This is a genomic window from Pseudomonas sp. S2_C03 (assembly GCF_054668405.1).
The window spans coordinates 5,378,030-5,435,700 of record NZ_CP162766.1 but is presented as its reverse complement, the minus strand read 5'-3'; the positions used below and the strand labels follow the sequence as shown (position 1 = coordinate 5,435,700).

50 protein-coding genes (1 of these 50 cut by a window edge) are annotated in these 57,671 nt (G+C 55.6%); 30 read left to right on the top strand and 20 right to left on the bottom strand.

The window, feature by feature from the left end:
• Together gyrB and AB4N64_RS24995 are read left to right on the top strand one after the other, a co-directional pair.
• Positions 1-508, top strand: the 3' end of a protein-coding gene (gene gyrB, locus AB4N64_RS25000; RefSeq protein WP_460119494.1) for a DNA topoisomerase (ATP-hydrolyzing) subunit B. Its footprint begins 1,910 nt before the window's first position; only the last 508 of its 2,418 coding nucleotides appear in the window; its start codon lies beyond the left edge, outside the window; the stop codon is at positions 506-508.
• Positions 509-767: 259 nt separating this feature from the next.
• Positions 768-2,096 (top strand): anti-phage deoxyguanosine triphosphatase, encoded by a 1,329-nt coding sequence (locus AB4N64_RS24995; protein ID WP_460119492.1) that lies wholly within the window; start codon positions 768-770, stop codon positions 2,094-2,096.
• Positions 2,097-2,302: 206 nt separating this feature from the next.
• Here AB4N64_RS24995 and AB4N64_RS24990 read toward each other — a convergent pair whose 3' ends face one another.
• The 5 genes from AB4N64_RS24990 to AB4N64_RS24970 are packed head-to-tail and all read right to left on the bottom strand — an operon-like array spanning position 2,303 to position 11,043.
• A complete protein-coding gene (locus tag AB4N64_RS24990) occupies positions 2,303-5,533 on the bottom strand; it encodes a DEAD/DEAH box helicase family protein (RefSeq protein WP_460119490.1) in 3,231 nt (1,076 codons plus the stop codon).
• Positions 5,530-6,876, bottom strand: coding sequence for a restriction endonuclease subunit S (locus AB4N64_RS24985; protein WP_460119488.1), 1,347 nt, complete (start codon positions 6,874-6,876; stop codon positions 5,530-5,532). Before AB4N64_RS24985 ends, AB4N64_RS24990 begins: the two co-directional genes overlap by 4 nt.
• Entirely contained in the window at positions 6,873-8,942 is a 2,070-nt protein-coding gene (locus AB4N64_RS24980) for an HsdM family class I SAM-dependent methyltransferase (RefSeq protein WP_460119486.1), read from the bottom strand. Before AB4N64_RS24980 ends, AB4N64_RS24985 begins: the two co-directional genes overlap by 4 nt.
• Before the next feature lie 52 nt (positions 8,943-8,994).
• Complete coding sequence (locus AB4N64_RS24975) at positions 8,995-10,764, bottom strand: N-6 DNA methylase (RefSeq protein WP_460119484.1); 1,770 nt, start codon at positions 10,762-10,764, stop codon at positions 8,995-8,997.
• Between the two features lie 21 nt (positions 10,765-10,785).
• Positions 10,786-11,043: a DUF4258 domain-containing protein gene (locus AB4N64_RS24970; RefSeq protein WP_460119482.1), complete on the bottom strand. Its 258-nt coding sequence runs from the start codon at positions 11,041-11,043 to the stop codon at positions 10,786-10,788.
• Between the two features lie 206 nt (positions 11,044-11,249).
• On the opposite strand from AB4N64_RS24970, the gene AB4N64_RS24965 reads away from it, so the two are divergent.
• On the top strand, positions 11,250-12,296 hold the full coding sequence (locus AB4N64_RS24965; RefSeq protein WP_460119480.1) for a hypothetical protein: 1,047 nt from the start codon (positions 11,250-11,252) through the stop codon (positions 12,294-12,296).
• A gap of 11 nt (positions 12,297-12,307) precedes the next feature.
• Here AB4N64_RS24965 and AB4N64_RS24960 read toward each other — a convergent pair whose 3' ends face one another.
• Positions 12,308-12,538 (bottom strand): hypothetical protein, encoded by a 231-nt coding sequence (locus tag AB4N64_RS24960; protein ID WP_460119478.1) that lies wholly within the window; start codon positions 12,536-12,538, stop codon positions 12,308-12,310.
• 246 nt (positions 12,539-12,784) lie between these two features.
• Here AB4N64_RS24960 and AB4N64_RS24955 point away from each other — a divergent pair, with 246 nt between their 5' ends.
• The 4 genes from AB4N64_RS24955 to AB4N64_RS24940 all read left to right on the top strand — a co-directional run bounded on the left by AB4N64_RS24955 (position 12,785) and on the right by AB4N64_RS24940 (position 18,186).
• Positions 12,785-14,233, top strand: coding sequence for an SEL1-like repeat protein (locus AB4N64_RS24955; protein ID WP_460119476.1), 1,449 nt, complete (start codon positions 12,785-12,787; stop codon positions 14,231-14,233).
• A 232-nt stretch (positions 14,234-14,465) separates the two neighbouring features.
• Entirely contained in the window at positions 14,466-16,376 is a 1,911-nt protein-coding gene (locus AB4N64_RS24950) for an AAA family ATPase (RefSeq protein WP_460119474.1), read from the top strand.
• Between the two features lie 325 nt (positions 16,377-16,701).
• Positions 16,702-17,823 carry an XRE family transcriptional regulator gene (locus AB4N64_RS24945; RefSeq protein WP_460119472.1) on the top strand — a complete coding sequence of 374 codons (1,122 nt, stop codon included), beginning with the start codon at positions 16,702-16,704 and terminating at the stop codon, positions 17,821-17,823.
• Between the two features lie 165 nt (positions 17,824-17,988).
• Positions 17,989-18,186: a hypothetical protein gene (locus AB4N64_RS24940; protein ID WP_460119469.1), complete on the top strand. Its 198-nt coding sequence runs from the start codon at positions 17,989-17,991 to the stop codon at positions 18,184-18,186.
• Between the two features lie 270 nt (positions 18,187-18,456).
• On the opposite strand, the gene AB4N64_RS24935 is transcribed toward AB4N64_RS24940, so the two are convergent.
• Complete coding sequence (locus AB4N64_RS24935) at positions 18,457-19,344, bottom strand: hypothetical protein (protein ID WP_460119467.1); 888 nt, start codon at positions 19,342-19,344, stop codon at positions 18,457-18,459.
• Positions 19,345-19,495: 151 nt separating this feature from the next.
• On the opposite strand from AB4N64_RS24935, the gene AB4N64_RS24930 reads away from it, so the two are divergent.
• The 10 genes from AB4N64_RS24930 to AB4N64_RS24885 all read left to right on the top strand — a co-directional run bounded on the left by AB4N64_RS24930 (position 19,496) and on the right by AB4N64_RS24885 (position 31,039).
• Positions 19,496-20,212, top strand: a complete 717-nt coding sequence (locus AB4N64_RS24930; protein WP_460119465.1) for a Tn7 transposase TnsA N-terminal domain-containing protein — start codon at positions 19,496-19,498, stop codon at positions 20,210-20,212.
• Positions 20,202-22,127, top strand: a complete 1,926-nt coding sequence (locus AB4N64_RS24925; RefSeq protein WP_460119463.1) for a Mu transposase C-terminal domain-containing protein — start codon at positions 20,202-20,204, stop codon at positions 22,125-22,127. The genes AB4N64_RS24930 and AB4N64_RS24925 overlap by 11 nt, the downstream gene beginning before the upstream one ends.
• Positions 22,124-23,032, top strand: coding sequence for a TniB family NTP-binding protein (locus AB4N64_RS24920; protein WP_153403956.1), 909 nt, complete (start codon positions 22,124-22,126; stop codon positions 23,030-23,032). Before AB4N64_RS24925 ends, AB4N64_RS24920 begins: the two co-directional genes overlap by 4 nt.
• A 10-nt stretch (positions 23,033-23,042) precedes the next feature.
• On the top strand, positions 23,043-24,917 hold the full coding sequence (locus AB4N64_RS24915) for a TniQ family protein (protein WP_460119461.1): 1,875 nt from the start codon (positions 23,043-23,045) through the stop codon (positions 24,915-24,917).
• 39 nt (positions 24,918-24,956) lie between these two features.
• Positions 24,957-25,313, top strand: coding sequence for a hypothetical protein (locus AB4N64_RS24910; protein WP_460119459.1), 357 nt, complete (start codon positions 24,957-24,959; stop codon positions 25,311-25,313).
• Between the two features lie 15 nt (positions 25,314-25,328).
• On the top strand, positions 25,329-25,661 hold the full coding sequence (locus tag AB4N64_RS24905; RefSeq protein ID WP_460119457.1) for a hypothetical protein: 333 nt from the start codon (positions 25,329-25,331) through the stop codon (positions 25,659-25,661).
• A 96-nt stretch (positions 25,662-25,757) separates the two neighbouring features.
• Positions 25,758-26,165 (top strand): DUF6957 family protein, encoded by a 408-nt coding sequence (locus AB4N64_RS24900; protein WP_460119455.1) that lies wholly within the window; start codon positions 25,758-25,760, stop codon positions 26,163-26,165.
• Positions 26,166-26,290: 125 nt separating this feature from the next.
• A complete protein-coding gene (locus AB4N64_RS24895; protein ID WP_460119453.1) occupies positions 26,291-27,025 on the top strand; it encodes a metallophosphoesterase in 735 nt (244 codons plus the stop codon).
• Positions 27,026-27,292: 267 nt separating this feature from the next.
• Positions 27,293-28,450, top strand: a complete 1,158-nt coding sequence (locus AB4N64_RS24890; protein WP_460119451.1) for a hypothetical protein — start codon at positions 27,293-27,295, stop codon at positions 28,448-28,450.
• Positions 28,451-28,663: 213 nt separating this feature from the next.
• Positions 28,664-31,039: a TOTE conflict system archaeo-eukaryotic primase domain-containing protein gene (locus AB4N64_RS24885; RefSeq protein WP_460119449.1), complete on the top strand. Its 2,376-nt coding sequence runs from the start codon at positions 28,664-28,666 to the stop codon at positions 31,037-31,039.
• A 61-nt stretch (positions 31,040-31,100) separates the two neighbouring features.
• On the opposite strand, the gene AB4N64_RS24880 is transcribed toward AB4N64_RS24885, so the two are convergent.
• From AB4N64_RS24880 to AB4N64_RS24870, 3 genes are read right to left on the bottom strand one after another with little or no spacing between them, the layout of a single operon-like run.
• Positions 31,101-32,075 (bottom strand): plasmid partitioning protein RepB C-terminal domain-containing protein, encoded by a 975-nt coding sequence (locus AB4N64_RS24880; protein WP_460119447.1) that lies wholly within the window; start codon positions 32,073-32,075, stop codon positions 31,101-31,103.
• A complete protein-coding gene (locus AB4N64_RS24875; protein WP_459730183.1) occupies positions 32,075-32,983 on the bottom strand; it encodes a plasmid partitioning protein RepB C-terminal domain-containing protein in 909 nt (302 codons plus the stop codon). Before AB4N64_RS24875 ends, AB4N64_RS24880 begins: the two co-directional genes overlap by 1 nt.
• Positions 32,980-34,587 carry a recombinase family protein gene (locus AB4N64_RS24870; RefSeq protein WP_460119445.1) on the bottom strand — a complete coding sequence of 536 codons (1,608 nt, stop codon included), beginning with the start codon at positions 34,585-34,587 and terminating at the stop codon, positions 32,980-32,982. Before AB4N64_RS24870 ends, AB4N64_RS24875 begins: the two co-directional genes overlap by 4 nt.
• Before the next feature lie 610 nt (positions 34,588-35,197).
• On the opposite strand from AB4N64_RS24870, the gene AB4N64_RS24865 reads away from it, so the two are divergent.
• The 7 genes from AB4N64_RS24865 to AB4N64_RS24835 all read left to right on the top strand — a co-directional run bounded on the left by AB4N64_RS24865 (position 35,198) and on the right by AB4N64_RS24835 (position 42,299).
• A complete protein-coding gene (locus AB4N64_RS24865) occupies positions 35,198-36,058 on the top strand; it encodes a MurR/RpiR family transcriptional regulator (RefSeq protein WP_460119443.1) in 861 nt (286 codons plus the stop codon).
• 29 nt (positions 36,059-36,087) lie between these two features.
• Entirely contained in the window at positions 36,088-36,657 is a 570-nt protein-coding gene (ddpX, locus tag AB4N64_RS24860) for a D-alanyl-D-alanine dipeptidase (RefSeq protein WP_460119441.1), read from the top strand.
• A gap of 137 nt (positions 36,658-36,794) precedes the next feature.
• Positions 36,795-38,372 (top strand): ABC transporter substrate-binding protein, encoded by a 1,578-nt coding sequence (locus AB4N64_RS24855; protein WP_460119439.1) that lies wholly within the window; start codon positions 36,795-36,797, stop codon positions 38,370-38,372.
• 73 nt (positions 38,373-38,445) lie between these two features.
• A complete protein-coding gene (locus tag AB4N64_RS24850) occupies positions 38,446-39,462 on the top strand; it encodes an ABC transporter permease (protein ID WP_460119437.1) in 1,017 nt (338 codons plus the stop codon).
• Between the two features lies 1 nt (position 39,463).
• Entirely contained in the window at positions 39,464-40,345 is an 882-nt protein-coding gene (gene ddpC, locus AB4N64_RS24845; protein WP_460119435.1) for a D,D-dipeptide ABC transporter permease, read from the top strand.
• A 2-nt stretch (positions 40,346-40,347) separates the two neighbouring features.
• Entirely contained in the window at positions 40,348-41,334 is a 987-nt protein-coding gene (locus AB4N64_RS24840; RefSeq protein WP_460119433.1) for an ABC transporter ATP-binding protein, read from the top strand.
• On the top strand, positions 41,331-42,299 hold the full coding sequence (locus AB4N64_RS24835; RefSeq protein WP_460119431.1) for an ABC transporter ATP-binding protein: 969 nt from the start codon (positions 41,331-41,333) through the stop codon (positions 42,297-42,299). The genes AB4N64_RS24840 and AB4N64_RS24835 overlap by 4 nt, the downstream gene beginning before the upstream one ends.
• A 192-nt stretch (positions 42,300-42,491) precedes the next feature.
• On the opposite strand, the gene AB4N64_RS24830 is transcribed toward AB4N64_RS24835, so the two are convergent.
• The 4 genes from AB4N64_RS24830 to glyQ form a co-directional block, all read right to left on the bottom strand.
• Positions 42,492-43,271, bottom strand: a complete 780-nt coding sequence (locus tag AB4N64_RS24830; RefSeq protein ID WP_460119429.1) for a lysophospholipid acyltransferase family protein — start codon at positions 43,269-43,271, stop codon at positions 42,492-42,494.
• Between the two features lie 81 nt (positions 43,272-43,352).
• Positions 43,353-43,886 (bottom strand): D-glycero-beta-D-manno-heptose 1,7-bisphosphate 7-phosphatase, encoded by a 534-nt coding sequence (gene gmhB, locus AB4N64_RS24825; protein WP_460119427.1) that lies wholly within the window; start codon positions 43,884-43,886, stop codon positions 43,353-43,355.
• 6 nt (positions 43,887-43,892) lie between these two features.
• Positions 43,893-45,947, bottom strand: a complete 2,055-nt coding sequence (gene glyS / locus AB4N64_RS24820; protein WP_460119425.1) for a glycine--tRNA ligase subunit beta — start codon at positions 45,945-45,947, stop codon at positions 43,893-43,895.
• The gene (gene glyQ / locus AB4N64_RS24815) at positions 45,944-46,897 is read right to left on the bottom strand and encodes a glycine--tRNA ligase subunit alpha (RefSeq protein ID WP_460119423.1); all 954 of its coding nucleotides are present in this window, start codon (positions 46,895-46,897) and stop codon (positions 45,944-45,946) included. The genes glyS and glyQ overlap by 4 nt, the downstream gene beginning before the upstream one ends.
• Before the next feature lie 81 nt (positions 46,898-46,978).
• On the opposite strand from glyQ, the gene AB4N64_RS24810 reads away from it, so the two are divergent.
• From AB4N64_RS24810 to AB4N64_RS24800, 3 genes are all read left to right on the top strand, one after another.
• Positions 46,979-47,536, top strand: coding sequence for a DNA-3-methyladenine glycosylase I (locus AB4N64_RS24810; protein ID WP_460119421.1), 558 nt, complete (start codon positions 46,979-46,981; stop codon positions 47,534-47,536).
• Positions 47,537-47,576: 40 nt separating this feature from the next.
• Complete coding sequence (locus AB4N64_RS24805; RefSeq protein WP_460119419.1) at positions 47,577-48,464, top strand: lysophospholipid acyltransferase; 888 nt, start codon at positions 47,577-47,579, stop codon at positions 48,462-48,464.
• Positions 48,465-48,536: 72 nt separating this feature from the next.
• Entirely contained in the window at positions 48,537-48,773 is a 237-nt protein-coding gene (locus AB4N64_RS24800; RefSeq protein ID WP_460119418.1) for a PilZ domain-containing protein, read from the top strand.
• Here the strand turns inward: AB4N64_RS24800 and AB4N64_RS24795 are convergent, their stop codons facing one another.
• The 5 genes from AB4N64_RS24795 to def form a co-directional block, all read right to left on the bottom strand.
• The gene (locus tag AB4N64_RS24795) at positions 48,774-49,088 is read right to left on the bottom strand and encodes a tetratricopeptide repeat protein (RefSeq protein WP_460119416.1); all 315 of its coding nucleotides are present in this window, start codon (positions 49,086-49,088) and stop codon (positions 48,774-48,776) included.
• A gap of 152 nt (positions 49,089-49,240) precedes the next feature.
• On the bottom strand, positions 49,241-50,614 hold the full coding sequence (gene trkA / locus AB4N64_RS24790; protein ID WP_460119414.1) for a Trk system potassium transporter TrkA: 1,374 nt from the start codon (positions 50,612-50,614) through the stop codon (positions 49,241-49,243).
• A 21-nt stretch (positions 50,615-50,635) separates the two neighbouring features.
• Positions 50,636-51,946: a 16S rRNA (cytosine(967)-C(5))-methyltransferase RsmB gene (gene rsmB / locus AB4N64_RS24785; protein WP_460119412.1), complete on the bottom strand. Its 1,311-nt coding sequence runs from the start codon at positions 51,944-51,946 to the stop codon at positions 50,636-50,638.
• The gene (fmt, locus tag AB4N64_RS24780; RefSeq protein WP_460119411.1) at positions 51,943-52,902 is read right to left on the bottom strand and encodes a methionyl-tRNA formyltransferase; all 960 of its coding nucleotides are present in this window, start codon (positions 52,900-52,902) and stop codon (positions 51,943-51,945) included. Before fmt ends, rsmB begins: the two co-directional genes overlap by 4 nt.
• Before the next feature lie 66 nt (positions 52,903-52,968).
• Positions 52,969-53,475: a peptide deformylase gene (gene def, locus AB4N64_RS24775; protein WP_460119409.1), complete on the bottom strand. Its 507-nt coding sequence runs from the start codon at positions 53,473-53,475 to the stop codon at positions 52,969-52,971.
• Between the two features lie 167 nt (positions 53,476-53,642).
• Here def and AB4N64_RS24770 point away from each other — a divergent pair, with 167 nt between their 5' ends.
• The 3 genes from AB4N64_RS24770 to AB4N64_RS24760 all read left to right on the top strand — a co-directional run bounded on the left by AB4N64_RS24770 (position 53,643) and on the right by AB4N64_RS24760 (position 56,461).
• Positions 53,643-54,668, top strand: a complete 1,026-nt coding sequence (locus AB4N64_RS24770) for a LysM peptidoglycan-binding domain-containing protein (RefSeq protein WP_460119407.1) — start codon at positions 53,643-53,645, stop codon at positions 54,666-54,668.
• A gap of 80 nt (positions 54,669-54,748) precedes the next feature.
• Complete coding sequence (dprA, locus tag AB4N64_RS24765) at positions 54,749-55,849, top strand: DNA-processing protein DprA (RefSeq protein WP_460119405.1); 1,101 nt, start codon at positions 54,749-54,751, stop codon at positions 55,847-55,849.
• Positions 55,850-55,903: 54 nt separating this feature from the next.
• Positions 55,904-56,461 carry an L-threonylcarbamoyladenylate synthase gene (locus AB4N64_RS24760; protein ID WP_460119403.1) on the top strand — a complete coding sequence of 186 codons (558 nt, stop codon included), beginning with the start codon at positions 55,904-55,906 and terminating at the stop codon, positions 56,459-56,461.
• 93 nt (positions 56,462-56,554) lie between these two features.
• Here the strand turns inward: AB4N64_RS24760 and AB4N64_RS24755 are convergent, their stop codons facing one another.
• Positions 56,555-57,532, bottom strand: a complete 978-nt coding sequence (locus tag AB4N64_RS24755) for an NADPH:quinone reductase (protein ID WP_460119402.1) — start codon at positions 57,530-57,532, stop codon at positions 56,555-56,557.
• Positions 57,533-57,671 lie beyond the last annotated feature (139 nt).

Here is a 57,671-nt window from a genome sequence, read left to right as displayed (position 1 = left end):
CCTGCGCACTGTCGAGAAGTCTGGCCTGGTCTACAAAGCCAGCCTGCGTGAAGATCGTGAGCGTGGCGTGTGGCTGCCGGAAGTCGAGCTGACCTCCCACGGCTTGTCGAGCTACGTCACCTTCAACCGCGACTTCTTTGGCAGCAACGACTACAAAACTGTCGTTTCGCTGGGAGCACAGTTGAGCACTCTGTTGGATGAGGGCGCATACATCCAACGCGGAGAGCGTAAGAAAGCCGTCACCGAGTTCAAGGAAGCATTGGAGTGGCTGATGGCCGAAAGCACCAAGCGCCACACTATCCAGCGATACAAAGGTCTGGGCGAAATGAACCCGGATCAGCTGTGGGAAACCACCATGGACCCAAGCGTTCGCCGGATGCTGAAAGTGACTATCGAAGACGCCATTGGCGCTGACCAGATCTTCAACACCCTGATGGGTGATGCGGTCGAACCTCGCCGTGACTTCATCGAAAGCAACGCCTTGGCGGTATCCAACCTGGACTTCTGATCCAGCGGTGTAGGTGGACAAAGTTATCTGCCACTTCGGCCAAAGTTAAGCGGTTCGGCCAGAGTTAACTGTCCACTGCCCTGCTGATAAAACCCCCGCCTGCTCACGATAGCGCCGGGGGTTTTTGATTTATAAGGGGCTGGCCTATGGCGGGCTTGGTTAGGGTGTTTGGTACAATCGAGGCCAACTAACTCCTCAGATCAGCAATATTCGCAGCCGACAGTCGCAGAGTTCAAATTAACTGACAGGGAAGGTTTTGATGACTGAAAATATTTGGGAAAAACGTCGGTTAGAAGATCCGCGCCGTACCGGTGAGGTTCGCTCGGAGTGGGAGCGTGATTACGCCCGCCTAATTCACTCATCGGCATTCCGTCGTTTGCAATCCAAAACACAAGTGTTGGGTTTAGGGGAAAGCGATTTCTACCGTACGCGCCTTACCCATTCGATGGAAGTGGCACAGATTGGTGTTGGAATTGTGCGATGGCTTAAAGAGCGCCATAAGGATAACGAGGAAATCATCGAAGCTCTGCCGCGTTCAGCGCTTATGAGTTCTATTTGCCTGGCACACGATATTGGGCACCCTCCTTTTGGGCATGGTGGCGAAGTTGCCTTGAACTTGTGTATGCGTGATTCCGGTGGTTTTGAGGGCAATGGCCAGACATTACGCATCCTGTCGAGACTGGATAAGTACACTGCTGATCATGGTCTAAACCCAACTCGTCGCCTTCTTTTAGGCGTACTGAAGTATCCCGCACCGTATAGTGAACTGGTAGGTGAGACTGCGTACGGACAAGTCCCTGCTCAGCGCTGGCTGTGTAAAGCTAAAGAGCAGCACCCGCCCAAGTGTTATCTGGATGATGAGCGTGATGTAGTGGACTGGGTTTTGGCACCTCTAGCACAGGCAGAAAAAGCCGAGTTCACGACGTGGCGTAAGCATAAGTCAAGTCACATGAAGCCAATCTACAAGGGACTTGATACGTCGATTATGGAGCTGGCGGATGATATTTCGTACAGCCTGCATGATCTTGAAGATGCTATCTCTTTAGGAATGATTACCCGAAAGTATTGGGATGAACATAATCAAGGGAAGGCGGTGTTGTTCATAAATTGTGAGCGGGATGTTAACCAATTAGCTGATCAGCTGTTCTCGGATGAAAGCTACGAACGAAAAAAAGCTATCGGTGGACTGGTTCACCAATTCATCCTCAATACAGTGGTTAAAGAATCCGGAATGCCATCAGCAACCACACCGCTGATCAAATGGAATGCATGTATGGATGAAAATCATAAAAAATTGCTGAAGCATATCTTCAACCTTGTAATGAGCAAGGTAATCGAGAGCCCCAATGTTCAGCAGTTGGAGTTCAAAGGTCAGAAACTGGTGATCGAACTGTTTGATGCGCTGAACTCTGATCCAGAGAGGCTTTTGCCATCCTCAACGCGGAAAAGATACGTCAGCGTGGATAGTGCCAGCCAAAAGATGCGAGTTGTTTGTGACTACATCTCTGGGATGACAGATGAATATGCAACCCGTCTGTACGAAAAGATCTATTACCCTCATAAAGGGTCGATTTTTGACAGGCTGTAAATTGGTACGCTGTTAAATCAGCCCTGCTGACAACACCTCGCCAGATCCTAAGATCTGCCGGGGTTTTGTCATTTATGAGGGGGTGACTCAGTGTTCTGGTCAATCAAGAATACGCGGAAATGCGGTGCATGGCGTTGGACGCATGAACTGCTCTCACGGCCTAAGTAGCGAAAATGCAGGGATTACCACATAACTGCTTGGCTCACTCACTGCGCATCTCGTACGGTGATTTCAAAGTCATCACACAGCTTTTCAACCAGATCTTCGGTTTCCTTGAAAAAATAGTCGCCAACAGTCTGCCTATGGAGCGCTTTGTACCGACGATAAATTTTGGCAAAATCGTCGTAAATTTCATGCTCGGAAACGTGTGATTTGATCTTGACGATCAACCGTTCGCCCTCGCTGGACTCACGCACGTAGCGGAAGAAATCAACGATTTTGGCTTCGAAATCCTTGATCAATGTTCCCGTCTTTGCTTCCTGTTCGTTACGGGCGGCAATGATGGCCAAAATATCAAACTGCCCACCAGGGCCCGGTGGTGTGCCCACAGCAACTTCTGTTGGCTTTCTTTTCTTCTTTTTTTGATCATCTGGCAGCACTTCAATCATGCCAATCTGGTTGTCAAAATACACTTCAATCGGGTCTTTAATGTCCTCGCTTCTATGCAGCATATTGTAGAGCGTATTGAACTTGCGCCAGAAGAATAAAAAGATCGGTGCGCTGTACTTCGCATCCAACTCAATCACGTATTCAATGCGATTGAGAATGGTGAAATACTGCGATGCCTTGGCTTTGGTATCGGCGGTGCGCTGCGGATTGGCGTCGATGTATTTCTTCAGGCTGCTTTCAAAGTCCAAATAGCTCTCTGGATCGTCGCGCTTAGCGGCGTCATTGTAGATACCCATGAATACGGCAAAAAATTTGTCGTAGGTATCAGACTTCTTCAATTCGCTCAGCAATACGTCCAGTACCTTTTTGTCGCCAAACGGGTCGAAGTCACTCACCACCACATCAGAAAAATGCTCGAAAGCATCCTTGATGTTTTGCACATTCACGTTGTTGTAGGAAAAATCAACAATCTTGCAGTCGTTCTTGTATTTCGTCGTACGGTTCACGCGAGAAATGGTTTGAATGGCGCTGATCCCCTTGATTTCTTTATCCAGGAATAAGGTGTGCAATTTTTTCTCGTCGAAACCGGTTTGCAACTTAGCGACAACAATCATCAAACCATTTTTACTGAGCGCAAAACTCTCCAGCACCTTTTCTTCCGTCAAGCCACCATTGAGTCCGGTAGCGCTTTGTTCATCCTGGTTGCTGGAATACACCACATGGATTGGCGCATCGGCGTACTTTACGTACTTGGGATCCTTCACCAAGACGTTGAAGTGCTTAGTCACCGCACCTTGATACGCTATGGCCGCCTTGATTGAGTACACAGCTAGCATTGCTTTGCCTGTACCGCGTATTTGCCGGTACACGTCTTTGACTAATAAGTCGGCCACATACTTGGCGACGGCATCGATACGATCCCTGTTTTCATAGACCTGTTTTTTCTGCGCGTCCTTGTATTCTTTCTCGGTAAATCCTTCGAGCGGATTTGCGGGTAAATCAAACAGCATCTTGGAGGCGACTGGCACAATGTTTTTCAGTGGGTTCAGAATGAAGCCATCTTCTATCGCTTCCTTCATCGTGTAGCAGTCAAAGGGCCGCCAGAGTTTCTCGCTTTCGGCATAGCCACTGAACTCGCCAAAGCGGGCCAGGGTGTGGTCATCTGGCGTGGCGGTAAAACCGATGATCAGGTTCTTCTTGGTGGCCTGTCCGGTGTAGGCGTCGCCATCAAATGGGCTTTGCAGCTCGTCAAAAATGCTCACCATCTCTTCGTGCTGATCACCACTGTTTGAACGATGGATCTCGTCAATCAGGAACACAATGCGCATGCCCGCCAGCTTTTTCAGCACATCGGCGTCGAGCATTTCCCGTACCGCGCCAAACTTCTGCAAATTAACAATCACCAATCGGGTGTCAGAGGCCAGCGCTTCTTGAAAAGTCTTCTTGTTGGTTGCCTCGATCACCATACGCTTGTCGATGTTCATGTTCAGCATGAGCGAATCAATTTGGCTGCGCAGTTGCAGGCGATCCACCACGATTATGATCTTGTCGTACACGTACTGCGCTTTGCCGTGGCTATCGGGGCGGCGTAAGTCCTTTAACTGCAAGGCTGACCATCCGATGATATTGGATTTTCCGAACCCGGCGGCGTATTGCATGAGCAGTGAATATACATTCTTGTTGTTGGAGTAGGCTTTGCGCTTTTCCAGCAGTTCTTTCTTTTTGGCTTCGCCAACACCCACTAATTGCTTCTCTAGCAGCTTTTCAAAATAGTCAGGCTCTTGCTCGTGCGCTAAAAATTCGTCGATCTTGGCCATGATCTTGTCGGTGCCGAACTTCTGCTTCGGGCGCGGAGAAATCAAATGGCCTTGCTCGCTTTTAACCTCCTTCACCCCTTTATTGACATAGACATCGCGCTCGATGAAGTTGTAATACAGGATTTCCTTCTCGATCATTAGCTTGCCGTACAAAGCGGCAAACAGCTCTTTGAGCTTGTCCTTCTTTTCGGCATCGTCTGCAAGCAGGGGGTAGAGCTTGAATACGCTGTGGGCCTTTTTTTCTATTTCTTCACGGTCAAATTTGCCTTCGCGGCAGGTAGCCAATATCTCGTCAAAGTAGTCGACAATGGTGCGGATGACATAGGTTTCCCCAATGTCAGTGGTAGTGATGTGAATGGCGTTCTCAAAAATTTTGAGAAAGTCTTTGCGCACACTCTGCTTTTCTTTGTCGCTCAGCATGGCATTACTGTCGATGTGCTGGTGATAGACCTTCACAGCTTCAAAATAATCTTTCAGCACCTTGCTGCGCCCGTTCTTGCTGGCGCTCTGGTTGGTGTAGTTGCTTTTTAATTCGCTGTAGCCGAGGTAAATGCCGTTTACAAACATCACTAGGTCGGGGCGGAACGAAAAGATCTGCGCACCTTGATGGTTGAACTTGTAAGGCAGCTCTTGCACCACCGAAAAAATATTTTCATCAAACAAGGCATTGCCGTGAATCACGCTGTCACTGGTGTAGAACAAATGCAGTTTGATGCCTTGAAAGGTAATCGACTTATTGGCGTTGATGAACAAAGCCATATTGCGGCTGCTGGCAATACGCTCGGCAATCACTGCCATTAGGTCTTGCAGCAAGGTCTTTTTATCGCCCTTGTATTTTTTGAGCAAAGTCTCGTAGGGCTTTTGGTTGAGCGAACTCTCGGCAATAAACGCCTGCAAGTCTTCTTCAATAATCAGAGACTGGGTGACCGTATTGGCTTTGACTTCCTTGAAGCCCAAGCCCTCCCGAAAGAACGGGATCAGGAATTTGTCTTGCAGATGGAGTTCGTTCATACGGCAGCCCCTTCGCTCACGATTTTTATTTTTCCGGTCACCACATCGTTGATCAGCACCTTGCGCAGCTCTTTAAGCTGTTCGATTTTCTGGTTAATGGTGGTGACGATGTTGTCTATTTTTGATGTCTTTTCGTCGAGAAAATTACCAATTGCGACTTGTTCAGTGAATGGAGGAATAAGGAAAAACATATCGCCAATCACCGTCGCATTAGTTGCAGGATAGCTGACTCCAGTTGAAAGAGCGCAAACCTCATCAACAATGCAATTTGAGGTTAATAAATAGGAGCAATATCTATCTGCAATTTTTTTGCGTGGTGTAATTACCGCAAAACCAGTAGAGACAATTAAATCGATAACTTCCGTATCAATACTCATTATTGCTTTCAAATATGTCCGTACTGTTGAAATTATCGTATCTCCTTTTTGTACAATACGCTTAGCTCTAGATGGAGCAGAATCGAAGGTCATTCGCTCTTTTGTGTACTCTCGTACCCCGTATGTGACACTACCAATATCAACATAATCAAATTCATATGAGGCAGGTGTTTTTTCAGTGAGAGTTTTTTTATTGATGTCGCAAACTTCCTTAATACGTTTTACCTCCCAATGCTCCGGCACCTCCCCAATCCACTCCACGCCACTGCCTTTCATTGGCGCGGATTTATCCAAACCACGGGTAACGGTTTCGTTGATCAGCGATTGTTTGAGCTTGCCGTACTGGGTCGCCTTTTGGCCGAGCAAGTCTATTTGTCGATCAATCTGCGAGGTTTTGGTGTCAAGATAGCCAGCGATGGCGGTTTGTTCGGGTATTGGCGGAAGAATGACTGAGAGTTTATTTAATAAACCTTGACCCAATGAGGCTCTCGTTACTATTGCCACTTCCTTACAAAAAAATGCACGAAGAATATTGGCCGAGAAATAAAATTTCGAGAACTCTTTCGTCAATTTATTTGAAGTTGGTCTAAATCGTATAACGAATCCCGAGAAGACAGACTTTGGAATTGTTTTTAAACAGGTGGCAGAAAAACCAATTTCCTCTATGGTTTCTGATGTTCGAGTAAAAAATACATCACCTGTTCGGCAGGAATAAATTTTCTGATCTTCAAGTGTTGAATTTGCATAGGTTTTAATTTTTTCTAGTGAGATAGTATTGTTGTAGACATTGCCATAGCTTACGAACGGCAATCCAAAACCGAAATATTCACCACTTTTACTAATACCGTTTTGCAAAAAACCTAAGTCCTTTAAGCGTACTGTTCTCCAATTTTCCGGAACTTCCCCAATCCACTCCACACCACTATCTTTATACGCCACATAGCGTTCAGCTTTCACCGCACTCATAATGCCAGCTCCGCTTCAAGTAGCTTCAGCGCCTTATCCAGCTCAGCAATTTCAGCCGCAATCTTACCTATGGGGCGCAGGGTTTCGGGTTTGTAAAATATCTTGTTGAAGTTCAGCTCCACGCCGACCACGTTTTCCAGATAAACAAACGGCTTGCTGATGTAGCGTGCCATAAAGGCTTCGATGGCAGCCTGGTTGGCATCGGGATCTTTGTGAAAGGGAATGATTTCGTAATCTTTTTGGTAGTCCGCCGTCAGCTCCACGCTGATTTCAATGCGCTCGGCCAGTTTCTTGGTGGCCTTTTTGTGGCTGGCTTTAACGATAATCTTTCCGCAACCAAGCGCTTCTTTGTTGCCGCCTGATTCTTTGATCAGGGTTTCTTGATCGGCGTCGTAATAGTAGTTGGCGTCAGCCGTGGTGATGAGTAAGGGCTGCTCTTTGTAGTCAAGCTGGGCAGTTTTGGTTTTGATGGCCTCATGATGATATTGTTCCAACGAGGCGTATTGGGTCGCATCGTATTTGGTTATGCTGAGTTCGGTCAGCACAATATCACCCTGCGTGATCTTGGTGGGGGTCAACTCGATGGAGCTGGCACGCTTCATTTCGCCGAACTTGTCTTCCTTCAGCGGTAAATGCGCTTCAAAGGTGCGGCCCTGCTCGTCAACATTGGTGAGCATGATGGCCTGTTTGTTGAAGTAGAAAAACTCTTTGTTAAACACGCGAGCGTAATCATTGTCTTGGTAGGCGGTGAGCGTGGCGGCGATTTCCAGGCGGCTGGCTTCGTCTACCTCTTTGCGTTTAGAACCTTTGCTTTTCTTTAGCGGTTTGAATTTGTCGCTGGCGTTAATCAGCATCACTTTGTCTTTGTGATGCGCCTGCTTGTTTTTATTGAGTACCCACAAATAGGTGTAAATGCCGGTATTGAAGAATTCATCGGTGGGCAACTGGATCACCGCTTCAACGATATCGCTATCGAGCATCCATTTGCGGATATTGCTTTCAGCCGAGCCTGCATCTCCACTGAACAGGGTCGAGCCGTTGTGTACCACCACGCCCATGCCGACGTTGTCAAGTTTGGATATGAGGTGTTGCATGAACAGCAGTTGCCCATCTGAAATAGAGGGCAAGTATTTGAAACGCTCGGTCTTGTCGTTGGTGATGTCTTTTTGGTAGCCAGCCCAGCTCACGCCGTAGGGCGGATTGGCGATGACGACGTCGAATTCTTCGTTGTCGAATTTGTCTTCTACCAGAGTGTTGCCGTGTTCGATTTTTGAATCTGGGCGAAAGCGGCTTTCAATCTTGGCCAGCGCATACAGCGCATCGTTCCAGTCCTGGCCATAGGTTTGCGTCAGGCGTTTGAACTTCTGGTTGATGCGGTCTTCGACCCCAAACAACATATTGCCGCCGCCGCAGGTGCAGTCGTAGATTTTGAGGAGCGTGTCGGACTCCTCGATTTTGGAAGAGATGATTTCGGCGATCAGTGCGATCACGTCGTCTGGGGTGTATTGCTCTCCGGCGGTCTCGGCAGAAATGTCCGCCCACTTGCGTTTGATGTGTTCTTCCAGCGTGGTGATTTCGGAGTTGTTGAAGGGTTTGAGATCAATCTTTGCCCACAGTTTGGTGTAACCAAGCAGCACCTTCTTTGCTTTGAGCTTGGTGATGACACCTTTGATGTCGAGGAATTTTTCACCCTCGGAGGCATCAACGCCCAGCAGGTCTTTGGTTTCGCCATCAAAGCCTTTCAGGTAAGCATCGAAGTCGATATCAAATGACTTATCGTTCTTGCAAATATCCATCAACGATTGGGATTTTTCAAAAATGAAAATGTTATAGCCCTGGCCTTTGTCTTTGATCAGGTCGTACAGATCGTCTTTGTGAATTTTGGCAAACGCATCTTCACCAATCTCGGCTTTGAGGTCGTCAAACATCCGCACCAAGCGGCTTTCAATCATAGCCAGTGCAAAAAACGGCATCATGAAGGATGGCCATTCAGATTCTTTGATGCCACAGCCACGCAGCAAGTCGGCAGTGGCCCAGATTTTTGATTCGTATTGGAGGATGTCCATTGTATTGGTCTCGAATAATTTCAATAAGTGTGCAGTTCTGTTGCTAAGCGAGTTATAGGTGCCAGAAGCCTGCGGCTAATGTGGATTGCTTTTCTCGTAAATGTTGAATTTCCATCTGAATCTGTGCTTCCTGCTTAAAGGCTTGAGCCATCTTGTCCATTTCCTCTGGCGAGGAGATAGGGATCTTCAGCTCCTTGAGGGCGGATACCTGTATGGAGTACATGGCTACTCCCACCGCCATTCGGTTGAGTAGAACCTGACCAATTTCCGAACGCAGGTACACTACTAGCGCTTCAGGTAGGTACTTGGTTTGTTTGCTAGCTCTCAAGATCACAAAGGATTGACCAGCAATCCATCCGCCCTCTCCTGCTGGAGGCACATCGTTGGCTATAGCCACCTTACCAATGGCACCCCGAAAACTAAGCAGGATGTCTTTGTCTTGCAGGAAGTAAGTATTGGCTTTGGGAGAATCTAGGTCGAACAGTGCTTCTTTGCTGGCCTTAGTGAGATAGCCATACTCGGGCAAGTCGAGGGTTTGCACTTCAAGGACGTTAGAACCACGAGAGGCGGTCGTGTGTTGCCTGGGGCGGATGATCTCGAAATGATCGCTCAATAGAGAAAAGGAATGCTCCCTAAGCGCAGCTGCTAAACGACGTGCTTTGTCGTCCAATATGTAGCGAGATACCTCTAGGTTGTAATCATTGGCAGCGATTGCTGATAAAGATACGGAGGCAGATATTTCCGTCTGCTCGGATGACTCTGCCAGATCAATCAGCTTATCTAGGTTGATGAGCGTAGTTTTTCTTTTGGCACCGGTTGTCCGGTAGCCATCGTCGTCGGCAGTCACGAAGCGAACCTGCTTCGAGGGCTTGGCGGTGTTCAATATCAGAATGGCTACCGGGATATTTGTGTGGGTACAGAGGCCCGCAGGCATGGAGATCACTGCTTCTATCAGGCCAGACTCTACGAGGTACTCTCTGAGTTGGCGTTCGGAGCCGGTGCCAAACAAGAGAGCTTTGGATACCACGGTAACGATCCGACCTTTCACTTGCGCAAGGAGATGACGGATTTGAAGAACGTCGCCAACCGGCGACTTTTCCGTGAACCGTCCCAGCAGGTCGTTGCTGATGACCTCGGGACGATAGCGAAGGCCCATTGGAGGAAAGCAAACCGCGCACCCGAATTGTTTGAGTTTGCCCTTTTCCAGCGCTGAAGGATTGGCAAGGGGCTCTGTGACATGGAGTGTCCAGCCTGTGCTTGCTGCAGCACAAAGCAGGGGGGAAAGTAGCGTTGGATTTTGGGTTTCTACCCAAGTGCTGGCTCCGGTTTGGATGATGCGTGCAGCAAGTTGGCCCGAGCGATCCCAAGGGACGTAGACGTCGTCGTCGCCCTTCAGTTTGGCTAATGCGACCACGAGATCCGCCAGGCTGGGCGAAATGGCCATATCGCTGCTTGGCTCGCTAGCCATCCAGAAGCCTGCGTCCCGGAGGTCTAGGTTGTCGAGAAAGCCTTGATTTTCCAGCTGCAAGATTTTTTCCGATACCGGGCGTAGGCCATTCGGTGTTTGCAATGCGAACTGCCATGCACCTTCATAAATGAACGAATAGGGAAGCGAATCTTGAGCTTGTCGAAGTGCATCCAGCTGGCCGGCAATCGGTTCGAAGGCCCAAGCTTCAAAGCGGAGACTCTTTGGAATACGTTCCTCCTTTGACAGCTTCCACCAGCACAGCAGCTGGAGGATTAGCGACAGGGCAGAGTCGTTGGAAGCGGTGGCGTATCCGCGAGCCGTGTCCAGCAGCTGGTAGAAGATTTTCTCGTTCATGTTCATTCCGGTGTTGTTGGCTCAGCGATGGCCAGAGCAGTTGTAGGTAGTGATCAGGGCATCCCCCTCTTGGATGACGGCAACGCCACCTTTATCCGTAATCTTCATCAGCAGGCGTTTCTCAGACTCAAGCTCTATCAGTCGTTTCTGAGCATCCTTCTTACCAAGAACGACTCTGTCCTGCGTCCAATTGGTGCCATGCATGAGCACATATTCGACCATGCTGGGCGTGATCCCGCGCTGTGACTGTCTGACCTTGCAGTGGTGGGTGGTATGCATGGTGGCGAACCTCCGATGAAATACGAATCTGTGACTCAAGATAGGCTACGGATTTTTGTTCGTCAATAAGGATTAAATCCTTTTGTTTGGTTTTATTGATTTTTTGTGTCTGACGCGTATGCTGGATTTAACGTCGTCAGGGCTCTCGGATGAGAGAGGGACTGAGACGGCTCTAGAGCTTTGTCAGAACTTTGAAGGGATTGCCTATGAAGCTAGTCCGGGATGCTCGAACTTTAAAAAACAAGTCCATCAGCTCCCTACGCACCGGAATGGAGGCCTTTAACAGCTTTGATGACGATGGGCGAATCACCACAGTGCTTCTGCATCTCCAGCATGCCTGCGAGATGCTGTTAAAGGCGGTGTTGGTTCAGAACAAAGCCAAGGTGTTCGATAATATTACCGGGCGTTCTATCTCCTTCGATAAGAGCCTCGGTCTGTGCATTGCTCACCACGGACTGACCGCCGAAGAAGCGGGTGTGATGCGCGCGGTCGATAGTTTGCGCGATGCGGCCCAACACTGGCTCATTGTGGTTGCCGAGGATCTGCTGTACCTCAATACGCGGGCGTTGATTACCGCCTTTGACGCCTACCTTCAGCGAGCCCTGGAAGATGCGTTGATCGAGCATATCCCGGCTCGGGTATTGCCCGTCTCAACTATGCCCCCTGGCGATTTCGAGTTTCTGGTGGATCGCGAGTATCGCTTGGTCAGGGAGTTACTGGAGCCAGGCCGAAGGCATCGTGATGAGGCACGTGCGCGCATTCGTGCCCTGCTCGCGATGGAGTCTATTGCCGTCGAAGAGGTAGAGGTTTCAGAGCGCGACATTGACCGTATCGAGAAAGCCGTGCGTGCCGGGCAAGGAATCCATGAGGTCTTTCCTCGGCTGGCGACGGTAGGCACTCGGACGGACGGTGAAGGGGTGAACCTGGTTGTTCACTTTACTAAGAAGGAAGGCGCACCTGTCCGCTATATCGGTGGTGATGATCCTGCCGATGCGGCGGCGGTGCGTGAGCTAGATCTCCAGAAGAAGTTTTACTTAGGGGCATCAGAGCTTGCGGCGAAGATCGGTTTAACCCAGCCCAAGGCCAGAGCATTGCGCGTGCACTTGGGCATCGATGAGGATGTGGCCTGCCGTCATGTCTTTGAGTTTGGTTCGACCAGACATCCCTGTTTTTCTGACAATGCGTTCAGGAAAATGCGTGAAGCCCTGGATAACCTGGATATCGAGGAGATTTGGCGGGCGCGCCCGCGATAGGAGACGCGGACTCATAGCTCGACGGTCAGCACCTTGATCCCCACCCCCTCGCAGAACCGCCCCACCGCCGTCAGCGAACGCCAGTACCTGATCGGTTCGCGCCGCGAGCGCACCGGTAACCATTTCACACCGAGGCGCAGTTCCAGGCGCCAGGCTTCCCCGTCCCGCAGCACGCGAAACTCCCGCGCCGCGCCGGTCTCGACCAGCGCGGCCAAGGTGTCCTGCTCAATGGCTCGTTTCATGTTGATCCCCTGCGCTCGCGTCCAACCAGTCCCCAGGGTAGTGGTATAGCGCAGTCGCGGCATCCGGCGACCAGGATGCCCCTGCAGCTGCACCAGGCGGTGGCTCACGGTGGGGGCGATTCACCATAACGTCCAATTACGCGCAGGGATCGCAGGCGTGCCATTGCAACAAGTGATAGCATTTTGCAACTTATCGCTTGAGCCTCTGCGAGAGCACCTTTAAATCAGATCAGGGAGCGATCATTCGTGAACAGCCTTCGCCAAACAGCCAAGCAAGGGGATGCTTCTGCTCAATACCTCCTTGGAACCTTGTACGAAAGTGGTGAGGGTGTCGCGCAGGACGTTGTGACAGCGGCCAGTTGGTACCACCAGGCCGCCACGCAGGGACATACTGCTGCTCAGTACACTATGGGACGTCTTTATGAGTTCGAGGAAGGTCTCCCACAGGACACCGCCAAAGCGGCAGCTTGGTACCGCAAAGCGGCTGAGCAAGCAGCTAACTCGATCGAGCTGGCGTTGGACGCTTTTTATGAAGATGAACATGTTCCGGACAGTTTCGGGGTAACAACAGTCTGTTTCTACCAAACGGCCAGCGAGGCGCGGGTCGAGGCTCAGTATGCTTTGGCCTGCTTATACGAAAATGGAGACGGAGTTTCACAGAGTTTGGTGAAAGCGGCAGCCTGGTACCGAAAGGCTGCTGAACAAGGCCATTGTTTTGCCCAGCAGTCCCTAGGCGATCTGTACAAGCGGGGGGACGGCGTCCGACAGAGTTATGCAAAAGCTGGTGCTTGGTACCGAAAAGCCGCTGTGCAAGGATATAGCTGGGCCCAACTTGCCCTGGGAGATCTGTACAAAAAAGGGGATGGCGTCAGGCAGAACGCCGCGAAAGCGCAGAGTTGGTATACGAAAGCCGCTGACCAAGGGAACCGTTCGGCCGAATACGCTCTAGGATGTCTATACGAGAAAGGCGAAATTTGCTCACGGGACTTCGCGGAAGCGGCAGCCTGGTATCGCAAAGCGGCCGAACAAGGGCACGCTTCGGCTCAGGACGCGCTTGCACGCTTGTATACGAATGGCCATGGTGTCCCTCAGAACTTCGCAGAAGCGATGGTTTGGCACCTTAAGGCTGCCGAACAGGGATCGGCTTGGGCTCAGTATGCTCTGGGCGATGTTTACGAAAGCGGCAAAATCACCCCCCAGAATTTTTCAGAAGCCGCTGTCTGGTACCGTAAGGCGGCAGAGCAGGGATTCGACTTGGCCCAAGATGCACTCGGAGCCCTGTACGCCCAAGGGCGAGGTGTTTCACGAGATTTCGTAGAGGCCGCAGCCTGGTATCGCAAGTCTGCTGAGCAGGGGTTTGACTTGTCTCAGTACACACTCGGGCGCCTTTACAAGAAGGGACGAGGCGTGCCGCAAGACTTTGCAGAGGCAGCAATCTGGTATCGCAAGTCCGCTGAGCAGGGGTATGCCTGGGCTCAGTACATCTTGGGCGGACTGTACAAGAACGGCGAAGGCGTCGCGCAGGATGATGAGAGCGCCTATGTGTGGCTTTCGCTGTCCATTAAGAATCGCGTCTTTATGAAAGGTGTACGTAAGCTATGTGATGCGGTAGCCAAAGAGCTGTCGCCTGCGCAGTTGGCGTCAGCGAAAAGCACAATTACAGAATATTTGGAGCGGTATCGAGCACCTCGGTGATCAGCAAGGCATCGGAATGGATCATTGGCCAGAGCGGATCGCGCAGTTTTTCCATCCAACTACGTTTTACTCATTGCTTCTTCGTCCGGGTGGAAGAGTGTCGCTGATGTAGGGGGCACAAAAAACATACCCCTCTCTGTTGGTTGATCTGCGCTTCGAATAAGACAGACGCCTTGTGTGAGAGCAACTACCTCTGCTTCTTAACCGAAAAAATGGAATGGCGAACACAAAAATGGCCGAGGTCTACCCTGATTTTGAAAATATACATCGATTAAAGGTCAAGCCCACAGAGGGAGAGTTGCATATTCTAGAGTATTTGTCTGCAAATCTCGGGTCTGAATATGAAGTTTACTTCCAGCCTTTTTTGAACGGTGATATGCCTGATATTATCGTAATGAGAAAGAAGTGTGGGGCTTTAATCATCGAGGTGAAAGATTGGAACTTGTCTGCGTACCATGTAGATGCGGATAATAAGTGGAGAGTGGGCAGCAGTAATCAATTTATCAGATCCCCTGCGCAACAAGCATTTGGCTACAAAAACAATATATTTAACCTGCATGTGAGTAGCTTAGCCGAAAGGTACGCACTCGATAAAAGATTTTACAGTACAATAAAAACATTTGTTTACTTTCATAATGCCACCAAAAAAGAATTATCAAGTATATATGCTTCTGCCGAAATTGAGTTGGCCGAAAAAAAGAAAGCCTTGAACTACCAATATAAAAACAATGAGGTTCAAGATGTGCAGTACGACAAAAAAATGGACTATCTTACAAATAAGTCAAGGCAGATCAGTCGAGACAGAGGGATGTCCATTGATAGGGACAGCCTTTCAAAGTTACTTAATGAAATAAGAACTGAAAATCTGCTGTTTTTAGACGAAGCTTATGATGAACTGAAGCGCTACCTCAAACCGCCCTATCATGTTATGGAGCAAGGAATTGACATAGCTTACAGTTCCTTGCAGTCCAGGCTCTCAATCAGCCAGCCAGGCTTTCAAAAGATGAAAGGAGTGGCTGGCTCTGGAAAAACAACCATACTGGCGAAAAGAGCAGTAAACGCGCACAAGAGACACGATGAGAAAGTACTTATTTTAACGTTCAACAAGACATTAAAGAGCTATATTCGCGATAAGATAAGTAATGTCAGAGAGGGGTTCTCATGGGGGGCATTTAACATCTCCAATTATCATTCTCTGATTGCCTTGGAGATGAATAAGTGTGGACTTTTGATACAGCCGCCACAGGGAAAAGAGCTGTGGTCGAAGTACTTCGATGATCTGTTTTCAAATGAGGATGTATTTCAAAATCATGATGAGAGGATCTATAAGTACAAAACTATATTGATCGATGAGGTGCAAGACTACGAGCAGCAGTGGATTAAAATAATTCGGAGGTATTTTTTAGATGAAGATGGCGAAATGGTTTTATTTGGTGATGATAGCCAGAATATATATGGTCGTGACTTAAGTAGTAAAAATCCGGCCCTGGTTCAGGGGTTTGGTCGTTGGGAGAGGCTTACTAGGTCTTTTAGATCCTCTGCTGACTCGAAATTGACGCTTGTTTCAAAAAAGTTTCAGGAACAATATCTTTTAATAAAGTATGACATTGATCTGGTTTTAACGGAGCCTCAACAAGGAATGCTTGCCTTTGATCTTGTTGAACGGCACGAATTTGATGGTGTCAGCAGTGCCTTTTCCATTTTTGACACGATTCAGAAGCGTATTAAAAGTAATTCATTGCATCCCAATGATGTATGCATAGTCTCAACCAATATTGCGATACTGAGAAAACTGGATCAAAGGTTTAGATTAGCGTTAAACGAAAGAACACAAACGACATTTGAGAGTGAAGAGGAGCACTTAGAAATACTGGAGCTGCCTGAAAGTGAAAGAGAGGCTGCCAGAAAGCTTATCAGAGACAGTCGTAAATTTTCATTTAATTTAAACAGTGGTCTGGTCAAGTTGTCTACGGTTCAGAGCTTTAAGGGTTTAGAGACGCAAACGGCCATCTATATTTTGATGAGCGATGATAACGTGGAGGCAGTGTATACCGGAATAACAAGGGCCAAGAAAAACCTTATTCTGTTCCTTCAGAAAGGAAATAAATATACCGATTTTTTTTATGCTGAAGTCAGGAGCTGAGCAGTGTTGAATATGATATCGCCCTCTCGCCTCTGCGAACGGTTACCCGTTTTTCAATCACCCACATGCGTGCGCTGAAATCCCCAGCAAAATGCTTGCGAAGGGAGAGTCGGTTTTTTCATTAGTTCCAGTCGCATCGTTCTCTTTTATGTATTCCCCCGAGATTTTCGTGGCTGCATAAACGTCCAATTACGCGTACGAGCGGCGGCTGGTTTTGCCTCCCTGTCGGGCAGCGCCTCAAGCGTATGTCGGTTTTGACCACCATATCGTGAGTAAAACTTGATTAAACTTGATTTTGATCGGGTGAGGCACTACATTGGCTACTATGCAAAATACCCTACATACCGAGTCGCTCCGCGCGGCCCTCGTTCAGCGTGGCTGGACACAAAAAGACCTGGCCGATCAGTTGGGGGTCTCGGCGCAGTCCGTCACCAACTGGCTCAAAGGCAAGGATTTTCCTCGTCCAGACAAACTGCTGAAGTTGGCCACCACACTGCAGCTTTCATTTTCACAGTTGGTCGCGCCGCCTCCGGATCAGCCCGTGGTGGCGTTCCGCAAGAAGGCGGGCGCCAAAACCACCGATGAACACATTCTCAAAGCGCTGGGCATCGGCGGCTTACTCAAGCCGCTGGTCGACTTTTTGCCGGAGCTGCCCACCTTACGTACCCAGATTTCGTCGCCCTCCACCAGCTATGCACGCTTGCAGAGCGATGCGTCCCAGGTACGCAATAAATTGGGTCTGGGTAAGCGCAGTGTGCTCGGGTATGAGGCGCTGATCGCCGAATTCAAGGCGTGTGGCGCGGTGCTCGTGCCCGTCCTCTGGGGGCACAAGCAGCAACACAAGAATGGAATGCACATTCTCTTGCCAGCGTCTGATGTCACCTTCGTGTTCATCAACCTGGATACCAAGCTGGAAGACTTTAAGTTCTGGATGGCTCATGAGCTGGCGCATGTTTACACCCCCGAACTGGCGGGGAGTGACGCGGGGGAGGATTTTGCAGATGCCTTTGCCGGTGCCCTGCTGTTTCCTGAGGCCTGTGCTCAGCTCGCGTATGCCGAAGCGGTGCAGGCGTCTAATGCAACTGGGGAGGTGAATGTCCTGCAGCAGCATGCCCGGCATCACCAAATTTCATTGAACACGGTGTTCCAACAAACACAGGGCTATGCGAGGGAAAACCAGCTGCCATCGTTGCGGGTGATTGAAACAACAATCCATAAGGTGCGAAACAGCTCAGCCCCCCAACTGGTCAGCACGCTTCTGTTTGATCCGACCCCACCCAAACCCGCGCAATACCTTGCTGCTGCGTCGAATGTGTTTCAGTCAGAGTTCTTCCTGGCGCTGAAGCGCATGATTCGCGAACATGGCACGGGCCCGTCGTATGTACAGCAAATCATGGACGTGTCACTCAGTGATGCCACCGCGCTTTATGGCGAGCTGGCGCGTTGAGTGCGGCGTCCACGCTCGTCTTGCTGGATACCAATGCGTATCTACGGCTGGCGAAGCGTGTACGACCGATGTTGGGCGTTGCGTTTGGGCAGAAAAACTACGTTCTGACCATTCTGAAAGACGTCGAGGACGAAGTGCATCGCAGTGGTCACGGATGACTTGGGCATGCACCAGCTCGCTCAAGACTTCGACATTGCTGTCTGGCATGGTCATGAGCTGCTCAAGAAAATGCTCACGGCAAAGTTGATCAGCAATGAGCAGGTCAAAAGTATCTTCGAAGCGCTGGAGCTCAATGGCGATCTGACTGAGACGTGGTGCCAAGCGAAACACACTGCCTTTGTGAGGCTGTTCGGTAAGGGTTAAATGAATGATGCCCAGCATTGAATGTATTGGCTAAACCTCGCAGACGTTGCGCTTCATGCACTGGGGCTGGCATGCAGAGAGAGCGATTACTGGTCAAAGTTTCCGTCTTGATCACCATGCAGAGAAGCCGTGAGCATGGGTGAGTGATTGCTCAAAAAATGACCAATTATAAGCCAGCCATAATTTCCCATAATTTTTTACGTGCGCCATACCACCTGGAGAAAATGCCCATTTTCAGCACCAGCTCGGCAGGCCTGAGCGCTCCGGGGTCTAGTTCGCATCGGTTGCTACGGTTTCCAGAACGGGTAAGAACTCTCCATTTTTCTTCGCCTTATCCAGAACGGCAAAGCCTTCCCACTTGAGGGGACTACCGCCAAACAGCTCTTCAGTGAAGGCGCGTGCTAGGTTCCAGAACTTCTCAATCGCCTGTTCCTCTTCGCTCAGCGTGGCCAGGGACAGCCAGTTATCAAACGCTTTGATGGCATGAGCATGATACGCAAGCTCGTGTACCACCCCGGAGGGCTCGGGGAAAACAAACCAGATTTTTTCGAAATAGGGTCGGGCCATGCTCGCCAGTTTCAGGAGGTCGGCGGCGGCTTTTTCTTGCTTGCGGGAGGTGTCGCCAACTCGAATAAAGATGGCAGCCTTCTGCTGTCCGTTGAGCTGGATCATGAAAAATTGGCTAAAAAAATCGGAGTGAGTGACCTTGATGATCTCCCCACCCGGAAAGCCAAAAAAATCCGCGCCCGCGTCTAGGATGGCCGCCGACGCCAGACGCTCATGGTTAGCCACGCGGCTACGTGCCTTTGAACGGGCAGTGGTGGCCGGTGTACCGGCTACGGTGGCGTAGTGCGTTATGGTTTCGCGTAAGGTTTGTAAGGTGTGTTGGTTCGCCAGGGTCGCGGATAGCATGGAAGTTGCGACGATGGCGTCCAGCTGATGCAAGCGTTCCAAGAGCTCAATATGCGCATAGCCACACTTGACCTGTTCCGGGGCCAGCGTAGGCGAAAGGCTGACGAGAAAATTACCAGCCTTGAGCATGCGCGAGACGACTTTGGCGTCATAACCTGCCTCTTGCGCCAATTGTCGAATCAGTAAGTTGATGCTGTCAGTGCCTTGATAGGCATTGATACGAGAACGCACTGCTTGAAAAAGCATGTACCACGGCTGTTTAGCCTGTCTCCCCATTCCTCTTCCCCCAACCCAATGCAAGGGTGTGCCTACCCTTTTGGGTACACCTCACCAAATATTGACAGTCTACCGAGTCGGGGTTATACCTAACAGTTCGAATATTTGGTGAAGTGTACCAATGAAACTTGATACCCAAAGCCCTGCCTTCAGCCGTGACGTCGCCAAGCGCTCCAAGCGGGCGCGAAGGGCACATGTCATATGCTCGCCGAAAAATGGGTTTGTCGAAATTCGGCTGGAGTCGCGACTGGAGCAATCGGTCGCGCAGGCATTAGAGCTAGACCCCCGGGTGCGGGCCTATCGCGCCCAACCGTTTACGCTTGATTTATCAACGGGCGAACGGCTGGCGGCGAAGCACCTGATAAAGCCATCGGGAGCGGTGTATTACACCCCGGATTTTGCCGTGGATCTGGACGACCTACAGGTCGTGGTCGAAGTTAAACCCCGCGCATTCGTGCAGGAGCACAAGGCGCTATTGGAGAACGTACGCGAGGCTCTGCGCCAGCAAGGTTTGCGTTTCATTGTCATCACGGAGGCCGATTTTACTGGCCACTACCTGAGAAACGCTCAACTCTTCATGCAGTACTTGGCGCAAGCTGCCCCTTCCCTCCCCAGTTGGGCAGCTTCCTTGCAAGCGCGCGATCCTCATGCGCTGACGGGGCCCGTCACCCAAGTGCTAACCGGCGATGTGCCGCTGAACTATCAGTTGGCCGCAGGAGTATTGCTTGGGCTCATAAGGTTCGACTTGGTACGTCATCTGTTTGAGCACATGGATTTCGACATCGTTCCGGCGTTCGGCAGTTTGAGCGCATTCGAGGTCATTCGTTATGAACAGTAATCTGCAAGTGAGCCAAGCCGTGGTTTGGCAGGAGACTTGTTACGTCATCAAGGCGATCAAGCCGACATTGGGCGATATCGTCCTCGAGGCCAAGGGTGGAGTGGAGCGTGCTGTCGATATACGGGCCTTTTACAATCTCATTGCCTCGGGCGAGATTGAGCTGTCGCAACGGCAAATTGAAGCCACGCAGCGTTCCTGGACGGTCAGCGAACAACGCGAGGCTGACTTTCGTCAGCAGCTGCTCGAGTTTCAGCGTTCGCTGGAAAAGCAAGGTCTCGACCCGTCGATATGCGATGCACAGATTGATAGATACTGTCAGCGGCACGGTCATAAACGCCCGTCAAACAAGACCATTCAGCGCTATCGCAAAGACTTAAAACGCTTAGGCTTTGAAGGTCTCATTCCCAACTTCAGTCGTCGAGGGGGGACGGGCTGGGCCAAAAAAACCGCAGCGAAGGCGGTCGCCGAGAAGGTGTTGATTCAGACCTTTATGAAGGACGACAAAGTCAATTTGTCTTCCGTGGCATTGATGGTCAACGAGGAACTGAAGACGCACAATCAGGCCACCGGAGCCGATGAGAAAGTCGATCGCAAAACCATCGCGCGTATGCTCCAACAGCTGCCGAAGTCACTGGTTAAAGAGGGGCGACTCGACCCGCGTACCTACAATTTGTGGAACCGGCAAGCCGTCCGCCGGTACGACGTCAAACTGCCTTTTGAACGGGTGGAGATTGATGCCAAGACGATTGATGTGTACTGCTGTGACGAGTATGGCCATCGCTACACGGAGCTGACCTTGTACGCCATGGTCTGCGCGCGTACCTCTTACCCCGTAGGTGTATTCGTCAGTGGCGGCAAGCCCAGCGAATACACCCTGCTCAAAGTGTTTGAGTTTTTTTTAATGCCGAAAGACCCGGCCTTCAACGCGCGGTTTGGCATCAAAACAAATTGGGTGCATCCCTGTGGGATTGCCTTGGTAGTGCTCGACAACGCGTCAGAGAATTTCTCGGATCTGGCTCTGGCTATCGTGCGCCGACTCGGTATTCAAATCGAGTATGCCCGCATCGCGCGCGGCGACGATAAACCGCATGTGGAATCCTTCTTCAAAGCGGCGGATGAAGGCTTGTTCAGCAAGATGCCGGGAGCGAAAAAAAGCCAGGACAAGCGCATCAAAAACCGCCATGCCAAGGCGGCTGCCGAAGCCTGTTACTCCATCGACGAGATCTATCGCCAGGTGGTGACCTTCGTCGCGGATGTGTACATCCATAAACCGAATCAAAAGCTGGGGTTCCGCCATGGCAAGCCTATGAGCATCAAGAGTGCCATGGATGAAGCGCTCACCAACTTCCTGCCCGTACCGCCGCCTTCACTCGATCAACTCAAAAAATTGCTGTTAGAGGTCAACCGGGATAATCGCACAATCCATCATTACGGTATCGATTTTGAGGGGTTTCAGTTCCACAGTCAGGCGCTGGCAGTGCTGGCGCGTGAACGGAGCCTCAGCGACATCGACATCTTGTTCAACCCAGAGGACTGCACGGTGATTTATGCCGTGCATCCGGATGACGGCAGCCACATTCCGCTGCAGAACAAGACGGTGGGTATTCCTGAAGTATCCTTTGAGGTCGCCAAAACCCTCAAAAAAGCCTACGCGGGCCATTCCGCCACGATGTCCGGCCATGACTATCAGCGTGTATATGCTCAGATGCTGGCGAAGTTCACCGCTGATAGTCAGCGCCGCCCCAGCATCAAAGCCAACAACCAGGCATTGCGTGTGCGCGAGAAACAGGCGCAGAAGGCGGACATCGCCGCGCAGTTTGCACAGCACGCGCCGAAGCCGCGTCCTTTGCCTCCTACTCCTACCTTAGCCGATAGCGATGATGAGTTCCGTCCGGCGCCACGGAGGACGGTATGAGCACGATCGCCAACGAATTGGTGGGTCACGCTCGGTTTAACACCGTGCATGGTCATTTGGTGGAGGTCTTAACGCGGGCCAGAGCAGGTGATCCACAAATCCTTCCGATTGTCGGGCCGACACGGGTCGGTAAGACGTGTCTGTTGGACAATTTCAGGGCGATGAATTCGACGTCGGGGACGAGCCGCTCCCGCGAAATTATCAGTGTCGTCAGCCCCAAGCATTTGACCGGTCGGGCGCTGCCGGATGCATGCTTGACGAGTATCGATATGAATCCAGCGCTGTTCAATAATCATGTCGCTGCGACAGACGCCTTTATCAAGGCGGTCAACAAGCACGGCGCACGACTGATCATCTTTGATGAAACGCAGCACATGCTTGAGCGCGGTAGCAGCACCACCGTGCGCGCGGCAGCGGACTTTCTCAAAGGCCTCTTCGACCAAGCCCAGGCCAGTATCGTGCTGGCAGGATTGCCAAGTTTAATGGGCCTGTTTTACGCCAATGAACAACTGGCGGATCGCGCGCGCCGTCCAGTGGAGTACTTCCCGTATTACTGGCAAGGCAAGGATTACATCAGCTTTCGCAGCGCCTTGGGCAGTGCGCTCGATTACCTGGAGGACAGCGGCTGGGACACATTCGAATTCAACGACCGGGACTTTGCCCAACGCATGTACGTCGCGACGGCTGGCCGTTATGGCCTCATCAACAAGATTTTCATCGAGGTGCAGGCACTCGCTGGGACAGTGAAGATCGCACGTTATGAGGCCTTTGCCAGGGCTTTTGAGCAAGCCGTGATGAACCGCCTGATCGAATTCAATCCGTTCGATGTCGATCAGACGATCCAGACCGAGCACATGGCTTTGGTGTATGCCAAGGTCATGCAAGAAGCCGGTGTGAAGGTCTAGGAGCAATAGCATGTTGGCATTTATTCCCGAGACCGACTTCGCTGACGAAAGTCTCAACGGTTACTTACTGCGGCTCGCCGAAGAGAATTTTCTTGGATCAACCACTGCCCTGTTGCGCCCAATAGGGATCAGGCTCAAGGCCCAGTATTCGCCCCGGGAACTGCAGGCGATTGCCGAGTATCACGGTCTGGAACTGCAGCAACTGCAACGGCTGGCCAGTTTTCCCACCATTAACGGGTCGCTGGTGACCGGCGCCTTTATGCGTAAGGCCGCGATCGCGGTCTGTCCCGAGTGCCTTGGGCAAGCAGACTACATCCGGCAGGCTTGGCACCATGAGTTGTTTACGGCCTGCCCAACACATCGAGTACTGCTGATGGAGCAATGCCCCGAGTGCGACGCGCCAGCAGAGCTCAATCGCGGCGCGGTGTCTCGCTGTCGTTGCGGCTATGCGCTGAGCGAGGCTCGTGGACGCCCTGCCGACGCGGCGAATTTGTTCATCTCGTCGGTGTTGCTGGCGGAGCCCAGCCGTCCGTGCGTGCTGAGCGGTCTGAGCGATGAGCCGGGCGTGCCAGAGGATGTCGACAAGTTTCTCCTGTTCCTGGCGAACTTGACCCTGCCGACACCGCAGCGCAAAAACGCCGCGATCAGTTTTCACCGAGCGTTGGAGATTAATGAAGCATCCTTTGTGCTGGCAGAGGATCTACCGGAACGCTTTCGTGTCTATGTGCAGAACAAGGTACAGGCGGCTAACCAGCTGAAGTCCAGTCGCTTCGTCCACAACCTCGGCCCCTGGTACAAAGAACTGAATGCAACCTTCACGTCCGCCGCCTACAGCTCGGTTCGAGCCACGGTGTGCAGCGTGATGTTGGAACAGGCCGATGCTCCCATCAACCGCAAAATGAAGTACATCGCTGCCGAACTGTTGGGGCTGAAAAAAACCTTTACCGCCAGCGAGGCGGCGCGCTTGCTGGGCTCCTCCCCAGATCGAATCGTTTCTTTGGTGAAGACCGGACAACTCTCGGGGGAAATCATGAGTGGCGCCGCCGTGGAATTCTGTGTGGTCGATCGGTCGGCGGTGGAAGCGCAGCAGCAGGCCGCCAAGGGCTTGGTCGCTGGCAAGGAACTGCTTAGCCTGCTCAACATCAGCCGCCGCGTGCGTGAACGCTTACTGGCGTCGGGTGTGCTAAACCGCGTGCCTGACAGCGATAAGCCGCTGTTCGCCAAAGGTGATTATCGCGTGGAGGACATCCAGTGCCTGATCGATACTTTGGCCGAAGGCTGTCGCCACGCCGCGTCTGCCTCTACCTTGGGGCTCGAGGACATCAGCGGCAAACGTTTTTCCAGCCAGCAGACCCATGAACTGTACCGGTTGATATTTAGCGGTCAGATCAAGCCCGTGGTGAGTGATGCCGGTATCCAGGGCTTGGCCGCGTTCGGGTTTGATCATGACGAACTGCTGGGTCACCTTCGGCAAGAGCCGACCATGCCTGACCTTAGCATTACCGATCTGACCAAGATCACGCGCTGGAAACACGAAACCATTAAGGCGTGGATTGATAGGGGCTTGCTGCCTGCACGCATCGAGTTCGACGAGGGCAAGCACCGGGTGTTTATTTCCGTGGCGAACCTGGTGACGTTTCTCTCGCGCTATGTGGTGGCGGCAGATGCCGCCGAGCGTTTGGGAAGCAAGTCGATTTGGTTGACCAAGTCGCTCAAAACCAAAGGCGTGTTGGCGCAAGGGGCGCACGCTACCCGCGAAGGCAGCCAGCGTGGCGTTCTGTTGTCCGCCGACGCCTTGATCAATGTCGCCTCCGGTCGGTCGTCCGACTGGGCCCGCCACCCATCACCGGCGTGGGCTGACCCCTCGAGCGCCCCTGGTGGATAAACATAACAGGCACGCGCTGTCCCACTTGGAGACTTAGCCATGAGCGTCCCGGATACCTGGACTGAGCGGCGGATGCAGGAAGCGCTACACAACCCGTTTGCGGCGCCGGTCACGGCCTACCTGACCGATGTGTTGATCAGCAGTTGTTGTGCGGTGGGGGTTATTTATCACGATGCGCGACCGGCTATGCGAAAGCGGTTTCGGGATGGCCAGCGCATTCGTACGTCTGACATCCACAGCGTCTCTCGGGAAGGGCGTTTTTGGGTCATCCGGACAGCCAGCCGGAGCCGCTATGTCGTCGTCAGCTTTCATGCCGATGGCGGAAAAAGATCGTTTATCGATTTTTTGAAGATTCTGTCCAACGGTTTTTACGCCACTCCGGGCCGACTGCAATAACCGGGAGGTAGGCGGATGACAGCGTCGTTCGAGTTGGCGCAGGCACTTGGTAATCGTGGGCTGTGGTTATCCATGACGGCCTTCCTGGTCGAGGTGCGGATCGAGTGTGATTGTGCCTGCGGGCGTGTGTATGCCGATGTGTTGGAACGGATGGCCGACGGTACTGCGTTGTGTACCGCCGAGATCGATAGTCTGGTGATGCGCCAGGGCTATTGGACATTCAAGACTATTGAGGCTGAGTGGTATGTGATCGTCAGCTTCGATGGCCCAGCGGGGCGGCGCTCGTTCTATGAGTTCGCCCGGTTGATGGCCGGTGGCCTTTTTCGCACCCCGACTGCGCTGCAATAACTGAGCACAGACCACTGCCTAGGCCGGTGCCCAGCGATGGTGCCCCGTAGCCGATATCAGGCCCAGGCGGTTGATCATTTAACGGAGGTAAGCGAGATGAGCGAATCGAATCCATTAGCGCAGATGGCCAACTTTTTGTACGGCGCCGGCACGCCGACGGCGGGCCTAGGCCTCAGCCCGGAGGAGGCGAGCCGTGAAGCGCAGCGCCGCTACCCGAACAAACCCTACTGTTTGGTCAGGCAGTGGATGTTGGTGGATCTGCTCATGGCGGATCCGGCGCAGTGGGCTGCTGAGCATCCGGGTAAGGCGCCGCGGCTCGTGTTGGCGCATAACATTGTGTTCGACAGCGCTGGACGCTTTGCGCCGGGCTATTGGGTCAGAAGTACCTTTGAGGTCTCGTATACAGCACCAGGTTTTTTCGAGACAGGCAATACCGTTTATGTACTGCTGGGCGAGGGCTGCAGCAAAGCCGAAACGCTGGAGGTGGTGTTCAGCCTGTATTGAGGCGTCGCCACGGCTTCGCACGTTTTTCAGGCGCTACCGCCACCGATCCGCTTGGCCCACCGGGGCGGCAACACCTCGGCCCAATGCAGTTGGGCGAACGTGCCCGTTCATCATGAGGTCGTACCATGCGTATCTACGTGCTCTCCGATTTGCACCTGGAATTCACCCCGTTCGTGCCGCCCAGCGTGGACGCGGACGTGGTGATCTTGGCCGGTGATATCGATATCGGTACTCGAGGTTTGGTCTGGGCGCAGCGCACCTGCAACTGTCCCATCCTGTATGTCGCCGGCAATCATGAATACTACGGCGGACACCTCAACCGCACGCTGGCAAAGTTGCGGGCGTTGCAAACCCCGCGCGTGCAGGTGCTCGAGCGCGATGAAGTGATCATCGATGGCGTGCGGTTTCTCGGCACAACGGCCTGGACGGACTACGCTGTGACGGGCAATGCCGTGCGCGCCCAATGGCTGGCGCAGGCGCAGATGACGGATTTTCGCCGCATTCGCACCGCCGGTTACCGTCGGGTGCGCCCCTCAGACTTTATGGAACAGAACCATCAGGCCCTGACCTGGTTGCGGCAGCGCTTGGCGATGGCGTATGCCGGCCCCACGGTGGTGATCACGCACCATGCCCCGTCACTGCGTTCGCTGCAAAACAGCCCGTATGCCGGTACCGATCTCGACGCGGCGTATGCCAATGCGTGGGAACGGATGATGGGGCCCACCATTAATCTATGGGTGCACGGGCATGTGCACGAGGCCGAGGATTACGTCCTCGCGGGGACGCGGGTGGTGTGCAACCCGCGCGGTTATCCCGGGGAAAACACGCGCTTTGATCCGGGGCTGCTCATCACGATATGAGCCTGTCGGGGTGTGCCGGTGGCCATCAGGGATTCGAACCGCACTGCGCATAACCGGCACAAGGTTAAACCCGACGGCGGGCATCCCCTGGCGCCGATTGCAACATTTCGGAAGCCCTTACTGGCCGGCCTCGGCGATGTCACTCCGATGCGCCCTGCTATGGCTCGCGGGTTTCCGTTGAAGGGTGAACCGGTGATAGTGGCCCGACGGTAAAACGGTGGAAATCAACGTGTGTTTTGCTAGCGGCTGAGCATTGAGGAGCCGATCATGGAGCAATATGATCGTGGTGTGCTGCTGGAGCAGGTCTGGACTGACCCCGTGTCAGTGGTCGCGCCCAAGTATGGGCTGTCTGACGTCGGACTGAAAAAGTTGTGCGCAAGACTGCAGATACCGACGCCCATGCGAGGGTATTGGGCAAAACGTAAAGCCGGTAAGCGCGTGCCGCCTCAACCCCAACTCCGGGATTACACCGGGCCTGCGAGCTACCTATGGCATCACCCTTCGGTGCCGGCACCACCATCCAAAGTGCCCACCATCGAGTCGGTTGATCCCCGGCTGCAAAGGGTCATCGAATATGAGCAACTGCCGACTCACCGGATACGCGTGGCAGAGCTGCTGACCAATCCCCATGCCTATGTCGTGCAGACGCGGGAGGCGTTGCGTCATCCCGTCTTGGATCAGCGGGGCATGCCCTTCCCCAGTCGTCGTCAGCGGGCACTGGATATGAAGGTTTCGACGGCCATGCAGCCTCGGGCGCTTCGGATTGCTGACGCCTTGATCAAAGCCTTCGAGACCCGGGGGTATACCGTGCTCATGGGTGATCGATGCACAGTCGAAATATTCGGGATACAGATTGGTCTGCGCTTTTTCGAGCCGACCAAGCGTTCGGAGGGCAGTCCACCTCCGCGTACCTTGACGCGAAATGAACACATCCATTGGAGTTCGATATCGTCGTCGCAGTACGTTCCCACAGGCCAGCTTCACGTGTTGGGAGATGCAGGGTATGGCGGGAAAATTATGGACTCCACCCATACGCCTGTTGAGCAGCAACTCAACAAGCTGATCATCATGATGGTTCGGCGCGCCGTCGAGCTGTTGATCGGGCGGGAAGAACGGGCCATTGCTGAAGTGGGGCGTCGGCAACAACGCAATGAAGCCTTAGCCAAAAAGGCGGAGCAGGATGCCGAGCGAGAAAAACTACAGCGGCTTGAAGAGGACGCCCACCATTGGCGACGGGCCAATGCGCTTCGCGAGTATCTTGTCGAGTTAGAAAAAGTAACCTACGGTGCCGGAGCCCCAACGCAAGTGCAGCTCGCCTATTTACAGTGGGCTAAGGCCAAAGCGGATTGGCTTGATCCCTTTATCCATAAGTCGGACGGGCTGCTGGATCTGGAGATTAAAATACCCAACCACTATGGCTGGTAGAGGGCGTTCTCCGTCGGCTGCCCTCGTATTTCACTCAGCACCGTCAGGCCATTGTTCACGAGCGCCGCTACGTTTGGCTTAAGGGCCTACCACTCATATCGTTACTGGTCATGAACATCACCGTTTGTGCGCTGTAGACCCTAGCGAAATGGGCTTCTCAGACCAACGTAGAAAATCGTGTAAGGACGAGACACGGGATTGAATAGAGACCCCATGACTGAATCTGATTCACTGGCACAGTTACAGGCAGAAAATGCCCGATTGATTGCTTTGCTGGAAGCCAATGCTATCGAGTGGCGTCTGCCAGTCGCCGTGTCCGTCGTGCCCATTTCGGTGATCGAGTTGCCCGCCCAGCATCTGGGAACCGAGGCCAAGCTCAAGCTGTTTCAGCGCTTGTTTCGAGGACGAACTGATGTGCACCCACAACGCTGGGAGAGCAAAGCCGGTAAGGCAGGATATTCACCGGCCTGTGCCAATGAATGGCGCCCAGGTGTTTGTCAGAAGCCGAGAATAAAGTGTGGTGACTGCAGCTTCCGCCAATTGGTACCGCTTAATGACCAGGTGCTTTATCGGCATTTGGCGGGCGAAATAGTCGCAGGCGTTTACCCCCTGCTAACCGATGACACCTGTTATTTCCTTGCCGTGGATTTTGACGAGGCCGACTGGCGTGAAGACTTGCTGGGCTTCGCCCAATCCTGTCACGAGCTGGGTGTGCCCGTGGCTTTGGAAATCTCTCGCTCGGGCAATGGTGCTCATGCATGGATTTTTTTCGCTAAAGCGGTCACTGCCCAAGACGCCAGGCGGCTGGGCACGGCGATTATTAGCCATACCTGCGCTCGGACTCGCCAACTCAAGTTGAGCTCGTATGACCGATTGTTCCCGAACCAGGACAGAATGCCGAAAGGCGGCTTCGGCAACCTGATCGCACTGCCCTTGCAAAAGAAAGCCCGCGAGCACGGGTGCAGCGTCTTCGTGGACGATGAACTGAAACCGTATGCCGATCAATGGGCATTCCTGGCCAGCATCCAGCCTATGGCTGTGGAGGATATCGATCCGGCCATCGTGTGTGCGACCGGTCATGCACATCCTCTGGACGTAACATTTGTCGCGGAGGAAGACCAGCCGGAGCCGTGGAAGACCCCCCGCGAACAAAAGCTATCCTGCCCAATGCCGGCAACGTTGACCGTTACGTTGGCCAACCTGATCTACTTCGAAAAGACCGAGCTACCCCAGGCACTGGCTAATCGATTGATCAGGCTGGCCGCGTTTCAGAATCCAGAGTTTTATAAGGCGCAGGCGATGCGTCTGTCGGTCTGGAACAAGCCCCGTATCATCGGCTGTGCAGAGAACTTCCCCAAGCACATCGCGCTGCCTCGCGGTTGCCTGGATGCCGCGTTGGAGCTTTTGAACGATAACGGTATTGCCCCGATTGTTCAGGATGAGCGTTTTGCCGGAGAGCCGATCAACCCTAACTTCGCCGGTTCGTTGCGGGAGGATCAGGAGGCTGCTGTAGCGGCGATGCTAGAACACGATGCAGGCATCCTGTGTGCCCCAACCGCATTCGGCAAAACCGTGGCCGCTGCCGCGCTGATTGCACGCCGGGGCGTTAACACGCTGGTGCTCGTCCATCGAACTGACCTGCTTCGACAATGGCAGGAGCGTTTGCAGATGTTTCTTGGACTCGGCAAAGGTCTCGTCGGCACTATCGGCGGTGGTAAGGCCAAGCCGACTGGGGTGATCGATATAGCCGTGATGCAGTCGTTGTCACGGCAAGGAGAGGTGAGCGATCAGGTGAAAAATTATGGGCAGGTCATTGTTGATGAATGCCATCACCTGTCGGCATTTTCGTTTGAAGCGATCCTTAAAAGTGTTCGGGCAAAATACGTGCTTGGCCTGACAGCCACACCGGTACGCCGTGATGGACAGCACCCCATCATATTTATGCAGTGTGGGCCGATTCGACATACGGCAAGCAGGTCAACAAGTGCCCCGAGTGATTTGATGGTGGAAACTCGACTGTTGCCAGGCCAGATCAATGTGCCCGAGGGCGCGGGTATTCAGGAAGTATTCCGGCATCTGGCTGACAATATTGAGCGTACCCAGCGGGTCACGTTCGAAGTGGAAAAAGCCTTTAACGAAGGGCGTAAGGTGCTGGTGTTGACGGAACGAACGGATCACTTGAGCGCCATTGAAGCGGCACTGGTTGGTCGTGTGCAGAACCTGTTTACCTTGCACGGGCGAATGTCGAAAAAGCAGCGTTTGGCGCTAACGGATGAGTTGGCTGCTCTGTCTCCAGATGCCCCTCGGGTACTCTTGGCCACCGGTAAGCTGGTCGGGGAAGGCTTTGACCACCCTCCTTTGGATACCTTGGTACTGGCGATGCCCATTTCTTGGAAGGGCACACTTCAGCAGTATGCTGGGCGTTTGCATCGGGAGCATGCGAGCAAAGCAGACGTGCGCATAATCGACTTCATCGATGCAGGGCATCCAGCGCTGATGCGAATGTGGGATAAGCGCCAAAGTGGATACCGGGCGATGGGTTACCGACTTGAAGATACCTCCAGCTCAATGGAGCTGTTTCGAGCTTGAGCGATGAGTTCATGGCCTTCAAACGGGACTGCTCAAATCCTGAGCGTTCGGCTCAATCGATCTATTTTGTCGGTTCGGCAGCGGGATCCGGTAGAGCCGTTTCTAGTTCGTCACTTCCCCAAGGTAGTTCAGTCAGCTCGGCGATGGATTGGAATTCTTTCAGGTATTCAGGTTGGTGCTTGGCCAGCCACCGGACAACTGCAGCGTTGGCGAGAAGCTCGGTTAGATAGCCTTTGATGACCGTGAGATGAAGTACATCTGGCCCGTAGTCCTCCTCGACTGTTTTGATCTGCATTTGCAAGGCGGCAAGCTCACGCTCTAGGCGAGCGATTGATTCCGCTGAAATTTGCTGATCTGGAAGGGACTTTCTTGGTACTGCCAGTTGGTCTGATGGCGTGGCAGCCAAAAGGGCTTTAGCAAGCAGGACTGAGAAATTTTTGTTTCCAATCATCAACTCAGCCGCTTCAATTTGTCTCAGTGGTTTCATCTGCCTTAGAAGATTGAATACGTTTGCTGGGCAGTCGGTGTCACCCAGAAGCATTATGGCTTCCGCACAAATGCCATTAAGCAGACGAAACTTCTGCTTGATTGTCTGTGGTGATAACCCAAGGGCTTTACCAAGTCGCTCTGCCGAGACCCCGCGCTCCATCGCGCGCACAATCATTTTGTTGCTTTGTACGGCAGAAAGTTTGTTCGTACGTTTGTTGTAGGAATACGTGTCATCGTCAGTGGCCACGAGACAATCAACGTCTAACTCGCCCAAATCCTTTAGCGCCTCAATACGCAGATGGCCATCAAGTAAAAAATAATGCCCATTGCGGCCAGGAACTGGCGTAACAGCCGGAGGCTCGACCAATCCCACATCCTGGATCGAAGCGAGAATTTGTTGGTACTTGGTACTTTCTTTTACTGCTGGGCGGGAGATTTTAAGGGGCAGAATATTGGCCACTTTGACTCGAACGCACTCGTCCAAAAAAGCATTGGTCGGAATGTGGTTCGGCTTGGGGTTAGTAGACTCGTGTGTTTGGTCAGGCATCACAACCCCCTTCCATTCCAAAGTCGGGCCTGTATCAGTTTCGGCAGTGAGTTCAGATGCTCTGTATAAAGCAGCTTTTCGAAATCACTGACGGATAAGAGATCTTTGATAGCCTGAATGGCGAAAACTACCCGGTCATGGGTAAATGCTGCCTTTTTCACCATCAGGCGTTGTCGTTCGGCCTCCCGTTCGAACAGGCGTCTCAGGTCTGCGGGCGTTATTCTTTTCTTTTTATTCTGGCTACCTGCGCCTAGCGAGCTCCCCCGAACGAGCTTGTCCCTCTTGGCCCGCAGCTCGAGAAGGTGTCGTAGTTTCGTAATTTTCTTTCCTTTTATTCCGCGCTCGTAGGCGTCAGTAAGTACATTTTGAATGTCGCTTTCAGTACTGCGGGCTATGTCTGTGGCCATGCTGAGGGGAATCAGCCCAGTTTCAACCGCCGACAGGAGCTTTTCTTCTCCCCGTTCGAGAAGCCCAACAATCATGCTGACCCATGATGCCGTGGTGCCAATTATTTTTGCGATGTCCGCATCTGACTTGCCCCGCTCCTTTAAACGACCGACCTCGTTCATCAGATCTATCGGGCGGTGATGCCTTCGAGCTACGTTCTCCACCAAACTCATCACAAGACAGTCTTCTTCCACAGCATCAATCACAAATGCTGGAATCTCTTTGGCTTCCAGAGCGAGGAACGCTTCGAGGCGACCTTGCCCGCACACGAGGTCATAGTTGAGTGGCCCTTGGGGCGAGGCTTTTCGGCTTAGGGTGATAGGGCGCTTAAGGCCCACCGTTTTGATATTCTCGATCAGCTCGCGGTGAACCTTCTTGTTTCTCGTGCGAGGGTTCAGGATGTGGATTTGTGAGATGGGAATGAGTGCAACATGGTCACGTACAGTTGATGGGACGGTCATTGGCAAGCCTCTTTCAGGGAGCAACGCGCAGCAAGCCCATCCAGTACATCCAGCGTTGCGAAACGGTAACTGTCTATTAAGGGGCTGTTTTCTTCGGCCATTCTTTTTGGCCACGTCCCCATGTCTATACTGGGAACCAGGTAATAGTCCCGTACTTGAAGGTTTGCTTGTTCCATGCGCACAGCAATTGTGATGTCAGGGGCCAGGCTATTGTCGAATCTGAGTTTCCAGCGAAGCGTTCCAGCCGGTGTGGGTTGGCAACGGGCAATGACCACGGATGCAGTCCATTGATTGTTAACGGTCAGCAGGTCATTCTGATCGCTGAGTTCGACTCTTGCCCCAACGAACTTAAAGTGGTTTAGAACATCTTCAAGAACCTGCGGATGCAGCTGTCTTAGAGACCGATTGATCTCCAAATATCGATAGTCTCGATCTGGTGTATAACCGATAAGGGTGTAGGCACGTAAAAGGCCGCCGAAGCGATTTATATAGATAGTGCTGGAGGGCATGTTGTCCTGCTCGTCGATGAGCATCCCAGACAATGAGCCCGCCCGCTCTAATAGGGTACGAAGCAGCTCAAGCAGTTGTGCGTCATCCAGGCGGTGCGAGCGCTGTAAGATGATTTCGCGTACGCCGGCAAACACCTCCAGTGAAACAATGCCTTGGAATGCGCCATCACAGCGAACCCACTTGTCGGGTGGGTTGCGACTGATGCGTTTGCGTAGCTTGGAGGATGTTTTGTTGTAGACGTTGTTACCAATATATTTCTCGTTGGTCAGCACCTGGTGCACGCTGCCCCGGCTCCAAGGGCGATCAAAGTCGGTGACCAAACCTTCAGCGTTCAGCGCATGGGCAATCTCTCGTTCGCTCATCCCGTTGTGGATGAATTGGTGGTAGATGCGTTGAACCACTTCGATTTCCGCGTCGGGCCCAGGAATTAGGATGACCCTGTCGGTCTGGATGCTCTTTTGTTGGCCCCGTGAGAGTTCTGCCTTGAACTCGCTTTTCTCATCGATCAATGCCCGGCGTAACCCATAGCCTGCTGGCCCACCTTGGTGAAAGCCCTTTTCAACGAGACGGCACTGACCAGCGAAGACTTTTTGGGACAATTCACGGCTGTACTCGCCAGCCATGGATCGTTTGATGCCTTTATATATAGTTGCTAGTGGCGAGCCGTCGTTTTCGAAAGGTTCTGCGCAGTACACCACCCTGATGCCGCTGCTGGTGCATAGGTATTCGTAGTGAGCACTCTCATCTGTGTTCTGAAAACGTCCCCAACGGCTGACGTCATAGACCAGAATGACTTGGAATTGAGTCCTTCCGGTCTGAACATCGTCAAGTAGTGTGCGCAATGCATCCCGACCGCCAATATCTAGGCCGCTTTTCCCTTCATCACGATAGGTGGTAACGATTTCCATGCCATGGCTCATGGCGTATGCATGAATAGCCGCCGACTGGTTTTCGGTGGAGTAGCGTTGATGATCCGTGGACATGCGAACGTATTCCGCAGCCGGAACAGGGCTGTCGGAGGAGTTTTCTGAAGTTATCCGCGTGCTTGGAGAGGGCAAGCAGGCCTCCTTTGGGTCAGGAAAATCCTGGCCCATTCGATTCAGCCTAGGGACGATTTGTGACGTAACAGTGACGAGGCATGACCATCAGTCTGGTGGTGGGGAGGGCTCTCGATATTTTAAAGACGCCAAAAGGCGATGCTCATCAACTTATCGTAGGTGTCTATACGTACAGTTGTTTAAGGTTGATGTTCTTTACGACAGTTATTGAGGGTTTAGCGCTTACGTACCTGCAATTACCAGCGTGCAGTCCTACTTGAATAGGCAAAAATTTTAGTTTAAATTGATCTCATGTTTTGACAATCTGTCAATTTTATACCGGCTGTAATAGTTGGAGGATTAACATTGGCCGAAGTTAGGTTTTAGGCGAATAACTTTTCCCGAAGTGGAAATTAACTTTGTCCAATCTTGTTGTATACCGCTGATATTCCAATGTGTCAAAGTCGGTTAACTTTGCTCACCTACAAGCGGATTCGCCAAACTAAAAAACCAGCGCATTGCGCTGGTTTTTTTTGGGTTTTTTCCTGGATCGAAACGCGATCTCCCCTAAAAAAACGTGGTGTTGTGTTGGATATTAATGTTATATGTGTAACATAAATGCAGTTAATGACACCGCAATAACAATTTTTCAAACGGTGGTGCTGAGATGTCGACCGAAAAGAACAGCTTCCTTCAGTTGCTTGAGCAAGAGTTCTCGAATCTGACGCCTACGGGCAAACGCATCGCCAGCTACCTATTGGGCAATCCGGACCAGCTCCCTTTCGAGTCAGCCGACAGCATCGCGCAGCAGGCTTCCACCACCGGCATTTCCGTGGGTCGTTTCTTTCGTTCACTGGGTTACCAGAATATTGATGAGGTCAAACAGAGCCTGCGCGGCGATGCGCCAGCCTCCTGGTTGATTACCGACCGCATCGGCGCCTTCCGCACTGAAAGCGAGCGCGAAGATGCACTCGACCGTTCCCTGAGTCGCGAGATCGAAGCCATCCGCCACGTCTACGCGCTGGCGCGCACGGGGGTGTTTGCCGACATCGTGCAGCGCATCCATGAAGCTGACGCGGTGTTCATCCTGGGCATCCAGTCGACCCGCGGGATTCTGACCGCATTTCACAGTCACCTGGAGTACATCCGGCCGAAGGTTTACTACGTCGATGGTCTGTCGGGCATCTACGCCGAGACCCTCAATTCTGGCTTTGAAAACCCCTACGCGATCATTTCGGATTTCCGTGCCTACTCAAGCGTGACTCGCACGTTCTGCGACGCGGCAATCGATAACAACCTGCCCATGGCATTGATCACCGACCTGCAATGCCCCTGGGCCCGTGACTATCAGTTGGACCTGTTGCAGCTTAAAACCGATGTCGGGCAGTTCTGGGACTCCCCTGCTCCGCTGGCCAGTCTGTTGAACCTGATGGTGTCGGCCGTCGCGGAAAAATACGGCGACCGCCTGGATGAGCGCCTGACAAAAAATCGCCAATTGCAAAAAGCCTTTGGTCAGTTCGAAGGTTAGATCCATCCCAACCCCAATGGAGTTTTTGCGTGAACAGCAGCCCCCTTGTAGAGATTGATCCCGAGCGTTATCAGGTACAAATCGACCTGATCTACGCCAGCGCCGACAATCTGGCTGGAAAGGTGATCTACCCCAGCGCCCGTTGCCTGCTGCATCGCCAGGCGGCCGACTGCCTGGCCAAGGCCAGTGAGCTGGCGCGGCTGGCGGGCTACACGCTGCGTATCTACGACGCCTACCGTCCGCCCTTCGCCCAATTTCTGCTGTGGGAAGCATTGCCGGACGGTAATTACGTGCGCGATCCACATTTGGGTTCTCACCATAGCCGTGGCGTAGCCGTGGACCTGACGCTGATTGATAGCGATGGGCAGCCGCTGGACATGGGCACCGGCTTCGATGTCATGGAAGAGAAGTCCCACCCGTTCTACCCCGACCTGCCCGTCCAGGTGCAGCGCAATCGTCTGCTCCTGCTGGGGATCATGCTGGCATCCGGATTTCGTGCGATTGACACCGAGTGGTGGCATTACGAACTCCCGGATGCCGACAACTACCCGCTGCTGGAAGACAACCAGACCTCTTTTTCAAGCAACGCAATCACCTGAAAAACGAAACCGCAGAGTTTCGCCAGCACTACCAAAACAACAAATGAGCTTTACCCGCTTCACCTGCAACTGCCCGGTTATAGCTTTTATAAAAAACCTGACGTACTTCCATACATCGAATGATCAAGGAAACCGGCATGACCCCAATGAACACCGTGAGCAGCAAAACCTTCCCACGCAGCAAATTGCTGCTTGGCCTCTTATGCAGCGCGTTGAGCCTGGGCGCTTGGCAGGCCGCCACTGCGGCGACAGCCCCAGACACCCTGGTGATCGGCAAGCCCGCCGACCCACAGACGCTGGACCCTGCGGTCACCTTCGACAACAACGACTGGACCATCACTTACCCGTCCTACCAGCGACTGGTGACCTACAAGACCGATGGAGACAAGAGCAGCACCGAAGTGACCGGCGATCTGGCAGAAAGCTGGACCGTGTCGCCAGACAACCTGGTTTGGGAGTTCAAGATCAAGCCCGGCAACAAGTTCGATGACGGCACGGCCGTGGATGCCAATGCCGTAAAGTTTTCCTTTGATCGTCTGATGACCCTCAAGCAGGGGCCGTCCGGTGCATTCCCGGAGGACATGGTGGTGGCGGTGATCGACCCGCAAACCATCCGATTTACCCTGAAAACGCCATTCGCCCCGTTCCTGTTCACCCTGGCTCACAACGGCGCCTCGATCGTGAACCCGCTGGTAGCCGACAAGGGCGCCGAAGCCAATGCGTGGCTGTCCAGCCATACCGCAGGTTCCGGCCCGTTCCGTCTGAGCAGTTGGCAAAAGGGCCAGTCCGTGACGCTGGAGCCGAACCCGCACTATGCCGGCGCCAAGCCTGCGTTCAAGACGGTGATCCTCAAGACCATCGCCGAGCCGTCAGTGCGCCGCCTGCAACTGGAACGCGGTGACCTGGACATCATTGAAGACATGCCCGAGGACCAACTGGGCGCGCTCGCCACCAAGCCGGGTGTGGCTGTGCGCGAATATCCGTCGCTGCGCGTGACCTACCTGTACCTGAACAACAAGAAGGGTCCGCTGGTCGACGTCAACGCTCGCCGGGCCATCACCGAAGCGGTGGATTACAACGGTATCGTCAAAGGCATTCTCAAGGACAAGGCCAAGCTGCTGAACGGGCCGATCCCGGATGGCATGTGGGCCTACGACAGTTCGCTGCCTGTCATGAAGCAGGATATGGCGGCCGCCAAGAACAGCCTGGCCAAGGCGCCGCAGAAGATTACCACGCTGAACTATATGTACTCCGACAAGGACGCCAACTGGGAACCGATCGGCCTGACCTTGCAGGCGGCACTCGCACCGCTGGGCATCAACCTCAAGCTGGAAAAGACCGCCAACGCTACCCTGCGTGAACGTGTTGGCCAGGGCGATTACGACATTGCCGCCGGCAGCTGGAGCCCGGATTTCGCTGACCCCTACATGTTCATGAACTTCTGGTTCGACTCCAAGATGCAGGGTTTGCAAGGTAACCGTTCGTTCTACAGCAACCCGGAAGTCGACAAGCTGATCCGTGAAGCGGCCGCTGTCAGCGACACGGCCAAGCGAGTCGAGCTGTATCAGACCGCGCAAAAGAAAGTGCTCGACGACAGTGTCTATGTGTACCTCTATCAGAAGAGCTACACCCTGCCGATGCGTGATTCAGTCAAGGGCTACGTGTTCAACCCCATGCTCGAACAAGTGTTCAACCTGGGCAGCATGAGCAAGTAACCCTGCTCCATCGCGCCAGCCAAATGGGCTGGCGCGGCTTCTGATTTCATTGCTCGTGTGACTGAGGTGCCAGATGGCCTTCCTTACGTTGTTGCGCAAGCGCCTGTTCGGCCTGATTTTGGTCGTGTTCGGTGTTTCGCTGATTACCTTCTCGATTTCCCACTTGATTCCGGGCGACCCGGCTCGCCTGATCGCCGGCGACCGCGCCAGCGACGCCCTGGTGGCTGGCATTCGTCATCAATTGGGATTGGATCTGCCGCTGTATCAACAATACGGCCGCTACCTGATGGACCTTTTGCACGGTGACCTGGGGACATCGATCCGTACCAACCGTCCCGTGCTGGACGACCTTCAGGCCTTCTTCCCGGCAACGCTGGAATTGGCGCTGGTGGCACTGGCACTGGCGATTCTGGTCGGGGTGCCACTGGGCGTGTTATCCGCGGTTTACCACAACCGGCTGATCGACCAGATCGCGCGGACCCTGGCGGTCACGGGTATTTCCACGCCGGCCTTCTGGCTCGGCCTGGGTGCTATCGTCCTTTTCTACGGCCATCTGGGCTGGCTGCCAGGTGGCGGCCGGTTGTCCGAAGGGGTTATGCCACCGGCGACGATCACTGGTTTTTACCTGATTGACTCGTTGTTAGCCGCAGATATCGGGCTGTTTCTCGATGCCGCCGAGCACCTGATTCTTCCTGCCGCGACCTTGGGTTTCGTGACCCTTGGCGTGGTTGCCCGGCAGATCCGCTCTGCCATGCTCGATCAACTGGGTGAAGATTACATCCGCACCGCTCGCGCTTATGGTCTGTCCCGCTGGACCGTGATTTTGCGTCACGCGCTGCCCAATGCCCTCATCCCTTCGGTGACGGTCCTCGGGCTGACCCTCGGTGACCTGCTATACGGTGCGGTGCTTACCGAAACCGTGTTTGCCTGGCCCGGCATGGGGGCATATGTGGTCAAGTCGATCCAGTCACTGGATTTCCCGGCGGTAATGGGCTTCGCCATTCTGGTGTCGTTCATCTATGTCCTGTTGAACATGGCCATCGACCTTTTGTATCGCGTCATCGACCCACGCATCGGCGAGGTGAATTGAAATGTCCGTAAATCTGACGGCAGCGCCCCGTGCGCGCTGGGCGGAAAAACTCGCCTACCTGGGCTACCAGATCCGCCGCAGCCCGCTGACCATGGCGGGGCTGTTCATCACCACGATCGTATTGTTGTGCATGATTTTTGCGCCATGGCTGGCCAGTCATGACCCGAACACCTTGAACCTCGGCGAACGCCTGGCGCCGCCATCTGCCGAGCACTGGTTCGGCACCGACGAAGTGGGCCGCGACCTGTTCAGCCGGGTGCTGTTCGGCAGCCAGCAGTCGGTGGGCGTTGGCCTGTTCGTGGCTTTTGCCTCCTGCATCATTGGCGGGTTGCTCGGCTGTTTTTCCGGGGTGATCGGCGGGCGTTTTGACGCGCTCGTCATGCGTCTGATGGACATCATGCTCTCGGTGCCATCCCTGGTGCTGATCATGGCATTGGCCGCTGCGCTGGGGGCGAGTCTGTTCAACGCCATGCTGGCGATTACCCTGGTACGGATCCCGTCCTACGTACGCCTGGCCCGTGGTCAAGCCCTGAGCATTCGGCAGATGGGTTACGTCAAGGCCGCCCACACCTTTGGCGCCGGGCGCTGGCATGTCGTGCATTGGCACGTGGCGCGCAACGCGATGCCGCCGTTGCTGGTGCAACTCAGCCTGGACATCGGCAGCGCGATCCTCATGGCGTCTGCCCTGGGTTTCATCGGTCTTGGCGCGCAGCAACCTACCGCCGAGTGGGGCGCAATGGTCGCCACCGGGCGTAACTACATCCTGGATAACTGGTGGTACTCGACGTTTCCAGGCCTGGCGATCCTGATCACCGCCACCGGCTTCAACCTGCTGGGCGATGGCGTTCGCGATCTGCTCGACCCACGGCAACAGGGGAAATGACCATGAACACTTCAAGCCCTGTGCTGGCCATCGATAACCTGAGCCTGGAATTCCCGGCTTACAAAAACAATGTGAAGGCGCTTAATGGCGTGAGTTTGCACGTCAATCCCGGCGAAATTGTCGGTGTGGTGGGTGAGTCCGGATCGGGCAAGTCGGTCACGGCGATGCTCAGCATGCGTCTTCTACCTGAGCGCAGCTATCGCATTACCGCAGGCAGCCTCAACATGCTGGGCCGCGACATGCTGGCGACACCTGAAAAGGAACTGCTGAAGATTCGCGGACGTGATGCGGCGATGATCTTTCAGGAGCCAATGACCGCCCTGAACCCGACCCGGCGCATCGGTCGTCAGATGCTCGATGTGATCATGCATCACCAGAAAATCAGCGCGGCCCAGGCCCGGCTCAAGGCGATTGCCCTGTTGCGCGACATGCACATCGCCAGCCCAGAGCATGTACTGGAAAGTTACCCTTTCGAATTATCCGGCGGCATGCGCCAACGGGTGATGATCGCGCTGGCGTTCTCCTGTGAACCGCAACTGTTGATCGCCGACGAGCCGACCACCGCCCTGGATGTGACGGTGCAACGCCAGGTGTTATTGCTGCTGCGGGAAAAGGCCCGGCAACGGGGCACCGCGATTCTGCTGATCACCCACGACATGGCGCTGGTGTCCCAGTTCTGTGACCGGGTGTACGTGATGTACACCGGCGCAGTGGTCGAGGAAGGGCGCACGGTCGATGTCATGCACTCGCCCCAACATCCCTATACCCGCGGGCTGCTCAGTGGCCTTCCGGAAATGGTCGAGCCCGGCCAGCCATTGCTGACCATCCCCGGGCAAGTGCCCAACCTGGCGTCGCTACCTGAGGGCTGCACGTTTCAGGAGCGTTGCGCCTACGCCATGTCCACGTGTGCCAAACGCCCGCCCCTGATTGCCATCAACGAGGACCGCAAGAGCGCTTGCTGGTTGCCCGTCCAGGAGCTTTCATCATGAACAGTGCCGTTCAAGAGGGTGCAACCCAAATGGTCCCTTCGATCCTTGAGCTCAATGATGTACGCGTGCGGTTCCCGGTCAGCAACGATTGGCTGGGTCGGCCGCGCGGTTATGCCCATGCCCTTAATGGCATTGACCTTCAGGTTCGCGCGGGCGAAACCCTGGGCATCGTTGGTGAGTCGGGCTGCGGCAAGAGCACGCTGGCACAGCTTTTAATGGGCTTGATACCGCCCAGCAGTGGCGATCTGAACTGGGCAGGCCATGGCGCAAGTGAAAGCAGCAACGTGCAGATTGTGTTCCAGGACCCGCAGTCTTCACTGGACCCGCGCCTGCCGATCTGGCGAATCATCACCGAACCCTTATATGCCCGGGGGAAGGTCAATCAGGCTCACATGCGCGAAGTCGCTGCCAGGGTCGCAGCCCAGGTTGGCATCAGGCCGGAATACCTGGACCGCTTCCCCCACCAGTTTTCCGGTGGTCAGCGTCAGAGGATCGCCATTGCTCGTGCCCTGTCCTCCGATCCGGACATCATCGTCCTCGACGAGCCGACCTCGGCGCTGGACATCTCGGTTCAGGCGCAGATCCTCAACCTGCTCGCAGAGCTTCAACGCGCGCGCAACCTGACCTATATCCTGATTTCTCACAACGTGTCCGTGGTTCGTCATATGGCAGATCGAGTGGCGGTGATGTACCTGGGGCAAATCGTCGAACTGGGCAACGCCGCTCAGGTACTCGATCAGCCGCGCCACCCCTACACCCGCCTGTTGCTCGACGCCGTGCCGCGACTGGGGGTTGCCATGCATGGGGAGCAGGTCGCGGCACCGACCGAGCTGCCAGGCAACCGTCAGCTCCCGACGGGCTGCTTCTTTCGTGAGCGTTGCAGCCTGAGCACTGCGGGTTGTGAGAAACCCCAGGTGTTGCAGGGGAGCGAGCAGCAGCGGGCGCGGTGTCATCTACAGAGCTGACTCCACCCCCATAAAAATACGGATTTCTGCGCACAAAAAAACCGGCTCCATAAGCCGGTTTTTTAACACCCCAAGAAACCTATGCACATTTTTCCGAGTTTTATGAGCTTAAGAAATATGTATATAAATCAATTAATTATGGCGTGATATCGACAAGCGCCAGCAAAACGGCACACAGGTTATCCACAGATTTCACGCTGGCAGTTGATTGCCTTCCTGCGGGGCATGCGCCGTAGGCGGAAGCGAGCCCATTTCCCTCTGCATCTGTTCGTTCCAGGCCTGCACCCGGTCGTTGAGGTCGGCAATGGCGCGAGGCCCGCTGCCTTCGGCGTACATTGGCTCGCCGATGATCACGGTGATCACGCCCTGCTTCTTCTCCCAACCGGTTTTTGGCCAGAACTTGCCTGCGTTGTGTGCAATTGGCAGCACGGGGAGCGATGCATTGACAGCCAGTGCGGTGCCGCCACGGGAGAACTTGCCGATGCTGCCGTAGGGAACCCGGGTGCCCTCGGGGAATATCAACACCCAGACACCATCCTTCAACAGTTCGTCGCCCTTCTTCGCCACGTGCTTGAGTGCTGCCTTGGGGTTGTCGCGATCGATGGCGATCGGTCGCAGCATGGCCATGGCCCAACCGAAGAACGGCACATACAGCAGGGAGCGCTTGAGCACCTGGCTCAACGGCTCGAAATAGGCCGAGAGGAAGAACGTTTCCCAGGTGCTCTGGTGGTTCGATTGGATCACGCAGGGTTGGTCGGGCACGTTCTCGGCGCCTTTCACTTCATAGCTGATACCCAGGAACACCTTGCTCAGCCACAGGGCGCATCGGCACCAGTAGACGTTGATGAAACGATAGCGCGCCTTGAATGGCAAAAACGGCGCGATAAAAAAGCTCAGGCTGCACCAGAGCAAGGAGCTGGTGCCCAGCAGCAGGTAAAAGAGGAAAGTTCTGATGGCCTGCAGTATCGACATGGTGACGTTTACCGTGCGGGCTTTGCCCGCCTATATAAAGCGCACTCCCGAACAATCCCTGGTCAGGAATTCGAAAGCGCTCTAATTGTGGATAAGTTCTGCGGCAATCGCCGCAAGATCGTCAAAAATCAGGGTGCCCACTGGCAGGGTCTTGCCTAGCGTTTTTTCGCCTTTCCCGGTCTTCACCAGAACAGGTTGAGAATCGACGGCTTTGGCAGCTTCCAGGTCACCGAGACTGTCGCCGACGAACCAGAGATTCGTCAGCGGCACGTCGTAATGTGTGGCGATGGTTTTCAACATCCCCGGTTTCGGCTTGCGGCAATCGCAGCCTTCGTCCGGCCCATGTGGGCAATAGACAATCAGCCCGACTTCACCGCCCTGCTCCGCCACCAGCGTGCGCAAGCGCTCGTGCATGGCATCCAGGGTGGCGAGATCGTAATAGCCGCGAGCGATGCCCGACTGGTTGGTAGCAACCGCTACCGTCCAGCCGGCCTTGCTCAACTGCGCGATGGCTTCGATCGAACCGGGGAGTGGTATCCACTCCGCCACCGATTTGATGTAAGCGTCGGAGTCGTAGTTGATCACCCCGTCCCGATCGAGAATCAGCAGTTTCAAACAGGCTTACCCCAGCAACGAAATGTCGGCAACGCCGAGGAACAGCCCACGCAGGCGAGACAGCAACGCATAGCGGTTGGCGCGCACATTGGCGTCATCGGCGTTGACCATCACGGCTTCGAAGAACGCATCCACCGGTTCGCGCAACGCCGCGAGGCGTGCCAGCGATTCGCTGTACTGACGCGCCGCCGCCATTGGCTGCACAGCCTGGTCAGCTTGCTGGATCGCCGAGTACAGGGAGAACTCGTTGGCGTTGTCGAAATACTTGGCCTCAACCACAGTCGGCACGGAGCCTTCCACTTTGCTCAGCAGGTTCGACACACGCTTGTTCACGGCTGCCAACGCTGCCGCTTCCGGCAATTTGCGGAAGGCCTGCACTGCTTGCACACGCTGGTCGAAGTCAAGGGCCGAGCCCGGCTTCAGGGCGCGAACCGACAGGTAGGTGGCCACGTCGACGCCTTCGTCTTCGTAACGTGCACGCAGACGGTCGAAGATGAACTCCAGCACCGCCTCGTTCAGGCCGGCCGCCTTGACCTTGGCACCGAACGCATTCACGGCGAACGCCACGGCGTCGTTCAGGTCCAGGTCCAGTTGTTTTTCGATCAGGATGCGCAACACGCCCAGTGCGGCACGGCGCAGTGCGTACGGGTCCTTGCTGCCGGTTGGCAACATGCCAATGCCGAAGATACCCACCAGGGTGTCCAATTTGTCGGCGATGGCCACGGCCGCACCGGTCAAGGTGCTCGGTAGCTCCGCGCCGGCACCGCGCGGCATGTACTGCTCATTCAGTGCCAGGGCGACCTCTTGCGGCTCGCCATCGTTGACGGCGTAGTAGTAGCCGGCAACACCCTGCATTTCGGGGAACTCACCGACCATTTCGGTCGCCAGGTCGCACTTGGACAACAGGCCCGCACGCGCAGCCCAGGAGGCGTTGCCACCAATGCGCGCGGCAATGTAGGCGGCGAGTTTGGAAACGCGCTCGGCCTTGTCGTAAACGCTCCCGAGTTTCTCCTGGAACACCACGTTCTGCAGACGCTGGTTGAAAACCTCGAGTTTCTGCTTCTTGTCCTGCTTGAAGAAGAACTCGGCGTCGGTCAGGCGTGGGCGGACCACTTTCTCGTTACCGGCAATGATCTGCTGCGGGTCCTTGCTTTCGATGTTGGCCACGGTGATGAAACGCGGCAGCAACTTACCGTCGGCATCCAGCAGGCAGAAGTACTTCTGGTTGTCCTGCATGGTGGTGATGAGGGCTTCCTGCGGCACGTCGAGGAAACGTTCCTCGAACGAGCACACCAGCGGCACTGGCCACTCGACCAATGCGGTCACTTCGTCGAGCAGCGCCGGGGGCACGATCGCGGTGCCTTCCTGGCGAGTCGCCAGCTCTTCGGTGCGCTTGCTGATGATCTCGCGACGCTCGTTGGCATCAGCCAGCACAAAGGCGGCGCGCAGGTCGGCCAGGTAGCTGGACGGCGAACTGATGCGCACGCTTTGCGGGTGATGGAAGCGGTGACCACGGGATTCGCGACCGGCCTTCTGGGCGAGGATGGTGCAGTCGATGACCTGGTCGCCCAGCAACATCACCAGCCATTGGGTTGGGCGAACGAATTCTTCCTTGCGGGCGCCCCAGCGCATGCGCTTCGGGATCGGCAGGTCGTTCAGCGAGTCTTCGACGATGGTCGGCAGCAGGCTGGCGGTCGGCTTGCCGGCGATGCTCTGGCTGTAGCGCAGTTTCGGACCGCTCTGGTCGATTTCGCTCAGCTCGACGCCGCACTTCTTGGCAAAGCCGAGGGCGGCCTGGGTCGGGTTGCCCTCGGCATCGAACGCCGCCTGGCGTGGCGGACCGTCGAGGTTGATGCTGCGATCGGGCTGCTGCGTGGCCAGCGAGGTGATCAGCACCGCCAGGCGCCGCGGCGCCGCATAGACGGTTTTGGTCTCATAGTTCAGGCCGGCGGCTTGCAGGCCCTTGTCGATTCCGGCCAGGAATGCATCGGCCAGGGTATTAAGGGCTTTGGGTGGCAGTTCTTCGGTGCCCAGTTCTACCAGGAAATCTTGAGCACTCATTGTGCAGCCTCCAGCTTGGCCAGTACTTCGTCACGCAGGTCCGGGGTTGCCATCGGGAAGCCCAGCTTGGCGCGGGCCAGCAGGTAGGCTTGTGCAACGGAACGCGCCAGGGTGCGTACACGCAGGATGTATTGCTGACGCGCGGTCACCGAGATTGCACGGCGCGCATCCAGCAGGTTGAAGGTATGGGAAGCCTTCAGCACCATTTCGTAGCTTGGCAACGGCAGCGGCACTTCGAGTTCGATCAGGCGCTTGGCTTCGCTTTCATAGAAATCGAACAGTTCGAACAGTTTGTCGACGTTGGCGTGTTCGAAGTTGTAGGTCGACTGTTCCACTTCGTTCTGATGGAACACATCGCCGTAGGTCACCTTGCCGAACGGACCGTCAGCCCAGACCAGGTCGTAGACCGAGTCCACGCCTTGCAGGTACATGGCCAGGCGCTCAAGACCATAGGTGATTTCGCCGGTCACTGGGTAGCACTCGATGCCGCCCGCTTGCTGGAAGTAAGTGAACTGCGTCACTTCCATGCCGTTGAGCCAGACTTCCCAGCCCAGGCCCCAGGCACCGAGGGTCGGCGATTCCCAGTTGTCTTCGACGAAGCGGATGTCGTGGACCAACGGGTCCAGGCCGACGTGCTTGAGCGAGCCCAGGTACAGTTCCTGGAAGTTGTCCGGATTGGGCTTCAGGACCACCTGGAACTGATAGTAGTGCTGCAGGCGGTTCGGGTTTTCGCCGTAGCGGCCGTCAGTCGGGCGACGACTGGGCTGCACATAAGCGGCGTTCCAGGTTTCGGGGCCGATGGCACGCAGAAACGTGGCGGTGTGGAAAGTCCCGGCGCCTACTTCCATATCGTAGGGCTGAAGTACCACGCAACCTTGCTCGGCCCAGTATTGCTGGAGGGCGAGGATCAAGTCTTGGAAGGTACGCACGGCTGGCGTAGGCTGGCTCACGAAATTCACCTGTTTCTTGGGCTGCGATTTAAAGAGCGGGAGTATACCCGATTCATGGCTGCGCACGCCCCCTGGAGCCTTATGCCACGCTGCTTTTGGTGTACCGAAGATCCGCTGTACATGGCTTATCACGATCAGGAGTGGGGCACGCCGTTGCGGGACGCGCAGGGTTTGTTCGAGTTGCTTTTGCTCGAAGGGTTCCAGGCTGGCCTGTCCTGGATCACCGTGTTGCGCAAACGCGAGCATTACCGACAGGTACTGTTCGGCTTCGACGTGCAGCGCGTCGCGCAGATGAGCGACGCCGAAATCGAGCAATTGATGCTCGACCCCGGAATCATCCGTAATCGCCTGAAGCTAAACGCCGCCCGGCGCAACGCCCAAGCCTGGCTGGCGCTGGAAGACCCGGTGGGGTTTCTCTGGTCCTTCGTCGACAACGTGCCCAAAATCAATCATTTCAAGGATCGCAGCGAAGTACCGGCGATCACGCCCGAGGCTCAAGCGATGAGCAAAGGCCTGAAGAAAGCCGGCTTCACCTTCGTCGGCCCGACCATCTGTTATGCCTTGATGCAGGCCTCGGGAATGGTCATGGACCACACTCGCGATTGCGATCGCTACGCGACCTTGGCCAACGGCGGTTAGAATGACCGCCTCGCGCACCGCACAAGATCAGGAGTGACCTGTGGATAAGTTTAAAGGCGCCTTGCTGGTAGGCGCTCTGCGGCTGTTTGCCCTGCTTCCGTGGCGGGCCGTACAGGCCGTGGGCTCAGCCATTGGCTGGGTGATGTGGAAAACCCCGAACCGTTCCCGTGACGTGGTGCGGATCAACCTGGCCAAGTGCTTCCCCGAAATGGACCCCGCCGAGCGCGAGCGTCTGGTCGGCCAGAGCCTGAAGGACATCGGCAAGTCCCTGACCGAAAGCGCCTGTGCGTGGATCTGGCCGGCACAGCGTTCCATCGACCTGGTGCGCGAAGTCGAAGGGCTCGACGTTCTGAAAGACGCCCTCGCTTCCGGCAAGGGCGTCGTGGGTATCACCAGCCACCTGGGTAACTGGGAAGTGCTGAACCACTTCTATTGCAGCCAGTGCAAGCCGATCATTTTCTATCGGCCGCCCAAGTTGAAGGCGGTGGATGAATTGCTGCAGAAACAGCGGGTGCAGTTGGGCAACAAGGTCGCCGCTTCCACCAAGGAAGGGATCCTCAGTGTCATCAAGGAAGTGCGCAAAGGTGGTGCAGTAGGCATTCCCGCCGACCCGGAACCGGCCGAATCCGCCGGGATCTTCGTGCCGTTCTTCGCGACCCAGGCACTGACCAGCAAGTTTGTCCCGAACATGCTGGCCGGCGGCAAGGCGGTCGGTGTGTTCCTGCATGCGCTGCGCCTGCCGGACGGCTCAGGCTACAAAGTAATCCTGGAGGCCGCGCCCGAGGCCATGTACAGCACCGATACCGAAACTTCCTGCGCGGCCATGAGCCAGGTGGTCGAACGCTACGTGCGGGCGTATCCAAGCCAGTACATGTGGAGCATGAAGCGTTTCAAGAAGCGTCCGCCTGGAGAGGCGCGCTGGTATTGAACCTATTGGCATGATCTGTGGATAAATCCGCGAAGGGATTTATCCACAGCTGTTGAGGAAAGGGCGCAATAGATGTCCGAACACAAGTCGTTTCGCATCAAGATCAGTCATGAGAGCTTCGGCGAATGCCTTGGCCAGACGCGCAACCTTTCCACCACGGGGGTGTACGTCAAGCATCCGGCCTTGGCCGCTTTGTCCAAGGGGGCAGTGGTGTACGGGCAGGTACAGGATTTACCCACAGGCGCCCCGAGGGTCAAGATGGAAGTGGTGCAAGTGGACGCCGAGGGTATTGGCCTGCGTTACCTCTGATCAGCGCGCCTGACGTTCCAGCTTTTTCAGGAACACGGTCATTTCCTTTTCTGCCTGCTTGTCGCCATGGGTGCGGGCGGCCTCCAGACCTTGTTCCCAGGCCTGACGCGCGCCGGCAAAGTCCTCTTGCCCCAGACGGGCCTTGCCCAACAGCTTCCACGCCGCCGAGTACTTGGGGTCCAGCTCCACGCAGCGCGCGAAGTGCTCGACTGCCTTCGCGTTCTCCCCGAGATCCAGATAACCCTTGCCCAGGCCGAAGCGCAGCAGGGCGTTATCCACACCCTTGGCGAGCATTTTTTCCAGCGATTCGATCATGTTGAGTTTCCTTATAACCTGTAGGAGCGAGCATGCTCGCGATGGTCGTCAACGATGACGCGGGTTGTCTGATACCCAGTGACGCTCCTGACTCCATCGCGAGCATGCTCGCTCCTACAGGGAGGCCAGTGTTGTTCTTACAAACCTTGGAATCAGAAGAAGCTCAACCCCACATGGAACAGCTTCTCCACATCGCGGATGTGCTTTTTATCGACAAGGAAGAGGATCACATGGTCCCCGGCGGCGATCACCGTATCGTCGTGGGCAATGATCACTTCTTCATCACGAATGATCGCGCCAATCGTCGTGCCCGGTGGCAGGCCAATGTTCTCGATGGCCTTGCCAATCACCTTGCTCGACTTGGAATCGCCATGGGCAATCGCCTCGATCGCCTCCGCCGCACCACGACGCAATGAGTGCACGCTGACGATATCGCCGCGCCGCACGTGGGCGAGCAAGGTGCCGATGGTTGCCAATTGAGGGCTGATGGCGATGTCGATGTCGCCACCCTGGATCAGGTCGACGTAGGCCGGGTTGTTGATGATGGTCATCACCTTCTTCGCACCCAGCCGCTTGGCCAACAGCGAGGACATGATGTTGGCTTCGTCGTCGTTGGTCAGGGCGAGGAACAGGTCGGCGTCGGCGATGTTCTCTTCCAGCAGCAAATCGCGGTCCGACGCACTGCCCTGCAACACCACGGTGCTGTCGAGGGTGTCGGAGAGATGGCGGCAGCGGCCTGGGCTCATCTCGATGATCTTCACCTGATAGCGGCTCTCGATGGCTTCGGCCAAGCGTTCGCCAATCTGTCCGCCACCGGCGATGACGATGCGTTTGTAGCTCTCGTCGAGACGACGCATTTCGCTCATGACCGCGCGAATATTGCCCTTGGCGGCGATGAAAAAGACCTCGTCATCGGCTTCGATCACCGTGTCGCCCTGCGGCAGAATCGGTCGGTCGCGACGGAAAATGGCGGCGACGCGGGTTTCGACGTTCGGCATGTGCTCGCGCAACTGGCGCAGTTGCTGGCCCACCAGCGGTCCACCGTAGTACGCCTTCACCGCGACCAGCTGCGCCTTGCCTTCCGCGAAGTCGATCACCTGCAATGCGCCCGGATACTGGATCAGGCGCTTGATGTAGTTGGTGACGACCTGTTCCGGGCTGATCAGCACGTCCACCGGAATGGCTTCGTTATCGAACAGTTCGGGGCGCGTCAGGTAGGACGCTTCGCGCACACGGGCGATTTTGGTCGGGGTGTGGAACAGGGTGTGGGCGACCTGGCAGGCGACCATGTTGGTCTCGTCACTGTTGGTGACCGCCACCAACATGTCGGCGTCGTCCGCACCGGCCTGGCGCAGGACCGTCGGCAGTGAGCCGCGGCCCTGGATGGTGCGGATGTCCAGTCGGTCGCCGAGGTCGCGCAGGCGTTCGCCGTCGGTGTCGACCACGGTGATGTCGTTGGCTTCACTGGCCAGGTGTTCTGCCAGCGAACCGCCCACCTGCCCTGCGCCGAGGATGATGATTTTCATCCAGTCACTCCCTTAAACCGGTTAACCGCGCGCGGCGGCGATCTTGATCAGCTTGGCGTAGTAGAACCCGTCGTGACCCCCTTCCTGGGCCAGCAACTGGCGACCATGAGGCTGCTTCAGGCCGGCTGCCGTAGCAAGGTCCAGCTCGCGGGCGCCCGTCGTGCGGGCGAGGAAGGCTTCGATCACTTCGGTGTTCTCGGTCGGCAGCGTGGAGCAGGTCGCGTACAGCAGGATGCCGCCGACTTCGAGTGTCTTCCACATGGCGTCGAGCAATTCGCCTTGAAGCTGTGCCAGGGCAATGATGTCCTCCGGCTGGCGGGTCAGCTTGATGTCCGGGTGCCGCCGGATCACGCCAGTCGCCGAGCAGGGAGCGTCGAGGAGGATGCGCTGGAAGGGTTTGCCATCCCACCAAGTGGCGGTGTCGCGGCCATCGGCGGCGATCAGTTCGGCATTCAGACGCAGGCGTTCGAGGTTTTCCCGCACCCGCACCAAACGCTTGGCTTCAAGGTCCACCGCGACCACCCCAGCCAGTGCCGGTTCGGCTTCGAGGATGTGGCAGGTCTTGCCCCCCGGGGCGCAGCAGGCATCGAGTACCCGCTGTCCGGGGGCGAGGTCGAGCAGGTCGGCGGCCAGTTGCGCCGCTTCGTCCTGCACGCTGATCCAGCCTTCAGCGAAACCCGGCAGGCTGCGCACATCGGTGGCCGCTTCGAGAATGATGCCGTCGCGGCTGTAGACGCAGGCTGTGGCGGCGATGCTGGCGTCGGCGAGCAAGCCCAGGTAGGCATCACGGCTGTGATGGCGGCGGTTGACCCGCAGGATCATCGGCGGGTGCGCATTGTTCGCCGCGCAAATGGCTTCCCACTGCTCTGGCCAGAACGCTTTCAGGGACTTTTGCAGCCAGCGCGGGTGGGCGGTGCGCACCACCGGGTCGTGTTCCAGCTCGGCCAGCAACGCTTCGCTTTCACGCTGGGCGCGGCGCAACACCGCATTGAGCAGCGCCTTGGCCCAGGGTTTTTTCAGTTTGTCGGCACAACCGACGGTTTCGCCGATGGCCGCGTGGGCTGGGACGCGGCTGTAGATCAGTTGGTAGAGACCGACCAGCAGCAACGCCTCGACATCGGCATCGGCAGCCTTGAACGGTTTCTGCAACAACTTGGCTGCCAGCGCCGAGAGGCGCGGCTGCCAGCGGGCGGTTCCGAACGCCAGGTCCTGGGTAAAACCGCGGTCACGGTCCTCGACCTTGTCCAGTTGCGTGGGCAGCGAACTGTTGAGCGAGGCTTTCCCGCTCAGGACGGCAGCCAGAGCCTTGGCGGCAGCCAGACGGGGATTCATTGAGCCTCCGCCGTTTGGCCGAGCACGGTGCCGATGGCAAATTTCTCACGTCTGCTGTTGAACAGGTCGCTGAAATTCAGCGCCTTGCCGCCGGGTAATTGCAGACGTGTCAGACACAGCGCCTGCTCACCGCAAGCGACGATCAGACCATCCTTGCTGGCGCCGAGGATTTCTCCTGGCGCGCCTTTGCCTTGCGCGAGGCTGGCAGCCAGCACCTTCAATGCTTCGCCGTTCAGCATACTGTGGGTGATCGGCCATGGGTTGAAGGCGCGAACCAGACGTTCCAGCTCAACCGCCGGGCGGTTCCAATCGATGCGTGCTTCGTCCTTGTTCAATTTGTGCGCGTAGGTGGCGAGGTTGTCATCCTGCACTTCACCTTCCAGCGTTCCCGCCGCAAGACCGGCGATGGCCTGGATGACTGCCGCGGGGCCGATTTGCGCCAGGCGGTCGTGGAGGGTGCCGCCGGTGTCGTCGTCGCTGATTGGCGTAGTGACCTTGAGCAGCATCGGCCCGGTGTCGAGGCCCAGCTCCATGCGCATCACGGTCACGCCGCTCTCGCTGTCGCCAGCTTCGACGGCCCGCTGGATAGGCGCAGCCCCACGCCAGCGTGGCAGCAACGAGGCATGGCTGTTGATGCAACCCAGACGCGGGATATCCAGCACCGCTTGCGGCAGGATCAGGCCGTAGGCCACCACCACCAGCAAGTCCGGCTTGAGCGCCGCCAGTTCGGCCTGCGCCGCTTCATTGCGCAAGGTGGGTGGTTGCAGCACCGGGATGTCGTGTTCCTGAGCCAACTGCTTGACCGGACTGGGCATCAGCTTTTGCCCGCGACCCGCCGGGCGGTCCGGCTGGGTGTAGACGGCGACGATCTCGTAAGGGCTGTCGAGCAGCGCCTTGAGATGTTCGGCGGCGAATTCCGGGGTGCCGGCAAAGACGATGCGCAGTGGCTCAGTCATGGGGAACTCTCATTAAAGCAATTGCAAAGAAAAGGCTTGCCGCAGCAAGCCTTTGAAGGGAGGGCATCAAGCGTTCTGGCGATGGATCTTTTCCAGTTTCTTTTTGATCCGGTCGCGTTTGAGGCTGGACAGGTAGTCGACGAACAATTTGCCATTGAGGTGGTCGCATTCATGCTGGATGCACACGGCGAGCAGACCTTCGGCGATCAGTTCGTAAGGTTGGCCGTCGCGGTCCAGGGCCTTGATCTTGACCTTTTGCGGGCGATCGACGTTTTCGTAGAAGCCCGGCACCGAGAGGCAGCCTTCCTGATATTGCTCCATCTCCTCGGTCAGCGGTTCGAACTCGGGGTTGATGAACACCCGTGGTTCGCTGCGGTCTTCGGAGAGGTCCATGACGACGATACGTTTGTGCACGTTGACCTGGGTAGCGGCAAGGCCGATGCCTGGCGCTTCATACATTGTTTCAAACATGTCGTCGACCAACTGACGCACTTCGTCGTCCACTACGGCCACTGGTTTGGCAATAGTGCGCAGGCGCGAGTCGGGGAATTCGAGGATGTCTAAAATGGCCATAAGATCAACTGATGCACGTGTGAGGTAAAGTCGGGTCGATGGCCTGGCGGGTCTGAAGATGCCGGCTACCGTTGTAAAACGTAGCTCCTTTTTCTCAATTGAGCAGGGAGCGGGCCACGAAGGCTCTGGCGTTTCACGCGAACGCACATGATAAAGGGATTCACCGCATGAGGAAATCACTACTCGCCCTGCTGCTCCTGGCTTCGGCCGGTTTTGCGCACGGGCAAGTGCAGCTCAGGGAAGGTTTTCCACAGCAATACACCGTCGTAGCAGGAGACACACTCTGGGACATCGCCGGCAAATTCCTGCGCGAGCCCTGGAAATGGCCTGAGCTCTGGCAGGTCAATCCGCAGATCCAGAATCCCAACCTGATCTACCCAGGCGACTTGCTATCGCTGGTCTACGTCGATGGCCAGCCGCGCCTGACCCTCAATCGTGGCGCATCCCGGGGCACCATCAAGCTGTCGCCACGGGTGCGCAGTTCACCGGTGGCCGACGCGATCCCGAGCATCCCGCTACAAGCGATCAACAGTTTCCTGCTGAGCAATCGCATCGTCGACAAGGCCGAGGATTTCGACAAGGCGCCCTACATCGTCGCCGGTGATGCCGAAAGGGTGCTCAGTGGCACCGGTGACCGCATCTTCGCCCGTGGCCACTTCGATCAGCAGCACCCGGTCTATGGCATTTTCCGCCAGGGCAAGGTCTATACCGACCCCGAGAGCAAGGAGTTTCTGGGGATCAACGCCGACGACATTGGCGGCGGTGAGGTGGTCGCCACTGAAGGTGACGTCGCCACCCTCGCCCTGCAACGCACGACCCAGGAAGTGCGTCTTGGCGATCGGCTGTTCAGTAGCGAAGAACGGTCGATCAACTCGACGTTCATGCCCAGTGCGCCAGCCAGTGAGATCAATGGCCTGATCATCGATGTGCCGCGCGGAGTCACGCAGATTGGCGCGCTGGACGTAGTGACGCTGAACAAGGGGCAACGTGACGGCCTGGCCGAAGGCAATGTACTGGTGGTGATGAAAACAGGTGAAACCGTGCGCGATCGGATCACCGGCCAGCCGTTGAAGATTCCCGATGAGCGTGCCGGTTTGCTGATGGTATTCCGCACCTACGACAAGCTCAGTTACGGCCTGGTGCTCAACGCTTCGCGGTCCCTGGCGGTGATGGACAAGGTGCGTAATCCTTAGCCTGCTTCACAACTTACCAACAGAGTTATCCACAGCTTGTTCCTGCTGGAAAGGAACTCATAAACGATCAAGGATGATCCATGACCGTGTCTGCCATAACACCGGTTTCCCCTGCGGAACTGGAAGCTCGACTACGTCTGCATCGTTTGCCGGCGCTCGGCCCGGTGCGATTCAAAAAACTGCTTGAAGCCTTCGGCTCTGCTTCCAAAGCCATCGGTGCACCGGCCAGCGCCTGGCGTTCGCTGGGCCTGCCGATGGCCTGTGCCGAGGCGCGGCGCAGCACTGAGGTGCGCGATGGTGCCAGCCATGCATTGGCCTGGCTAGAGCGTTCGGGCCAGCATTTGTTGATGTGGGACCAGCCCGACTATCCGGCGCTGCTGGCAGAAATCAGCGCTGCACCGCCGCTGCTGTTTGTTGCTGGCAACCCGGGCATTCTGGAAAAGCCGCAGTTGGCGATGGTCGGTAGCCGTCGCGCTTCGCGACCAGGCATGGACACTGCGGCGGCGTTTTCCAGAAGCCTGGCCGGGGCAGGTTTTGTCATCACCAGTGGCTTGGCGCTGGGCATCGATGCCGCCGCGCATCAAGCTGCGCTGAATGTCGGCGGGCAAACGGTCGGCGTCCTCGGGACCGGCATCGAAAATTTTTATCCACAGCGCAACCGCAGGCTGGCTGACGACATGATCGCGTCGGGCAGCGCGGTGGTTTCCGAGTTCCCGTTGGATGCCGGCCCCACCGCGAGCAACTTTCCGAGGCGCAACCGCATCATCAGCGGGCTGTCGCTCGGCGTGCTGGTGGTGGAGGCCAGCGTGGCCAGTGGTTCGTTGATCACGGCGAGGTTGGCAGCGGAGCAGGGTCGTGAGGTGTATGCGATTCCGGGATCGATTCATCATCCCGGTGCCAGAGGTTGTCATCAGTTGATCCGCGACGGTGCGACGCTGGTGGAGACCATCGAGCATATCCTCGAGGCCCTGCGCGGCTGGCAGCAGTTACCCTTATCCACAGAGACGCCGACGACAAATCACCCGCTGCTGGCCCTTTTGCATGCGGCGCCTCACACCAGCGAAGCGCTGGCTGAAAGCAGCGGTTGGGCATTGCCCAAAGTGCTGGCGGCGTTGACCGAACTGGAAATGGATGGCCGTGCGAGCTGCGAAAGCGGGCGGTGGTTTGCGCGGGTGAGCTAGGTTTTACAAGGAAGATCGGTAAACTGCGCAGAGCCTAATTCCGGAGAGTTTTTCATGGTCAACAGTTGGCGTGTGCAACAAGCCGCGCAAGCCGTTCGCGCAGGAGCGGTGATTGCCTATCCAACCGAGGCGGTCTGGGGTCTGGGTTGCGACCCGTGGGACGAAGAGGCGGTGGAGCGTCTGCTGCTGATCAAGGGGCGCGCAGTCGACAAGGGGCTGATCCTGGTGGCCGACAACATTCGGCAGTTCGATTTTCTCTTCGAAGATTTCCCCGAGCTGTGGATGGATCGCATGGCCAGCACCTGGCCGGGGCCGAACACTTGGCTGGTGCCCCATCAGAACCTGTTACCCGAGTGGATCACCGGGGTGCACGACACGGTGGCGCTGCGAGTCAGCGATCACCCGCTGGTGAGAGACTTGTGTGCGCTGGTCGGACCGCTGGTGTCGACATCGGCCAACCCCCAAGGAAAACCTGCGGCGCGTACGCGGTTGCGGGTGGAGCAGTATTTCCGTGGGGAGGTTGATTTCGTGTTGGGCGGCAACCTGGGCGGGCGCAAGAACCCGAGCCTGATTCGTGATCTGGCGACGGGGAATGTGATTCGTCCGGCTTGAGACCGTGGTGCCTTCATCGCGAGCAAGCCCGTTCCTACGGGTTTGTGAACGGCGTAGCCCCCTGTAGGAGCGAGCTTGCTTGCGATGGGGACCTCAAGGCAACAGGATGGTCGAACCGGTCGTACGCCGCGCCGACAACTCGGTCTGCGCCTTCGCCGCTTCAGCCAGCGGATAGCGCTGGCTGATATCGACCTTCAGCTTGCCGCTGATGATCATCTCGAACACTTCATCTGCCATGCGCTGCAGGTTTTCGGCGTTGTTGGCGTAGGTCGCCAGGGTTGGCCGGGTGACGTACAGCGAGCCTTTCGCCGAAAGAATGCCCAGGTTCACCCCATCCACGGCACCGGAAGCATTGCCGAAACTCACCACCAGGCCGCGAGGTGCGGTGCTGTCCAGCGAGGTCAGCCAAGTGTCCTTGCCGACGCCGTCGTACACCACCGGCACCTTCTTGCCGTCAGTCAACTCCAGCACCCGTTGTGCGACGTTTTCCACGCTGTAATCGATGGTCGCCCATGCACCGTTGGCTTTCGCCAGCGCGGCTTTTTCCGGCGAACTGACCGTGCCGATCAGCTTCACGCCGAGAGCCTTGGCCCATTGGCAGGCCAGGGAACCGACACCGCCGGCCGCCGCGTGGAACAGGATGGTTTCGCCACCCTTGAGCTCATAGGTCTGGCGCAACAGGTATTGCACCGTCAGGCCCTTGAGCATGACGCCGGCGGCCTGTTCGAAGCTGATTGCATCCGGCAGATGAATCAGATTGGCTTCCGGCAGTACGTGCACGTCGCTGTAGGCACCCAGCGGGCCACTGCCGTAGGCCACGCGATCGCCGACCTTGAAGCGAGTCACCGCGCTGCCTACGGCCTCGACCACGCCCGCGCCTTCGGAGCCCACGCCAGACGGCAAGGACGGCGGCGCGTAAAGGCCGCTGCGGTAGTAGGTATCGATGAAATTCAGGCCGATGGCCTTGTTCGTCACGCGCACTTGCTGCGGGCCGGGCTCGGCCGGTTGGTAATCCACATACTCAAGTACTTCGGGCCCGCCATGGGTGCGGAACTGGACACGCTTTGCCATCAGAACTCTCCTTGGGTCTTGGTACCAGGGCTGTAACGCCAAGCCCTCTATCGGACTCCTAAGCTTGATCTTCGTCAACAGCGACGCGGGCGCCTGCGATGTTATGCTACGCGCCCATTTGCGCCGGACCCCGCTCCGC

Coding starts and splice junctions, on each gene's coding strand:
- AB4N64_RS24995 (WP_460119492.1), top strand. CDS start 768: ATGACTGAAAATATTTGGGAAAAACGTCGGTTAGAAGATCCGCGCCGT.
- AB4N64_RS24990 (WP_460119490.1), bottom strand. CDS start 5,533: ATGAACGAACTCCATCTGCAAGACAAATTCCTGATCCCGTTCTTTCGG.
- AB4N64_RS24985 (WP_460119488.1), bottom strand. CDS start 6,876: ATGAGTGCGGTGAAAGCTGAACGCTATGTGGCGTATAAAGATAGTGGT.
- AB4N64_RS24980 (WP_460119486.1), bottom strand. CDS start 8,942: ATGGACATCCTCCAATACGAATCAAAAATCTGGGCCACTGCCGACTTG.
- AB4N64_RS24975 (WP_460119484.1), bottom strand. CDS start 10,764: ATGAACGAGAAAATCTTCTACCAGCTGCTGGACACGGCTCGCGGATAC.
- AB4N64_RS24970 (WP_460119482.1), bottom strand. CDS start 11,043: ATGCATACCACCCACCACTGCAAGGTCAGACAGTCACAGCGCGGGATC.
- AB4N64_RS24965 (WP_460119480.1), top strand. CDS start 11,250: ATGAAGCTAGTCCGGGATGCTCGAACTTTAAAAAACAAGTCCATCAGC.
- AB4N64_RS24960 (WP_460119478.1), bottom strand. CDS start 12,538: ATGAAACGAGCCATTGAGCAGGACACCTTGGCCGCGCTGGTCGAGACC.
- AB4N64_RS24950 (WP_460119474.1), top strand. CDS start 14,466: ATGGCCGAGGTCTACCCTGATTTTGAAAATATACATCGATTAAAGGTC.
- AB4N64_RS24945 (WP_460119472.1), top strand. CDS start 16,702: ATGCAAAATACCCTACATACCGAGTCGCTCCGCGCGGCCCTCGTTCAG.
- AB4N64_RS24940 (WP_460119469.1), top strand. CDS start 17,989: ATGCACCAGCTCGCTCAAGACTTCGACATTGCTGTCTGGCATGGTCAT.
- AB4N64_RS24935 (WP_460119467.1), bottom strand. CDS start 19,344: ATGCTTTTTCAAGCAGTGCGTTCTCGTATCAATGCCTATCAAGGCACT.
- AB4N64_RS24930 (WP_460119465.1), top strand. CDS start 19,496: ATGAAACTTGATACCCAAAGCCCTGCCTTCAGCCGTGACGTCGCCAAG.
- AB4N64_RS24925 (WP_460119463.1), top strand. CDS start 20,202: ATGAACAGTAATCTGCAAGTGAGCCAAGCCGTGGTTTGGCAGGAGACT.
- AB4N64_RS24920 (WP_153403956.1), top strand. CDS start 22,124: ATGAGCACGATCGCCAACGAATTGGTGGGTCACGCTCGGTTTAACACC.
- AB4N64_RS24915 (WP_460119461.1), top strand. CDS start 23,043: ATGTTGGCATTTATTCCCGAGACCGACTTCGCTGACGAAAGTCTCAAC.
- AB4N64_RS24910 (WP_460119459.1), top strand. CDS start 24,957: ATGAGCGTCCCGGATACCTGGACTGAGCGGCGGATGCAGGAAGCGCTA.
- AB4N64_RS24905 (WP_460119457.1), top strand. CDS start 25,329: ATGACAGCGTCGTTCGAGTTGGCGCAGGCACTTGGTAATCGTGGGCTG.
- AB4N64_RS24900 (WP_460119455.1), top strand. CDS start 25,758: ATGAGCGAATCGAATCCATTAGCGCAGATGGCCAACTTTTTGTACGGC.
- AB4N64_RS24895 (WP_460119453.1), top strand. CDS start 26,291: ATGCGTATCTACGTGCTCTCCGATTTGCACCTGGAATTCACCCCGTTC.
- AB4N64_RS24890 (WP_460119451.1), top strand. CDS start 27,293: ATGGAGCAATATGATCGTGGTGTGCTGCTGGAGCAGGTCTGGACTGAC.
- AB4N64_RS24885 (WP_460119449.1), top strand. CDS start 28,664: ATGACTGAATCTGATTCACTGGCACAGTTACAGGCAGAAAATGCCCGA.
- AB4N64_RS24880 (WP_460119447.1), bottom strand. CDS start 32,075: ATGCCTGACCAAACACACGAGTCTACTAACCCCAAGCCGAACCACATT.
- AB4N64_RS24875 (WP_459730183.1), bottom strand. CDS start 32,983: ATGACCGTCCCATCAACTGTACGTGACCATGTTGCACTCATTCCCATC.
- AB4N64_RS24870 (WP_460119445.1), bottom strand. CDS start 34,587: ATGGGCCAGGATTTTCCTGACCCAAAGGAGGCCTGCTTGCCCTCTCCA.
- AB4N64_RS24865 (WP_460119443.1), top strand. CDS start 35,198: ATGTCGACCGAAAAGAACAGCTTCCTTCAGTTGCTTGAGCAAGAGTTC.
- AB4N64_RS24855 (WP_460119439.1), top strand. CDS start 36,795: ATGACCCCAATGAACACCGTGAGCAGCAAAACCTTCCCACGCAGCAAA.
- AB4N64_RS24850 (WP_460119437.1), top strand. CDS start 38,446: ATGGCCTTCCTTACGTTGTTGCGCAAGCGCCTGTTCGGCCTGATTTTG.
- ddpC (WP_460119435.1), top strand. CDS start 39,464: ATGTCCGTAAATCTGACGGCAGCGCCCCGTGCGCGCTGGGCGGAAAAA.
- AB4N64_RS24840 (WP_460119433.1), top strand. CDS start 40,348: ATGAACACTTCAAGCCCTGTGCTGGCCATCGATAACCTGAGCCTGGAA.
- AB4N64_RS24835 (WP_460119431.1), top strand. CDS start 41,331: ATGAACAGTGCCGTTCAAGAGGGTGCAACCCAAATGGTCCCTTCGATC.
- AB4N64_RS24830 (WP_460119429.1), bottom strand. CDS start 43,271: ATGTCGATACTGCAGGCCATCAGAACTTTCCTCTTTTACCTGCTGCTG.
- glyS (WP_460119425.1), bottom strand. CDS start 45,947: ATGAGTGCTCAAGATTTCCTGGTAGAACTGGGCACCGAAGAACTGCCA.
- AB4N64_RS24810 (WP_460119421.1), top strand. CDS start 46,979: ATGCCACGCTGCTTTTGGTGTACCGAAGATCCGCTGTACATGGCTTAT.
- AB4N64_RS24800 (WP_460119418.1), top strand. CDS start 48,537: ATGTCCGAACACAAGTCGTTTCGCATCAAGATCAGTCATGAGAGCTTC.
- AB4N64_RS24795 (WP_460119416.1), bottom strand. CDS start 49,088: ATGATCGAATCGCTGGAAAAAATGCTCGCCAAGGGTGTGGATAACGCC.
- trkA (WP_460119414.1), bottom strand. CDS start 50,614: ATGAAAATCATCATCCTCGGCGCAGGGCAGGTGGGCGGTTCGCTGGCA.
- rsmB (WP_460119412.1), bottom strand. CDS start 51,946: ATGAATCCCCGTCTGGCTGCCGCCAAGGCTCTGGCTGCCGTCCTGAGC.
- fmt (WP_460119411.1), bottom strand. CDS start 52,902: ATGACTGAGCCACTGCGCATCGTCTTTGCCGGCACCCCGGAATTCGCC.
- def (WP_460119409.1), bottom strand. CDS start 53,475: ATGGCCATTTTAGACATCCTCGAATTCCCCGACTCGCGCCTGCGCACT.
- AB4N64_RS24770 (WP_460119407.1), top strand. CDS start 53,643: ATGAGGAAATCACTACTCGCCCTGCTGCTCCTGGCTTCGGCCGGTTTT.
- dprA (WP_460119405.1), top strand. CDS start 54,749: ATGACCGTGTCTGCCATAACACCGGTTTCCCCTGCGGAACTGGAAGCT.
- AB4N64_RS24760 (WP_460119403.1), top strand. CDS start 55,904: ATGGTCAACAGTTGGCGTGTGCAACAAGCCGCGCAAGCCGTTCGCGCA.
- AB4N64_RS24755 (WP_460119402.1), bottom strand. CDS start 57,532: ATGGCAAAGCGTGTCCAGTTCCGCACCCATGGCGGGCCCGAAGTACTT.